This is a genomic window from Bifidobacterium myosotis (assembly GCF_002259745.1).
GTDB classification, from domain to species: Bacteria; Actinomycetota; Actinomycetes; order Actinomycetales; family Bifidobacteriaceae; genus Bifidobacterium; species Bifidobacterium myosotis.
Genome location: NZ_MWWW01000013.1, coordinates 1 through 57,671, shown reverse-complemented (window position 1 = coordinate 57,671; position 57,671 = coordinate 1). Strand labels below are relative to the sequence as shown.

Below are 57,671 nucleotides of genomic sequence, written 5' to 3'. Positions count from 1 at the left end.
GACATGCTCGCCAAGGAGGATGTGGACACGGCCACGCTGCTGGAAGGCGGCTACCGAAATGCGGGCAAGGCCGGCAACACTCATCTGGGCGTGCCCGTGTATGATCCCGGCGAGGCGGACAAGCGCCATGAGGAGATTCTCAAGGCCGGACTGCCGGCGCAGGATCTCGCCGACCTCATCCGTCAGCTCAGCGAGCAGATGCACACCGCCGCCGAACAGCTCCAGTTCGAGCTCGCCGCCCGGTTGCGCGACGAAATCCGTGACCTCAAAAAGGAGCTCAGGCAAATGACGGAGGCGAATAAGTGAGCCTCCGTAGCAGCGAGCAGCGGTAGCGTCGCGAGCGTCGCAGGGGATGCGGAGGCGAATAAGTGAGCCTCCGTGGCCGAGCCGTGAAGAAAACGCCAGAGGCGTTTTTAGGTGAGGGCGAACGGCAGTGAGCTGATGTGTGGTCAACCGGAGGTTGGCTGTGTTTGCTGGTTGTGGGCAGCGGTAGCGTTGCGAGCGTCGCAGGGGATGCGGAGGCGAATAAGTGAGCCTCCGTGGCAGCTGCTGTGGGCGGGCTGTGATGCGTGTTGCGCGACACACTCAAGGCCGTTCGGCCTCGCTCCGGCGTGCGCTCGCGGAGCTTAGCACACGCCTACGCTGCCTACGGTCGCGCAACACGCACCACAGCCAGCCCACCGCGTAGGGATTCACCCACCGTGTAGGGAATCACCCACGGTGTAGGGAATCACCCACGGTGTAGGGAAAATCCCACCATGTAGGGATACAAAACGGCTATATTCCGCCAATCCGTGATTTTGCATCCCTACACGATGGGGAAATCCCTACACGGTGGGTGTTTCCCTACACGGTGGGGTGCGGGCGCAAGCGTTGACTGGCGGCATGCGGCGGTATGGTGAGGCATGTCGGTCGGCGGTATGGTACGGCATGTCGGCCGATGGTAATGCTGCGACAGGCCGTCATCGTGATGGTTTAGTGTAGGGAATCATGGCAGAAACCCCACTTGCATTCGAAATCATCACCTTTGTGGTGCTCGCACTGTTCTTCATCGTGGACTTGTTCGTCATCGGTAGGCGTCCGCATGTGCCCTCCACCAAGGAGTGCGTCCAGCACATCGCCTTCTTCGTCGTGATGGCGCTGATCTTCGGTGGGTTCATCTGGTTCTTCGCCGGTTCCAAGCCGGCTATCGAGTTCTATTCGGGATGGCTCACCGAATACTCGCTGTCCATCGACAACCTCTTCGTGTTCGTCATCATCATGTCGAACTTCGCCGTGCCCAAGCAGATCCAGAAGTACGTGCTGTCGGTCGGTATCACCATCGCGCTGATCTTCCGCGGCATCTTCATCCTCATCGGTGCGGCGCTGATCACCCGGTTCACTTGGGTGTTCTTCATCTTCGGCGCATTCCTTATCTATACCGCCCTCAAGCTCGTGTTCGGCGGCGACGATGACGAGGAGTACCACGAGAACGGCCTGATCCGTACGCTGCGCAAGGTTATCAAGATCTCCAACGACTACGACGGCGAGAAGCTGAGGACCACCAAGAACGGCGTGCGCTACTGGACCCCGATGCTCATCGTGTTCCTGACCATCGGCACCACGGATGTGATGTTCGCCTTCGATTCGATCCCCGCCATCTTCGGCCTGACCAAGGACCCGTTCCTGGTATTCACCTCCAACGTGTTCGCCCTGCTTGGCCTGCAGCAACTGTACTTTCTGCTCGGCGCCCTGCTGGACAAGCTGGTCTACTTGCCGGTGGGTCTGTCCGTGGTGCTGGGCTTCATCGGCGTCAAGCTCATCATGGAGGCCCTGCACGGCAACACCCTGCCGTTCATCAACGGTGGTGAGGGCATCCATTGGGTGCCCGAAGTTCCGACCTGGCTGTCGCTGGCCGTGATCGTGGTGGCAATCGGCGGCGCGGCTTTGGCCTCCGTCATCAAGATGAAGCATATGAACACGGTTGAAAAAGCCTGAAAACGCAAGGCAAACAACACCCGGAAACCCAGTAGCCGCAACAATGTGAGCGCTCACAACACACCGGGCGAAAAACTTGTCATGCAACGGTTTGCCCTAGTAGACTGTTAGACGGCAATTGAGGCATTCACGCCTCGGAACCATAACCAAAGAATAGGCAGGCATTCATGCGTAAAGCCAAGATCGTTGATACCATCGGTCCCGCTACCGAGGATTACGACAACCTTCTCAAGCTCGTCGAAGCCGGTATGGACGTTGCTCGTCTGAACCGCTCCCACGGCACTCCCGAGGATCACCTCAAGGTCTACAACAACGTGCGCAAGGCCGGCGAGGCCACCGGTCGCAACGTTGCCGCCCTGGTCGATCTGCAGGGCCCGAAGATTCGTTGCGGTTGGTTCAAGAAGAACGCCGAGGGTGAGGACAAGGTTCAGCTGCAGCTTGGCCAGGAGTTCGTCATCACCACCGACGACATCGAGGGTGACGAGCACATCACCTCCACCACCTTCAAGGGCCTGCCGGGTGACTGCCACCCGGGCGACCCGATCCTCATCGACGACGGCAAGGTTCGTCTTGAGGTGACCAAGGTCGAGGGCAACAACGTGTACACCAAGGTGGTCGTGGCCGGTCCGGTGTCCTCCCACAAGGGCATCAACCTGCCGGGTGTGGCCGTCTCCCTGCCGGCCCTGACCGAGAAGGACGAGGCCGATCTGCGCTGGGCCATTCGCACCGGCGCCGACATCATCGCCATGTCCTTCGTGCGTTTCGCCACCGATATCGATCGCGCCCACGAGATCATGGACGAGGAAGGCCGTCGCATCCCGATCGTCGCCAAGATCGAGAAGCCGCAGGCTCTGGAGAACCTCGAGGAGATCGTGAAGACCTTCGATGGCGTCATGGCCGCCCGTGGCGACATGGCCGTCGAGTGCCCGCTGGAAGAGGTCCCGCTGGCCACCAAGCGCATCATCGAGCTGGCTCGCCAGTACGCCAAGCCGGTCATCGTGGCCACCGAGGTCCTCGGCTCCATGGTGAACTCCCCGGTTCCGACCCGCGCTGAGGCCTCCGACTGCGCCAACGCCGTTCTCGACGGCGCCGACGCCACCATGACCTCCAACGAGACCGCCGTCGGCAAGTACCCGGACGTGACCGTGAACACCATGGCCCGCATCTCCGGCTACGCCACCGACCACGGCTTCGACCGCATCCCGGAGCTGAAGAACCTCGACATGTCCTCCACCGGCGCCGTCTCCTCCGCCGCCGTGGACCTGGCCGACAAGCTCAACGCCAAGGCCATCGTCGCCTACACCCAGACCGGCTCCACCGTGCACCGCGTCTCCCGCGAGCGTCCGGCCGCCCCGATCTACGGCATCACCAACAACGAGCACACCTACCACTGGCTGGCCCTGTCCTGGGGCACCGAGGCCTTCCTGGTGAGCGAGGACTACCACGACAAGTCCCGCAAGGACCTCATGGTCTTCACCGACAAGACCCTCAAGGAAGCCGGCAAGGTTGTTGACGGCGACAAGATCGTGATTCTGAGCTCCGCTCAGGGCGATCACCAGCCGGGCCGCACCGATTCCATCTACGTCCATACCGTCGGTGCCTGCGACTGATTGCTCGCAGCCACGTCGCGATCGGGTAGATCGTAGATACGTGTAGATAACGGGAGAGGTCCCCATCCTTTCGGGTGGGGACCTCTCCCGTTATGGTATGGATGCCGGTCGCGTCCGCTGGTCCAAAACCGAGCGGAGTCGCCGGTTCCTTACTCGCTTATTTCCTAGTCATTCAGATGATTGAGACTGCCGCTCTTGAGACGCAGGATGGCGATGATGGTCTTCGCGTCCACAATCGTGCCATTGACGATCATCTGATAGGCGTCGTCCACCGTCACCAGACGCACTTCGGAGCGTGGGGTCTCGGGCCCGATCGTCGTGCGGGCGACCGGAGTCAGACCGGAGGCGAAAAAAATCGCCGTGTGCTGCGTGGAGTAGCTGGGCGTGTTGAGGAAGCGCGTGAACTGCGTGATTTTGGCCGCGTCGAAACCGCCCTCTTCGGCCAGCTTGCGCTTGGCGACGTCCGCGGGGCGTTCGGAGGCGTCGCGGGAATGGCCTCCCGGAATCTCCAGGGTCCAACGATGGTTGGCGACGCGGTACTGCTCCACCAACGGAATCAGGCCGTCATCGGTCATGGCGAGCACGGCCACGGTGTCACCGCTGTTGTCCTGAATGCTGTAGCGATCGAATTTGTCGCCGCCACTGGTCTCGTAAAAGACATGGTCGATGTTGAAGTAATGCGTCTTCGCGGTCTGCTGGCGGGAAATCTCCTTGACCGGGGAAGGACGCCACGGATCGAATTGACGGTATGTTTCGCTGCTCATATGCCCTCCTCATCACTCATGACAGCATGCATTCATAACAGCGTTGCTATGAAAACCAGTTTCATTGTATGTCCGCGCGGGGCGCGAAAAATGAACAACACACAGTCCTTCCGCCCGACGCGCAAACGAATTCCGCTCTTACGGATGTGGCGGGTCGGCGAGGTGGATCTGATGAGGTGGGGCCATGGGCTTGGCGGCGGAGATGGAACGCGGTTTTTGGTCACGGTGATTCCATTTTCGTGCGAACAGAGCGTGTCATAGCCGCGGTGGTCGGTCGGATATGCTAAGCTCTGCAAAGTGCCTTGGGCATGCCCCCGTATCCCAATTGGTAGAGGAAGCAGCCTCAAAATCTGCGTAGTGTGGGTTCGAGTCCCACCGGGGGCACTTTGCAATTCAGGTTTACCGTCAAGCCGCAATGATCCCATTGATGGGCGAGGAAAGAGGTTGGTATGGCTACAAGGAAGAAGTCCGAGGAACCGAGCATCAACGTCGACGAGGTGTTGACTGATGAGGAGCTCAAGGCCGTCGCCGATGGCCAGCCTCTTCCCGAAAAGTCCGAGGACGGTCCTCGCACCGTGGTGGTGGCCGAAGACGAGGCCGTGAACCGTATGGATCTGGTGGCCATGCTCGAAGACAACGGCTACAAGGTCGTGGGCCAGGCCGCCAACGGCGAGGAAGCCGTCGAGCTCACCCGCAAGTTCCGCCCTGATGTGGTGTGCATGGACGTCAAGATGCCGCGCATGGACGGCATTACCGCCGCCGGCATCATCTGCGACGAGAACATCGCCCCCGTGGTCATGCTCACCGCCTTCTCCCAGACCGATCTGGTCAAGAAGGCCACCGGTGCCGGCGCCATGGCGTACGTGACCAAGCCGTACGAGGAATCCAAGCTGCTGCCCACCCTCGAAGTGGCGATGGGCCGTTTCGCCGAAATCAACGATCTGCTCGACACCGTGGAGCGCGGCGAACGCAAGCTCAAGGAGACCGCCGATCAGCTCAAGGAAGCCGAGGAGAAGCTGAAGAAGGCCGAGGACACGCTCGAGGAGCGCAAGCTCGTCGACCGCGCCAAGGGCCTGCTGATGGACAAGGCCGACTTCTCCGAGCAGGGCGCCTTCCGTTGGATTCAGAAGACCTCCATGGACCAGCGCATCCCGAAGAAGCGTCTGGCCATGGCCATCATCGCCAAGTACGGCGATCCGAAGCCTTCCGATTCGGATGAGCGCTGAGTCGCCGTTGACTGTCGCCTCGCCGAATAGCGAACCGTCCACCACCCGCACCTTGCTGGTGGTGGACGGTCATTCTCTGGCCTTCCGCGCGTTCTTTGCGTTGCCGGTCGACAACTTCAGCACGCAGACCGGGCAGGCCACGAACGCCGTGTGGGGGTTCGCCACTATGCTCGCGCAGGTGATCGACGCCGAGCACCCCGACCATCTGGCCGTATCCTTCGACGTGAAGGGCGGCACGTTCCGCAACCAGTTGCTTCCGCAGTACAAGGGCACGCGCGAAGCCGCCCCTGAGGAGTTGCTGACCCAGCTGCCGCTCATCCAGCGCATGCTGACCGCGCTCGGCGTCACCTACATCGAAAAGCCCGGCTACGAGGGCGACGACATCATCGCCACGCTCGCCACGATGGGCGATCGAGAAGGCTATCACACGTTGGTGCTGTCCGGCGACCGCGATGCCTTCCAGCTCATCGACGAGAACGTCACCGTGCTGTATCCGGGGCATCATTTCAAAGATCTCAAGCACATGACCCCGCAGGCCGTCGTGGACAAATACAAGGTCACGCCCCAGCAGTACCCCGATTTGGCGGCATTGCGCGGCGAAACGGCGGACAACATCCCCGGAGTGCCCGGCGTGGGCGACGGATATGCCGCCAAATGGCTCAACCAGTACGGCTCTCTGGACTCCCTATGCGAGCATGCCGACGAAATCGGCGGCAAAAAGGGTGAGGCGCTGCGCGAGAACATCGAGCAGGTCAGGCTCAACCGCAAGGTCAACGCACTGGTCCGCAATGTGGATCTCGGCGTTGCCATCGACGACCTGACCTTCGGCGATGTGGATGTCGCCGCGCTCAACGAGCTGTTCAAGGACCTTGAATTCGGCAGCCGCACCCGCAGCCGCGTACTGAAAACCTTCGGCAACGGCGTCGCCGCATCGGCCAAGGCCACCCGAAACGGGGGTTCCGCCGACAGCAACGGGCCCGCCGACACGGGGGAGGGGCTGGAACCCTTACGGCCCACGGCTATCGCCTCCGCCGCGGATTTCGGCTCATGGCTCGAAACCCACCGGCCGCAGGTCGCGGTGCCCGACGAGGTGGCGCAGTTCACCGTCCGCGACTATGCCGACGACGACCGTCATGCGGTCTGCGGCAACGCCGTGGACCACGCATGGACCATCGCCGCGTGGGGCGACGCCCGGCCCGGACGGTCCACGTTGCAGACGCTGGCGGTCGCCGTCGGCGATGATGCGGCCCTGATCGCCGCGCCGATCGACGAGGCGCTGCGTGAATCGCTGCAAACGTTCCTCGATGAGGAGCATGGCCGTGCCATCGTCCACGGGTATAAGGAGCTGCTGCATCTGCTGGGTGCCGCCGGCCTTGACATGGACCTGCCGATGTTCGACACCAAGCTGGCCGGATATCTGGCTCAACCGGACTTCCACGCGGACGATCTCGCCGAAGCCGCCGAACACTTCCTCGACATCCATGTGGAGGAGCAGGCCCGTCCGGCGCAGGGGACGCTCGATTTCGAGGATGAGGCCCCCGAACCGGAACCGGACGAGGACCGCCTGCGCGACCTCGCCATCATCCACGGCCTGGCACACACGCTCGGCCCGATTATCGACGAACGCGAACAGTGCTGGCTGATGCGGGCCGTGGAGCTGCCCGTCTCCCGCGTGTTGCACGGCATGGAGCACATCGGCGCCGCCGTGGACCAGCAGCGGCTCAACGCCATCCGCGATGAATTCGCCGCCGACGCCGATATGGCACAGACCATGGCATGGCAGTTCGCCGGTTCGGACATCAACCTGCAAAGCCCCAAACAGCTGCAGAAAGTGCTGTTCGAGGATATGGGCCTGAAACCCACCAAGCGCACCAAATCCGGTTCATACACCACCAATGCGGCCGCGCTGCAGAGCTTGTACGAGCGTTCGCTGGACAACGAGCGCGCCAACGGGTTCCTGGGAGCGCTGCTCCGGCACCGCGAGACCAACAAGCTGCGTCAGATCGTGCAGACGCTCATCGACGCCACCAACCGGTCGGACAGCCGCATCCACACCACGTACGAGCAAACCGTGGCCGCCACCGGACGTTTGAGCTCCACCGACCCGAACCTGCAGAACATCCCCAACCGTAACGCCTCCGGCCGTGAGATCCGCAGCGCATTCGTGGCGGGGGAGGGCTACTCGTCCCTGATGAGCTGCGACTATTCGCAGGTCGAGCTGCGCATCATGGCCGACCTGTCGGGAGACGAAGCGCTGATCGAAGCCTTCCGCTCCGGCGCCGACTTCCACAAGTACGTCGCCTCGATGGTCTACAAGGTGCCGGTCGACCAGATCACCGGCGACCAGCGCAGTCATGTGAAGGCCATGAGCTATGGTCTGGCATACGGTCTGAGCACGTACGGCCTCGCCCAACAGCTCGGAATCGCCCCGCGCGAGGCCGAGGCGTTGAAGAACCGGTACTTCGATACCTTCGGCAAGGTGCATGACTATCTGGAATCACTGGTGGCCTCCGCCCGCAGGGACGGGTACACCGAGACGATTTTCGGCCGCCGGCGCTACTTCCCGGCCCTCCAATCCACGAACCGTGTGGCCCGCGACGCCGCCGAACGCGCCGCGCTCAACGCGCCAATCCAAGGTTCCGCGGCCGACATCATGAAGATCGCGATGATTCGCGCCGACCGTGCGCTGGCCGAAGCCGGCGTGACGAGCCGCATCATCCTGCAGATCCACGACGAACTGGTGGTGGAGGTCGCACCGGGCGAGGTCGAACAGGTGACCGCGCTGGTCAGCGACGCCATGGAACACGCCGTGGATCTCGCCGTGCCGCTGGATGTCTCCTGCGGACTTGGCGCCGACTGGCAGCTCGCCGCGCACTGACGGGTCCGATCATCAATCGATTGAGGACCCGTCCGTCACAGAAAAGCCGACTTGTGACGTTACAATGAGGTGTATGCCGAATCTGAAGCAAGTCATCGACGTCTTGGAGACCCTGTACCCCCTGCGCTACGCCGAACAATGGGATGAGCCGGGCCTTATCGTGGGTGACCTGACCCGGGACATCGGCGTCATCGCCTTCGCGGCGGACCCGACGTCGGCAATCGTGGACGAGGCCATCGAAGCTGGTGCCGACCTGCTCGTCACCCATCATCCACTCTTCTTCCGCGCCGTGCACGAGACCGGCGGCCTCGGTTTCCGCGGTGACATCGTTCGCAGACTGTACCAGCACGGCTGCGCCCTGTGGGTCGGGCATACCAACGCCGACGCCGCATGGCGTGGCGTCGGTCAGGCAGCGGCGGACGCTTTCGGACTGACCAACCAGCAGCCGCTCGTCCCCATCAGCGACCCGCAATCGGACCACCCCGTCGGACTGGGCCGTGTGGGACGGCTCGCCGAACCGATCACCCTCAACGATTTCGCTCGGCGCGTATTCGATGCGGTCGATGGTCACGGCATGGCCACCGCTCTCGGCGTGCAGGTGTGCGGCGATCCCGATGCCATGGTGCAGACCGTGGCCGTGCTGCCCGGCTCCGGCGATTCGCTGTTCGACGAGGTGCGTGCCACCGGTACGGACGTGTACGTGACCAGCGATCTGCGCCACCACCCGGTGACCGACGCCATCGAACAGGCCCGCTACGAGGCCCGGATGCGCGCCGCCGGCATCGCCCTTGGGAAGGGTGACGAACGCACTCGGCCCTACTTCATCAACACGCCGCACGCGGCCATCGAATCCATGTGGTTCAACTATGCGGTCGAGGATGTGCCGCAGGCCGTCGAGCGGGCGACTGGCAGCCGTCCACGCGTAACGTGGCTGCACCGCACCACCGACCCATGGACGTGGACCATCACCTCGTCCGGCACCTCGCATCACGGTGCGCGGGCGTGAGTGGTGAGGCCGGCGTGCCGTGACCAGCCAGTGGGTGCCTGCCAGTGGGTGCCTGCCAACGGTGCGTGGCTCGCCGGCGGACGGACTGCTGGGCCAAAGAGTCGACGGGTGACGGTGTTTCGCCGGGCGGATCTGGAAGCTGGTTTGGACGCGCGACGGGCCGACTGACGGATAACCGACGGATACGGATACGCGATCAACAAACTTGATCAACACACGAATACGTAAAGGGGAATGAGGTGTTCGATACTCAGCAGGAACGGCTGGAACGACGGCTCGACCGCGCGCTGAACGCCAGCTCGGACGGCATCGACATGGACGTGCCGGCCAAGGTGATCAGCAGCGAAACCGTCTACACGGGCCGCATCTTCCATGTGGACGACATGCGGCTCGCCCTCACGGACAAGCAGGGCAACCAGCATGAAATCGGCCGTCAGGTATTGCGCCACGCCCCCTGCGTGGTGATGCTCGTACATGACATGTCCACCGACCGATACCTTATCGAACGTGAATACCGCGCCGGTTCGGACATGTTCGCCTACGGACTGCCCGCCGGTCTCATGGACGAGGGCGAGGACATACTGGACGCCGCGCTGCGCGAGCTCGCCGAGGAGACCGGCGTGATTCCGGACCGGGACGTCATGGGCGTCGATCATGTGGGCGATTTCTACTCGTCCGAGGGCATGACCGACGAACTCGCCCACATCATGGTGCTGCATCTGGGCCCTTTTCGGCGCGAGGAGCGTCACTTCGACCCGGACGAACATGTGGAATCCGCATGGATTCCCTGGTCCGACCTCACGGCCACCCGCATCACCGCATCGAACTCGATGATCGCCATCCAACACGAGGCCCTGCGTCGGCTCCTCGCCCAGCGCAAGGACCCGGATACACAAGACAAGGCGTTGTTCGCCTGACGTTCACCCCATCAGCAAAACGACGACAAGAAAGGTGGGATACTGGAATCATGCAGATCAGACCTGGATCAATGTACCCTCTGGGTGCCAGCTACGACGGTGCCGGAGTCAACTTTGCCCTCTACTCACAGGTTGCACAGAAGGTCGAGTTGTGCCTGTTCGACGATCAGGACGTCGAGACCCGCATCGAGATGACCGAACAGAACTCCTACGTGTGGCATAACTACATCCCCGGGCTTCAGCCGGGCCAACGCTACGGTTACCGCGTCTACGGTCCGTACAATCCGGCGCACGGCCTGCGGTGCAACCCGAACAAATTGCTGCTCGACCCGTACGCCAAGGCCATCGAAGGCAACATCGACGGCGATGAAAGCCTCTTCTCTTACTGGTTCAGGAGCCCGGACGACAGTTCGGCCATGAACAACCTCGACTCCGCCGCCCACACGATGAAGTCGGCTGTCATCAACCCCTACTTCGACTGGGGCAACGACCAGCACCCGTACATCCCGTACCACGATTCGGTGATCTACGAGGCGCATGTGCGCGGCATGACCAACCTCAACAAGGATGTGCCGCCGGACATTCGCGGCACCTACGCGGGCCTCGCGTACCCGACCGTCATCGAGTACCTGCAGAAGCTCGGCGTGACCGCCATCGAACTTATGCCGATTCACCAGTTCGTCAACGATTCGTTCCTTCAGGAGAAGGGCCTGTCGAACTACTGGGGCTACAACACCATCGGCTTCTTCGCCCCGCACAACGCCTACTCTTCCTCCGGGGAGCGCGGCGAGCAGGTCAACGAGTTTAAGTCCATGGTCAAGGCCTACCACCGTGCCGGCATGGAGGTCATCCTCGACGTGGTGTACAACCACACTGCCGAAGGCAACCACATGGGCCCGACCCTGAGCTTCAAGGGCATCGACAACCAGTCGTACTACCGTCTGGTGGACGGCGATCAGATGCACTACTTCGACACCACCGGCACCGGTAACTCGCTGCTCATGCGCTCGCCGCACGCCCTGCAGCTCATCACCGACTCGTTGCGCTACTGGGTCACCGAGATGCATGTCGATGGCTTCCGATTCGATCTAGCCGCCACACTGGCCCGCCAGTTCCAGGAGGTCGACAAGCTGTCCGCCTTCTTCGACATCGTCGAGCAGGATCCGGTCATCTCGCGTGTCAAGCTCATCGCCGAACCGTGGGATCTGGGTTCCGGCGGCTATCAGGTGGGTGGCTTCCCGTCCAGCTGGTCCGAGTGGAACGGCCGGTTCCGCGACACCGTGCGCGACTTCTGGCGCTCCCAGCCGTCCACGTTGCCCGAGTTCGCGTCCCGTCTCATGGGTAGCTCCGACCTGTATCAAGTCAACGGCCGCCGCCCGGTGGCTTCCGTGAACTTCATCACCGCGCACGATGGCTTCACGCTCAACGATTTGGTGAGCTACAACGAGAAGCACAACGACGCCAACGGCGAAGGCAACCGCGACGGCGAGTCCAACAACCGTTCGTGGAACTGCGGCGTGGAGGGCCCCACCACCATCCGCGACGTCAACGACCTGCGCCAGCGCCAGATGCGCAACATGTTCTCCACGCTGCTGCTGAGCCAGGGCATCCCGATGATCTGCGGCGGCGACGAGGTGGAGCGCACCCAGCAGGGCAACAACAACGCCTACTGCCAGGACAACGAGATCTCGTGGACCAACTGGGATCTCGACAAGGACCAGAAGCAGATGCTGGCGTTCGTCTCCAAGCTCGTGCACCTGCGCCTCGACCACCCGGTGCTGCACCGTCGTCGCTTCTTCACCGGACGCGAGCCCGGCGACGACTCGAACAAGATTCCGCAGGTCGAATGGTTCGACCACACCGGTTCCATCATGGATATGGAGGACTGGCAGAACACTCACGCCTTCTCCATGATGATCTACCTGAACGGCTCGGATATCCCCGAGGTGGACTGGTACGGCAACCGGATGGTAGACAACGACTTCATCCTCATCTTCAACGCCCACTACGAGCCAATCATGTTCACCCTGCCGGATGAGCGTTACGGCCGTAAGTGGCAGCTCATCGTGGACACCCACAACCCCACAGGCCCCGAATTGAGCTATGAGGCCGGCTTCGTGATCACCGCACAGGCGCGTAGCTTCCTCATGCTCATGAGCGCCAAGAAGCCGAAGCGCCAGTTTGGTCCGGTGGTTGGTCCGGCTCCTGAGAGCCACGCCTGACGGCTGGATTGATTCGGTTTTGGCTTGTGTTGGCTCCTCGCGTCAGCACGTTGCCTGCAAGTAGCTCTGTTGTTTGCAGGCAACGTGCGAGCCGACAGAGGAGACAGCCGACTGCGTGCGGAGCGTGTCCATACCTGCAGGCAAGCTGGCCCGCGAACCGGGTTTGAGGGGTAGTCAATTCCTCGACGAACTGCTGACGCGGCTTACTAGCCGGTCGCGGTCTGGCCACGGCATCATGAACTCCGCCTTCGGCAGGCTTGCGAAATCTCCCAGTCCGGCAAGCTCGCGCGGTTCGTGCGGCGATTGGCTGTCTGATACGGACGCGTTCGGCTGATCACGGGTCTGGTCATCGGATGTGATTCGTTCATCGTTGCTCACGAGGCGCCATAGCAACCATCTCTGCACCTGTTTCCGGACTGTAAATATGCGGCGTGACGATACGGACGCATACCTACAGTCCGTTGGTGGGGTGTTTGCGACTGTATGTACGCGGTGCGACGAACCATCCGCGTACTTACAGTCCATTCGAGGCCCTTTTCCGACTGTATGTACGCGACCGTATCGTCACGCCGCGTACATACAGTCCGAAACGACAACAGATCCCGGCATCGACGGGCAGTGGATTTATGATTGAACCGTCAGGGGACTGCGGGGGACTGTGCCTCCAACTGAGCCAAGGAAGGTGGACTCATGGCTGAAGGGACGTTTGAGGACGATTTTATGGACGTGCAGGCCGGTCTCGTCTCGTTGTGCCTTGAAGCGACGGAGGGTATGCCGGTTCGTGACGTGTACATCTACGTGTCGCTCGAGGGCAATATGACGGTCTTCAACGCGTTTTTCCGCATGAAGGGTCTCGAAGCGAATCCGGCGGAGGACCATGTCCTGCCGCTCAATCAGGTCGTGCTCGACGATGACGTGCGCTGGCAGGTGATCAAGCTCGCCCAGAGCTATCTTGACGGACTTCGCAGACTGTGCGACGCCGCCGGACACCCCTGCCCGACACAAATCCGCGGTCGTTATTCCTCCGGCGGTGCCTACAAGGCCAGCTACGAATATGACCGCATCGTAGCCAAGGATGATGGCACAGGCGTCGCGCCGGGAGCAACGTTCGCGGCATGGATGCATGCCGTCGCCTCTGGAAACGACGATTTGGCGTAGGGAGCTGTACACAGGTTGTACAGGTCATTAAGTCGGAAAAGCGTGGGATAAGGTCATCGTTACCATCTCGTTGCCGTCCGTGTCGCATGCGAGAGGGGAGGACAACGATGTGTCGCAGATGACTTGGACTGCATTCGATAAGGGAACGGTATGTTCGGTGTCTCATGTCAGTACAGCTGGTCGTACGATCCGGTACGGGTCAGTACCAGTTGCAGTTCGTCGCGTTCGATGCGGTAGATGAGCAGCCAGTTTCCCTCGATGTGGATTTCCCGATATCCTTTCCAGTTGTTGACCAGCGCGTGATCGCGATATTTGGTCGACAGCAGATTGCGATCTTCGGCCATCAGTGCCTCTACGGCGTGTCGCAGCTTGTCCGGGTCGTAGTGCTTCTTGAGCAGTCCTTTGAAGTCCTTTTTTGAACTGCGTGGTGCGGAAGACGGATTTAAGCATCCATCAAATTCTTCATCAGATTGTCCACAGACGGAAACGCGGCACCCTCCCGGGCATCGGCCTGACGGCGGGCCTCCACGTTCAGCGGGTTCTCCCTCGTGGCGCGGAACGGCATGCCGTTGTCGGTTAGCGATTGACGCAGAAACATGTTCAATGCGGTTGACAGGTCCAGTCCCATCGACTCGTACAATTCCTTCGCCTGTTGCTTGACCTGCGGGTCCGTGCGGAAACTGATTGTCGCGGTATCGGCCATTGCAACCCCCTCACCAAAAAATGCTAATGTATGAACATTGTAACACCAGAGTGTGTCGCTCGGTGCGTTTCGCACGTACGGATCGATCATGTCATAGCCGCTCGCCTGCGCAGAATGCACGCACGCGCTTACACGCGCGGTTGAACACCATCGTTGCAGGTCGGCAAGTGTGACGGGTTGACTTTCAGGACTCATGGCGGCTACACTGCTAGCGAATGCCTCGGAACGTCACTCATGCGAAACATCATGAACCCCCGGGGATTTTTCTATGCTGAAGGCATAGTTACTGGCTCTGAGCTTCGGAGCGGGGCGTCACACGGCGTGTCGAAACACCCGAAGAGCCAATTCTGTTAGCATCACTGCTCCTTACGATGATGGTTTTCCCGAACAGATGATTGAAGAGCGCATCATCCGTCCCTGCTCGCACCAACTACACAGCTGTCCATACGAGCAGAGCGTCGGCGAGGGAAACGACGATGATGCCAGACACGGTCATCAGCGTAATGGTCTGGCATAGGATAAGCGCGACGATAATGACACTCATGACCGGGGCGTCGGCAAAGATGGTCGTAACGGAAATGCTGCAATGTCATGTGAAAGATGCCAACATGGCATTGATCTCACAGTCTCTGCGTCACCGTGAAATGTTCCAGCACCACAAGGGTGTCGTCGTCGAGAGGAAAGCTCGGGTCTCTGAACTCGGCACGGTATTCGTCAGAGTCCCAGAACATCTCGTGGGTGCGCCGCCATTCTGCCGCGGTCGTATCACCTTCGCCTTCGTCAATCGCATGCTGGTCAGTGACGTCGGCCAGCCGTATGACGGCCACATCGGTGGTGGCCAGCACGGCCACCCCATGGTCGTCAGAGTTCACCAGTACGGACCGGTTTCCGGTTCTCGGCAGTGGATCGGCGCATTCGACATAGTCGAGGAGCAGTGCTGCAGTGGCGATCTTCGTGCCGTCGAGAATGAGTCCCACCAGTCGGTCGCGTTCTGGTCCGGGCATCATGAATTCAGCCTTTGGCAGGTTAGCGAGGTCCGATGCTGAATGGACCGGGCGCAATTTACGCAATGTGGGCACACGGGACTGGCTGCGAATCCAGTCGGCTGCTTTCGGGTCGATGACGCGGGCGACCCATAGCAGGTTTTCCCACTGGAAGTCGAGATACTCTCGTTCAGCGTCAGCATCCGGTTGAATAAGCGGTTCCTGATGGCTGCATCGGTTGCGCATATCCAGTAGTTGAACGATGTGTGTCTCGAATTCCTTGCGTCGACGCGATTTATAGTATGGCATACCGCCGTTGGTGCGGTCACGTAGTGCCTTCCACACGGTCGGCTCCAGTTTGCGCACCAGAAGGAACCGCCATGAATCCAGTGATAGTCCCGCAATCACGCGGTCCGGGGTGATGCTATGACCGGCGTAGCGGATACGTCGTTTGACGCGTTCGACGGCTTTGCAAAATTCGTAGTCGAAACCGAAATGATCGGTTTGGTCGAACCAGTCCTCCCGACCGCAGTCGGATGCGAGTCGCGTGGAAATGAAGTTGCGCAGCATGACCTCGACATGCGCGATGTCCTCAAGGTACGCTTTGGACATGCGTGTATTCCACACATACAGCGCGACCGGGTCCAACGCCGATTCCTCGTATCGGCGCATTCGCTCCGCGGAGAACCAGCTGCATAGATCGAAGGCTGTGACTTGCATATTCTCGGTCATAGTGCCTATACTATTCTGTGCAAGGCCCCGTGAAAGTCACTCATGCGAAACATCATGAAACTCCGGGGTCAACGTATATCGGTGTGTGATCCTGGACAGGCGGCGGCCATCCTAGTCATCCCCGTCACCACACTGTCCAGATGGCGCAACGAGCGGCGTGAACTGTCATACGTGAGGGTCGGGCGGGTCATCAGATACCGGCGGGCCGACCTTGACCACTGGATCGAGACGCACGCCGTGCCCCCGCTCAAGGAATGACGGGAATCGTCAGTCATGTACCCCGCGTGTACCCCATACGCAAGAAGCGGAATCCCAAGAGCTTGAAACCCTTGGAATTCCGCCGTTTCTGTCGGGCTAGCCGGATTTGAACCTGCGACATCCTGTTAGGATCGGGGTTCTTGGCTCGGGCCGCCGGTCTTGGCTCACCTTGAAACCGTTGGAATTATGCCGTTCTTGAGTTTTGAATTTCTTTGTTCAGACCACCCGGATTGGTAAATCGTGACGGTCATTGTTAGCAAAATGTTAGCGTCCCAGACCATCGAAACAGCTTAAACACTCGACGCGTCGAAACACTGCTCCAGATGCTCTGTTAGTATCACTGCCCTTCATGATGACGATCTTCTCCGAACAGGTGATTGAAGAGAACTTGACCCGCTCTCCCCATTCACCCTAATTGGAGCTGAATGCGGAATAATCGATCCGTCTCCAACGACTGTCGTTCAAGTGTGGCGGATATCGCCATGAACGGGACACCCGAAGTCAGCTCTCAGCCCAGCGCAGCCGAGCGTAGGCGAATGCGCAGATGAGCAGCAGGGCGGCCGCGATGAACACGGCACGCAGGGAGCCGTCAAGCGAGGGTGTGAAGGTGGCGACCACACCGAACACGGCCACGCCGATCGCGCCACCGACCTGACGGAACGTGTTGAACACCGCGCTGGCGATACCCGCCTGCTTCTGCTCCACGCTCACCAGCACCAGTCCGGACAGTGCCGGCGTGACCAGTGCGCCGCCAAGGCCGACGACGCTCAGGGCGACGGCGATCACCCATGCGGGCATTGGAGCCGGCACCAGCACCGCGGCAAGGAACCCGACGGCCATGGCAATCAGTCCAATGGACACGGTGAACCGGGTGCCCATCGAGTTGATGACCTGCCCGCTGAACACGTTGGTGACCACCATGACCACCGCGGAGGGAATGAACACCAGCCCGGCGGCGAACGGGCTCATGCCCTGCTCGCTTTGCAGGAACAGGGTGGAGATGAAGACCATGCCGAACCAGTTGAAGATCATGATGAAGCCCACGATCAGCGAGATGCGCATGCCGTCGTTGCGGAACAGGTTCAGCGGCACCATCGGATGCCCGACCTTGGCTTGTGCGATCACGAACAGCACGAGTGCGGCGACGCCGACAGACAGCAGCGCGAGCGTCACCGGCGAGGAGATGCCCAGGGAACCGATTTCGATGACGCCGGCCACCAGCGAGGCGAGACCAATCAGCGCGAGCGTCTGGCCGAGCCAGTCGAACGAGATGGCACGGGTGGGCGATGGTGCAACCTTCGGTGCAAGAGCGAGCACAATCAGGCAGAACGGCACGTTGACCGCGAAAATCAGGCTCCAGTGGATTGGTGTGAGCAAACCGCCGAACAGTGGGCCGAACGCGGATGCCGAAGCCGAACCGGCGCCCCACAGGCCGAGGGCGAACGCACGGCGGCGCGGATCGGGATTGGCCTCGTTGATCAAGGCCATCGACGCCGGCAGGATCAGGGCTGCGGCCACGCCCATCAGGCAACGGCCGACGATGAGCACCAGCATGGTCCACGCGAAGGTGCTCAGCAGGGATGCCGCTCCGAACAATGCCGTGCCGAAGAAGAACATGCGCTTGGCACCGAACTTGTCAGACAGACTGCCGGCGAGCAGCAGTAGCGAGGCGAACAGCAGCGTGTACCCGTCGATCATCCACTGCTGCAACGCCATATTGCCGCCAAGGTCGGCGGTGATGGTCGGCAGTGCCACGTTGACAATCATGGTGTCCATACCGGTCAGGAAGAACGCCAGCGAAGTGGCGAAAGTGGTCAGCCCGGCGCTGTGGCGGGCCGAGCGACGCGATGCGCGACGGGTTTCACGCTCGAGGCTTTCGTCTTCGCGTACGAGGCCGAGGGCTGCGGATTCGTTGATTGATGTCATACTCACCTATATCCCATTGGTTTACATGTTTCCGTTTGGTTATTGCAGTAGCTATGGTATTCTTTAAGACATCAGTAAAACAGCGGTTTATAAATGCTTATGGCTTACATCCTATAAACTTTTGGTTTATGGAGGTCGCAATGTACGACAGAAGACTGGACGCGGTGATCGCCGCCGCGCAGACCGGCAGCTTCGCCAAGACCGGCCATCGCCTGCATATTTCCACGCCGGCGGTGGCCAAACAGGTCAATACGTTCGAAAGGGAATACGGCCTGACGCTGTTCGACCGATCGCGCAGCGGCGTGCAACTCACCAAAGCCGGCCGAGAGTTCGTCGAGGACGCGCGGATGATTGTGCGCCAATGCGAGGAGATCCTGCGCCGTGCGCAACAACGCGGCACCGACGGCATCGCCACCGTTCGTCTTGGCGTTTCCATCCTGCGCCCTGGCCGCCGTATCCTCGACCTATGGCAACGCGACGCCGGCAAGCACACCGACATCCGCCTGGAACTGGTGTCGATGACCGACGACTCCGAAGCCATCAACGACATCATCACCCATCTCGGCGAAAACATCGACCTGATCTCCACGGCGTTCGACACCGGCTATTGGAACGACACATGCAGCACCCTCGCCCTCGATTCCGAGCCACTGTGCGTGGCCGTGCCACGCAACCACACGCTGGCGAGACGCGCACGACTCACATTGAAAGACCTCGAAGGCACGCGCATCCGCATCCTCAAGCGCCATCGCGGTGCCAACGACACGGCTCGGGACTTGTTGGAACAATGCCCTGCCATCGATCTGATCGACATCGACCACTACGACCTTGACACGTTCAACGACTGCGCCGAATCCGGCGACCTGCTCATCTCCAAACCGATGTGGGCCGGCATTCACCCACAGCTCGTCAACGTAGCCGTGGACTGGCCCGAACCGGTCATCATGCACTACGGACTGCTCTATCCGCTCGATGCCACCCCGGCAATTCGCACGTTTATCTCCCGCATCGCCGCACTATCCGGCCTTACTGGCGAACCCCGTGCACTACCTCATTCATGATCCTTGGGCCTTTGTCTTCCGGCTCCTGGCTTGCGGGATTGGTGACAGCCGCCGTCTACTCGATAGACCGTGGCTCGTGTTCGAGCACGAGTTTCATCTTGCTGTTGTCCATCAGCCACGAGTACAAGTTCCGGTCCAGAATCATCGCCAGATCGAAACAGGCCCGCACCGCGTCCGCCAGTGTGATGCGCCGGTTCTCGCCCGGCAGCGGGACGCCATTGACGAGCGGCTCGTGGTGGGCGACCCGGTTGCGCAGGGCATGCACGGTCTTGACAATGTTCAGCGCGTAGTTTCTTGTCCACTTGGCGTTCGCGTCCGCTGCGTGCCGCCGGCCGCCAGGGAAGGACTTGACGATGCCTTTGCGCCAGAGGTCGTTCTCGTAATCGGCGCTGCCCTCGTCCGGCCAACGAGCATGGATTGCGCCGCCGTTCTCCAGCAGATTGCGCCAGAACCCGAACGTCAACGCCGCGACGAGATGGCCATGCGTGTGCCATTTCTTCTGCTGGATGGTGAGATGGCCCCATGCCTCACGGATCTGCCGCTGAGTACGGTCGTCGAAACGCAGCCCCGCCATGTACCAGTCCTCGGTGCCGGCCTGCTCCAAGGCGATGAGGGACAGCTGCCGATCCATGTGGTTGCGCAAGGCGACTTCAAGGATGGCGATGTCGCCCATGCACGCGCTGGCCATGTCATGATCCCACAGGTACAGTCGCAAAGCCGGGCATGAACGTCTCCGTGCTTCGGAGTCATAGGATGAGAGCCGTTCGTCGGTGATGCACGAGCGTAACGCCCTCTCCTGTGGACTGCCCTTCCGGGGAGTCTGTGAGAGGAAATCGGCTGCTGGGTTTGACTGTCGACTCATAACCCATTATCATATTCCATGAAATCCCCCAAAGGGCCTCTCCGGACGGTCTTCGACTGAGCCGTGATGCACTGGGGGTTCTCTTTTATCCGGATGATTTGCCCGGATCCTGTTATCGATGTTATCGAAAGGCTTCCTTCCCGTAGAAGGCCATCTGCTCGTCTCCCCACCATGCAAGAAACCGCTCGGCTGTCTCGCCGTTATGCCCGCTGCTGCCGAACGCCCCATCGGTGGAAGCCAAACGCCATTGGTTTCCTCGGCCAACGCTGCGGCAACGAAACCGTAACCGATGGAGGGAATGGCCGGGCCTCCGAAATTCCGGTATTCATACCATGAATGATCCCGCGCATTGATCAACCGCAGTTCCTCCACGGCCAACGGCACATCGAACTCATCGGCCTTAATGGGAATCATCTTGCCCGACATGGACGCCGGATAGCCGTACTCTCCGTTGGTCCGCTCGTAATCATCAACCCATGATTGGTCAACCCGGTCACGAGTCCACGGCGATGGCCATGAGCTTGACCTCCATTGACCGTTAATCAGATACGCGATTATACGTCGATTGTGGCGGACATGCCCTTAATCATATCTAAAACCATTGGAATTACAGGGATTGTGGGCTATCTCAGGATGATAAAAATGTTAACGGTTAGCGTTTCAGGTAAAAGAGAAAAGCCCTACATCCCGGTCGGGAGTAGGGCTTTCATTGTCGGGCTGACAGGATTTGAACCTGCGACGTCTTGCTCCCAAAGCAAGCGCGCTACCAAACTGCGCCACAGCCCGTTTTTATGCCTTACGGCACAACTTTTCGATTATACGCATTGCGTAGGACGTAATGCGTTCCTGACCATCCATTTTTTCCTCGAAGGTAAGTCCGAGAAACCGAAGGTCTGCGGTCATTGTTAACCATTGTTAATGGATGCCGCTTTTCAATTATCGCTGAAGCCTGAAAACCTAGTCGGCAGTAAGCCTCAGCGGTGGTCACGGCAGCAACGCTTTGATAACATCCTGCTCCCAAAGCAGGCGCGCTACCAAGCTGCGCTATAGCCCGTCGTGCCGTCAGTCGATGAGGAGAGAACGGCACAAATAGTCATTGTATCGCATCGGAGGACCGGGACACGGGATACAATGACGTTTTGGGAAAAGTCCTCTCGCGTGTTCGGCATTGCGCATGCCGTGTCGCTTGGGCTGCCGCTTGCCCGGTGTCAAGCGGCACGGCCTTGTGACACGTCTTGTCGACTTGGCTCTTCGGCTTGGCCTGCCTAACGTAGGCCGGTCTGAAGCTCTCGGCTTGACAAGTGTGTCGTAGGCCGCACACGAGGGAGGCGGTACGGGCGGACGAGCGTAGCCGGCCGTGCGTGAGGGCGGGCTACGGATGGACCGCAACTGACCGCCGCAACAACTGGCCCCGCAACACACGCGATTGCGGCAAACGCGACCGTAACGAGCGCAATCGCAACGAGCAACGAAAGGAGCACCGCCGCATGGGTCGTCATCAACGCGCCGAAACCTATGGTCTGGTCTCCTTCCTTATCTGTGCGGTGGTGGGAGCGGTGTCCATGAACGCCTACATGCAGTACGCGCCCGCCATCTGGCAGCTGACCCAGCGACGTTTCATGGTGGCCTCGGGCATCGTGGCCGCTTGCGGCGTCATCTCGTTCGTCATCGGATACGCCAGCAAGTCACGCTCGCTGAACCTGGACCATGGCTGGCTCGCGCCAATCCGCCGTATCATCGAGATCGTGGCACTTTCGGTGGTGTACGCCGCCACCATCTTCCTGTCGTCGTTCGCGCTGATGGGCGCGGCCAACGACATGATGGGCAACGCGATCTTCTCCGGCTACATCTCCAGCGTCTGCGCCGGATTCGCCGGCGTGGTCGGCTACATGACGTTCGTGCAGGCGGAACTCATGAACGCCAAGACGCTGGCGTCCCTGTTGCCGTTCTTCGTCATCTCCGGCGTGGTGACCGCCGGCATGACCACCGATGACCCGTACTGGTATCACAACAATTTCTCGCAACTCGGCGACCGCACCACGTTCGCCGCACGCATGTTCAACTCCACGCTGATGCTCGCCGGAACCTGCATCATCATCGTGAGCTACTTCGCCATCTCGGAACTGGTGACCACCGAACGCCTGCAACGTCTCTGGCACGACCGCACCAACAAGGACCCGAACCGTGGCTACGAAATCCCGCATTTCATGCTGCGCACGGGCATCCTCTCGGCGCTGCTGACCGTTTCCGGCCTCGCATTCATCGGCATCGGCGTGTTCCGCTACACACCGCATAATCTCATGCACAACGTATGCGCCAAGGGCCTGCCGTTCGTGATGCTGGTGCTGTTCGTCTGCCTGCCCTGGCTCGCGCCGCGCCTGTCCAAGGCCGTGATGGTGGCCTCCGATCTCGCCGCGCTTGTGTGCGCCGGCTTCTGGGCCAACATGATGATGGGCCACAATACGCTCACCAACGTGGAGGCATTGGCCGGTCTCATGTTCCTCGGCTGGTTCATCGTGTTCTCCCGCCAGATCGCGGCCATCGAGGCCGATCGCGTGGCCGCGCAGCTGTTGCACGCACAGATGATCGAGGGCGGGTTGAGCGAGGAACAGGCCGTCGCCGAGGACGAGCCGCGCATCGAATCGCGTCTGGCATCCGACAAGTAACGGTGACGCCGGTGGCTGGCCAGCGCAAACCCTTCAGGTGATTCAGGCGAGGTAATTCAGGCGAGGCGGTTCAAGCGACGAACCGCAGATACGTACGGTCGTCGAATGATTCCTGTCCCGCGACGAAGCCCTTGGTCGAGCGGTACTCATGGATAAGCGACGGGTCGTCTCTGCGCAGCCGCGCCAGTTCTCGCTCCGATTCGGTCAGCGTCGGGCGTAACAGGGGATAGCCGTCCGAGGCCAGCACCACCTCGTCGCCGGGAGCGATAGGTACTGAGCGAATCGGATAGGTCGGGTCCGTGAATCCGTCGAATACGAAGTACCCGTACATGCCGCGTCGGTTCGCGAATCGTGACTGCAATCGCAGGAACGGCATGATCAGGTTCCGCGCGGGGTCGTCGGGTTCTGTCTCCGGTTGGCCGACTCCGTTCGGTTCCGCCGTTCTGCTGGATGATTCATCTGATGCGACCGATGAATCCGGTCCGATTGGTCCGATTAATGATTCGTTTGGTTTGATTGATTCGTGTGATTCGGATTCGAATGATGCGGCTGATGCGCCCGGCAAATGTTCGGTCCCGCCGTCTGATTCGTCCGATGCGACCTCGTCCGATCCATCCGGTTCCTCTGGCGGTCTCATCCTATCCGGCGCAGTAGCGGAATCCGCTCCGCCGTCCAAGGCCATCGCCTGTGCCGCAAACGATCGTACTTCGCCGAGCAGTTCATCCACGCGTTTCATCGTCGGCGTCTGCACACCGTTGACCATGATCTGACAGTCACCGAACAGCCACGCCTCTCGATGTGCCGCACTGTAGACCACCGCATTGGCTTGCAACCGTTCCCAAGGTTCGTTGGCGAACACCGATTCATCCGCATCGCTTCGGGCATATTCCGCGCGAAGCCGCCGGTCGAGCGTCATCTGGGTCTCTCTCATTGTGGCGTTCCGCGGCAGGGTTCCCACTGTATCGACGAGGAGATTCCGCGCCACCACGCCGCCGCTCGGCCGCCACAAATGGCGCACGCTTTTACTCGTCACCCCGTCCACCACGGCCGCGAACCCGTCCGTAATGACCACCCCATCCTCGTTCAACGACTGATCAGCCCTTTTGCCCCGGCAGAACCGTTCGATCACACGCACGATTCCACCATAGCGCGTCCGCCGCTCGATTCTCCGCGAAAACGGATACGATGGGCGCATGAGCGAAACACCGAATACCACAACTCCGAACCTGTGGCCCGCACCGATGCCGGACGGCCCCATCAACGCCACCGTCACGATTCCCGGCAGCAAATCGTTGTCGAATCGTTATCTGATCCTGGCCGCGCTCAGCTCACGGCCGGTGAGGCTGGTGGGACTGCTGCGTTCGCGTGACACCGAACTGATGATGGGGGCGCTCGCCGCCCTCGGCGTGCGCTGCGACGTGGACCCGGTCACGGATACCATGGTGACGGTGACGCCGCCCGTTTCCGGTAGGTTCCGGGGCGACGTCGACGTATATTGCGGCTTGGCTGGCACCGTAATGCGGTTCGTGCCGGGATTGGCGCTGTTCGCCGACGGCCCTGTGCGCTTCGACGGCGACGAGCAGGCCTACGCCCGACCAATGAAGCCGGTGCTGGACGGCTTGGAACAGCTCGGCGCCAAGGTCGACTATCTGGGCGAAGAGGGATTCCTGCCGTTCACCATCACCCCGCCCTCTGCTTTGCCATCGGCCGAAGCCATGGCGCCGGTGAGCATTGATTCGTCCGGTTCGTCCCAATTCATCTCCGGCCTGTTGCTCATTGGGTCGAAACTGCCCGGTGGCCTGCGGCTGACGCACACGGGGGAGAAGACGCCGAGCCTGCCGCATATCCGCATGACTGTCGCCGATGTGAACGGGGCCGGTGGCGAGGCCGTCGCCGAGGAATCCGCGCATACGTGGACGGTCGCGCCCAAGCCGCTGCAGCTGCCGGAAACGGTCACCGTGGAGCCCGATCTATCCAATGCTGCGCCGTTCCTGGGCGCCGCGCTCATCGCGGGCGGGACCGTGCGTGTGCCGCATTGGCCGGAAACCACCACGCAGCCGGGCGGTCTGCTGCCGGGATATCTGGAGCGTATGGGGGCGCAGGTCTCGTTCCCGGAGCAGAACGGTGTGCGATACTGCGAGGTGACCGGCGACGGCTCGGTTCGTGGACTGGGCACGTTCGATCTGACCGCGGCGGGAGAGATCGCGCCTTCGCTGGCTGCGATACTGGTGTTCGCCGATAAACCGACGGACATGGTGGGCATCGGCCATCTGCGCGGCCATGAGACGAATCGTCTCGCCGCGCTCGTCAACGAGATCGCCCGCGTGGGCGGCAAGGCCGAGGAACTGCCGGACGGATTGCGCATCGAGCCGGTGTCGGACGAACGGTTGCATGGCGCTGAAATGGAGACCTACGCCGATCACCGCATGGCCACGTTCGCGGCGATGCTGGGCTTGAGGATTCCGGGTATCTCGGTGATCAACGTCGCCACCACGCGCAAGACCCTGCCCGATTTCGTAGGCATGTGGAACGGCATGCTGGCGTAATTCAGCTCCCCTCAGTCCGCTACATGGACAGCTCCACTCTCTGAGGGGAGCTATCATGCGAAGCATGACTGAGGGGAGTGATTTCAGGACTTAAACACGTGTGGGGCTGATTCCATCAGGAATCAGCCCCACACGTGTATTGCAACTAGAGATTAGTTAGACGCCTATCGGCAGTCGATCACTTAGCGAACTTGTTGCCGTAGGTGTCCTCGCCGGCTTCCGCGATGGCGGCGGACTTGCGGGCGATGGCCAGCTCCTCGTTGGTCGGGATCACGGCGATGATCACGGAGGAGTCCGGGGTGGAGATGATGCGCGGCTGCTTGGAGCGGGTCGCGTTCTTCTCCTCGTCCAGCTTGACACCGAACGGAGCGAGCTTGTCGCACACCATCTTGCGTACGATGTCGTCGTTCTCGCCGACGCCGGCGGTGAAGGTGATCACGTCGCAGCCACCCATCTGGTAGGTGTAGTTGCCGATGTAGCTCACGATGCGGTGCACGTAGACGTCAAGGGCCAGCTTGGCGTCCTCGTTGCCCTCGGCCACCAGACGGTGGACCTCGCGCAGATCGCCGAAGCCGGTCATGCCCATCATGCCGGAGCGCTTGTTGAACAGGGTGTCCAGCTCGTCCACGTTCATGTGGGCGTTGCGGATCAGGTGGAAGACCACAGCCGGGTCGATGTCACCGGTGCGGCCGCCCATGACGAGGCCCTCAAGCGGGGTCAGGCCCATGGAGGTCTCGACCGGCTTGCCGGAGACCTCGGCGGAGGCGGAGGCACCGTTGCCGATGTGCAGCACGATCTGCTTGAGTCCCTCGGCCGGCTTGCCGATGACGTCCGGCACCACGGAGGAAATGTACTCGTGGGAGGTACCGTGGGCACCGTAACGACGGATGTGGTACTTCTCGGCGATGTCCTTGTTCAGCGCGTAGGTGCTGGCGGCCTTCGGCAGCTGGAAGAAGAAGGAGGAGTCGAAGACGAAGATCTGCGGCACGTCCGGCAGCAGGGAGCGCATGACCTCAGCGCCCTTGGCCTCCGGGCCGTTGTGCAGCGGGGCGAGGACGGCCAGATCCTTGACCTGGTTGATGGTCTTGTCGGTCACCAGGGCCGGCTTCGGGAAGATGGAGCCGCCCTGCACCACGCGGTGGCCGACGGCCACGATGCCGGCTTCGGACAGATCCGGGCCGTACTCCTTGAAGAAGCCGAGCACGCGCTTCAGGCCCTGCTCGTGGTCGTGGATCGGCTCCTCGAGCTCGTGCTTCTCGCCGTTGTACTCGTGCTTGTAGTGGCCGTCGATCGGCTCGCCGATCTTCTCGACGAGACCGGAAGCGAGGCCTTCGCCGGACTCGAGGTCAACCAGCTGGTACTTGATCGAGCTGGAGCCGGAATTGATGACAAGGACGGTTTTCGCCATTGTGGGCATCCTCCATTGTGATTTGTCTGTTTCCCGCTGACACGGGTTACCGTAAGTCAGATTACTCGTTGCTTACTACAAAACTATTGCGGGAATGGTCGTGGCCGATGTTGATGGATGGGGCACCGGACACGCTCCGGGCCGCTCAGGCCGAGTCTTTACGGTCTGGTTCCCCATCCATCAGCATCGGCCATTTATAGCAATGTGAATCTCGAGGATTCCTATTGACATGCGAATGACTTGATGATTCTGCGCAGTGTTTGGGGTGGATGTTGCGGTGCCGGACACACTCAAGGCCGTTCGGCCAAGCCTACGGTCCGGCACCGCAACATCCACCCCAAACACGTCAGAACGCTGCGATAAGAAGCGCAGAACTACTGCGCTTCGATGGCGGTCAGGGCGATGGTGTTGATGATGTCCTGCACCAAGGCGCCACGGGACAGGTCGTTGACCGGCTTGTTGAGTCCCTGCAGCACCGGGCCGATGGCTAGGGCGCCGGAGGAGCGCTGCACGGCCTTGTAGCCGATGTTGCCGGCGCACAGGTCAGGGAAGACGAACACATTGACGTGTCCGGCGACCGGGTCGCCCTTGGCCTTGGTGGCGGCGACGGTGGGGGACCAGGCGGCGTCGAACTGGACGGAGCCGACCACCGGCAGGTCCGGAGCCTTCTCCTTGAGCAGCCTGGTGGCCTCCTCGACCACATCGACGTCCGGGCCCTTGCCGGAGCCGAGGGTGGAGTAGGAGAGCATGCCGACCTTGGGATCGATGCCGAATGCGCGGGCGGTCTCGGCGGACTGGAGGGCGATCTCGGAAAGCTGCTCGGCATCCGGGTTGAGGTTGATGGCGCAGTCGGCGAACACGGCCACATGGTTCTTGAAGCACATGAGGAACGCGCCGGAGACGAGCTTCTGACCGGGCTTGGTCTTGATGACCTGCAGCGCCGGACGCACGGTGTTGGCAGTGGAGTTCACGGAGCCGGAGACCAGACCATCCGCGTATCCGAGCACCACCAGCATGGTGCCGAAGTAGCTCGGGTCCGTGAGCTGCTGGCGGGCCTGCTCCTCGGTCATGCCCTTCTTGGCGCGCAGCTCGCACAGCTTGGCCACCATCGGCACGAGCACGTTCTCGTCGTTCAACGCCTGGAAGCGGGCACGGTTCAGGTAATGGAGGCCGAGCTCCTCGCCGCGGGCCAGAATGGCGTCCTTGTCGCCCACGATGATGAGGTTCACGATCTCGCGCTCGAGCAGGTAGTCGGCCGCCTTGATGATGCGGTCCTCCTCACCTTCGGGCAGCACGATGGTCTTCTTGTTGGACTTCGCCTTGCCGAGCAGGCCGAACTGGAACGCGTACGGGGTGATGGGCGCGGTCACGTCCACGTCGAGCGCCGCGAGCACCTCCTCGGTGGGTACGTTCTTGCGGAAGGTCTCGAGGGCGAGGTCCTTGCCGGATTCGTCGGTGAACTGCACCTGGGGGAGCGTCCACACCGGCAGGCCGTACTTGGCCAGCGTCTCCTTGACGGAGAAGGCGTGACGGGATTCGCAGCCGGTCACGAAGATGCCGAGCACCTTGTTACCGGCGGCCTCCATGCCTTCGATGGAGAGCTTGACTGTCTCGTCCAGCTCGTGCGGCCAGCGGTCGATGGTGGCGATGGTCAGGAACACGCCCGCCTGCAGGTCGGCCGCCACATTGGCGTTGAACTCGTAGGTGGTCGGGTCGTTGACGTGGGAGCGGTCGGTGCCCACGATGAGTGCGGCGTCGGCACGGGAGACGTCCATCGCGTCGTTGAAGGCGCCGACGATGTCGCCGCGAGCCGTCTCCTTGTCGGCGCGCACCTTGTGGATGTCCAGTCCGGTGGACAGGGCCACGCCGAGGCCGGCGTTGGACGCGGCGAGCAGGATGGGGGTGAAGTCGTCGTGGTTGGACACGGCGGGGCGGAACACCATGGTCTTGTACTTCGAGGTCAGCGCGTTGAGTACGCCATAGGCCACTACGTTGCGGCCGTTGGCGCCTTCGGGGCTGGCGATGTATACACGGGTGACGGTCACTGGTCTGTCTCCTTTGATTTCACATATAGGGACCTCACTCATTGTACTGACAATCAGTCGCGTTCGGTGGTTAGGCGCGGGGATATCGTGGCCGACGGAATGCGGTCGGTGATTCGATCGGAGACTCAGTTGTCGATTCAATCACCGATTTAATCGACGATTCGGTCTGCTGGATACAGTGGCGAGGCAAGGCCGCAACGATGGCATAGCAGGGCCACAATGACAGGGCCGGCGGGGGCCACGGCGAGGCGCACAACGACGGATTGAAGGGACAGGTCTGCATATGGCAGTCCATCAATACAACGAAAACGACGAAAAGGGCCCGGGACGAATCCCGGGCCCTTTCCTATGCCGTTAGGCTATCTCACAGTGAACTACCGTGAAGCGGTCATCACTCGTTGTCGCCAGCGGTGGCGGCGGTGGCGGTGACGGCGCCCTTCTCGGAGGTGTTCAGGCCGGAGTACACCCAGTCGGTGTAGTCCGGGTGATCGTAGCCGTGGTCCACGGCGAACTGGAAGGCCTCGTCACGGAACTTCTCGAGCTCGTCGATCTTGGCGGCGTACTTGTCGGCGTCGATCATGCGCAGGGCCTCAGCGGTCAGCTCGTAACGATCGATCTCGTTCACACGCACCATGTCGTACGGGGTGGTGGTGGAGCCCTCCTCCTCGTAGCCGTGGACGTTGAAGTTGTCGTGGTTCGGGCGATCGTAGATCAGGCCGCGCACGTCGTGAGCGTAGGAGTGGTACGCGAACAGCACCGGCTTGTCGGCGGTGAAGATGTCGGCGAACTCCTCGTCGGACAGGGCCTCGTCGTTCTCCTTGGCGGACTGCAGAGCGAGCAGGTCAACCACGTTGACGACCTTGAACTTGATGCCGAGTTCCTTCAGCTTGTCGGAAGCGGCCATGATCTCCTGGGTCGGGACATCGCCGGCGGCGGCAAGCACGATCTCAGCCTCATCGTTGGACTTCGCGGTGGAGGCCCAATCCCAAGCGGCGGCACCCTTCTCGAGCTCGGCACGAGCCTCGTCGAGGGACAGCCAGGTGGCGGCCGGCTGCTTGCCGGCGATGATGGCGTTGATCTTGTTGGTGGACTTGTAGCACTTCTCGGCGATGGCCAGCAGCATGTTCGCATCGGTGGCGAAGTAGATGCCGATGACGTGGTCGTTGTGGAAGCACTTGTTCAGCAGCAGGGAGGTGACACCCGGGTCCTGGTGCGAGAAGCCGTTGTGGTCCTGACGCCAGACGTGGGAGGAGACCAGCAGGTTCATGGAGGCGATCGGCTTGCGCCACGGAATCTCGCGGACGGTAGCCTCAAGCCACTTGGCGTGCTGGTTGAGCATGGAGTCGATCACGTGCACGAAGGACTCGTAGGAGCTCCAGATGCCGTGACGACCGGTCAGCAGGTAGCCCTCGAGGAAGCCTTCCATCTGGTGCTCGGACAGCTGCTCGACGACCTGGCCGGAGACGTGCATGTGCTCGTCGACCTCGTCGGAGATGTAGCCGGCGTCCCACTGCTTGTTGGTGACCTCGTAGGAAGCCTGCAGACGGTTGGAAGCGGTCTCATCCGGTCCGAAGATGCGGAAGTCGTGCGGGTTGTTCTTGATGATGTCGCGGGTGTAGACGCCGAGACGACGGGTGGCCTCGAGCTGGCCCCAGCCGTGGCCGTACTTCTCGACTTCCTTGACGGCGTAGTCCTCGATGTTCGGGAGCTTCAGGTCGTCGCGGATCACACCACCGTTGGCGTTCGGGTTGGCACCGATACGCAGCTCGCCCTTCGGCATGAAGGCCAGGACATCGTCCTTGACGGCGCCGTTCTCGTCGAACAGCTCCTCCGGCTTGTAGGACTCGAGCCAGTTCTTGAGGACCTCGAAGTGGGCCTCGGTGTCGCGGGCGGAAGCCAGCGGCACCTGGTGGGAACGCCAGGAGCCCTCGGTCTTCTTGCCGTCGATGTACTTCGGGCAGGTCCAGCCCTTCGGGGTGCGGAAGATCAGCATCGGGTAGAACGGACGGTGCACGTTGTCGGTCTGGGCGGTCGCCTTGATGTCGCAGATCTCGTCCCAGATGGTCTCCCACAGCTCGGCGAAGCGACGGTGGATGGACATGTGGTCCTCATCGTCGAAGCCGGCGACGAACTCGTACGGCTCGTAGCCCATGCCGTGGAAGAACTCGTGGAGCTCCTCGTCGGAGATGCGGGACAGGATGGTCGGGTTGGCGATCTTGTAGCCGTTGAGGTGCAGGATCGGCAGCACGATACCGTCGGTGCGCGGGTTCACGAGCTTGTTGGACTGCCAACCGGTGGCCAGCGGGCCGGTCTCGGCCTCGCCATCACCAACGATGGCCGGCACGAACAGGCTCGGGTTGTCCATGATGGCGCCGTAGGCGTGGGACAGGGCGTAACCCAGCTCGCCACCCTCGTGGATGGAGCCCGGGGTCTCCGGAGCGAAGTGGGACGGGATGCCGCCCGGGTAGGAGAACTGACGGAAGAACTTCTGCAGACCAGCCTCATCCTTGGTGATCTTCGGGAAGGTCTCGGTGTAGGTGCCGTCCAGGTAGGACTGGGAGGTACCGGCCGGGCCACCGTGGCCCGGGCCCATGATGATCACGGTGTTCTGGCCGTGGTCGGCGATGAAGCGGTTGATGTGGCCGATGAGGAAGTTCAGGCCCGGGGTGGTGCCCCAGTGGCCAACCAGACGGTGCTTGACGTCCTCACGGGTGAAGGGCTCCTTCATCAGCGGGTTGCTGCGCAGATAAATCTGGCCGATGGAAAGGTAGTTGGCGGCGCGCCAGTACTTGTCAACGCCTTCGAGGGATTCCTCGGAAACCGGAGCGTTGAGCTTCTTCCAAGGGGTGCCAATAACAGGACTCGTCATGTGTACTCCTGTACTCCTGCACGTATCCGTGCGATTGATTATTTCTGTTCGGTCGCGGGCCCTGGTTCCTTACGGCACAAGGGTTTCCGTTCCCAATCACTCGTCATGGTACGAGGACAACACGACTTTTGAACGATTTCTTGCGGGTGTGTTCGGAAATGTTATGAAAATAGCGCATTTTGTGTGATTCATTGGCTCGATTGTCCTAATCGTATTTTGCAGCCATGAGAGCAGGAATGGCGTAAAACAGCGAAAAATCAAGGATTGATGTCGTATTGCGACGTTCGATTTAACGAAGTTAACACCGGCGTGTTGTTTCTTGCAGGCATGTAGTTTGTTCGTATTTCGCACATAGTTTTATGCGTGTCGGGCTTGTCTGCTTGACCGGTGATAATCGGTGTGTTGCAACCCACGTAAAATCCCAATGAACGTTAGGGGAATATCAATGGCAAACGGTCCTGTGCTTGTCGTCGATTTCGGCGCCCAGTATGCCCAGCTCATCGCCCGCCGTGTGCGTGAGGCCGGAGTCTATTCCGAACTGGTCCCGCATTCCATGCCGGTCGACGAGATCCTGGCCAAGGATCCCAAGGCGATCATCCTTTCCGGCGGCCCGGCCTCCGTGTTCGAGCCCGGCGCGCCGACCATAGATACCAAGGTGTTCGAGTCCGGCGTTCCCGTGCTTGGCATCTGCTATGGCTTCCAGGTCATGGCCTACGAGCTCGGCGGCAAGGTGGATAAGGCCGCCTTGGGTGAGTACGGCAAGACCGAGGCCATCGTGGACGATGCCGAGGGTATCCTCGCCGGTTCCCCGGCCGAGCAGACCACATGGATGAGCCATGGCGTGGCCGTCGAGCAGGCCCCGGCCGGCTTCGAGGTGCTCGCCCACACCGAAGGCGCCCCCGTGGCCGCCATGGCGGACGAATCCCGCAAGCTGTACGGCGTGCAGTGGCACCCCGAGGTCAAGCACTCGCCGCTCGGTCAGCAGCTCATCGAGAACTTCCTGCACCGTTGCGCCGCGCTGCCCAATGATTGGAACGCCTCCAACATCATCGACGAGCAGGTCAAGAAGATTCGCGAGCAGGTCGGCGACGCCGAAGTGATCTGCGGCCTGTCCGGCGGCGTGGACTCCGCCGTGGCGGCCGCCCTCGTGCACAAGGCCATCGGCGACCAGCTCACCTGCGTGTTCGTGGACCATGGTCTGCTCAGGAAGGGCGAGGTCGAGCAGGTCAAGCACGACTTCGTCGAGGCCACCGGCATCCGTCTGATCACCGTGGATGCGGCCGACGACTTCCTCACCGCCCTGAAGGGCGTCTCCGAGCCGGAGCGCAAGCGCAAGATCATCGGCGAGAAGTTCATCCGCACCTTCGAGAAGGCCCAGCAGCAGGTGCTCGAGGAGGCCGGCGCCCGCGGCAAGGAAGTCAAGTTCCTCGTGCAGGGCACGCTCTACCCGGACGTCGTGGAGTCCGGCGGCGGTGACGGCGCGGCGAACATCAAGAGCCACCACAACGTCGGCGGCCTGCCCAAGGACATCAAGTTCCAGCTCATCGAGCCGTTGCGCACCCTCTTCAAGGACGAGGTGCGCGCTATCGGCACCGAGCTCGGTCTGCCCGACGAGATCGTCTGGCGTCAGCCGTTCCCTGGCCCGGGCCTCGGCATCCGTATCATCGGCGAGATCACGCGCGAACGCCTCGACCTCCTGCGCGAGGCCGACGCCATCGCCCGTGAGGAACTGTCCAAGGCCGGTCTCGACCGCGATATCTGGCAGTGCCCGGTCGTGCTCCTCGCCGACGTCCACTCGGTCGGCGTCCAGGGTGACGAGCGCACCTATGGTTCCCCGATCGTGCTGCGCCCGGTAAGCTCCGAGGACGCCATGACCGCCGACTGGTCCCGCGTCCCCTACGACGTGCTTGCCACCATCTCCACGCGCATCACCAACGAATGCCGCCAGATCAACCGCGTGGTGCTGGATTGCACTAGCAAGCCCCCGGCAACCATCGAATGGGAGTGACATTCAGCGATGGAGCGTTAGCTGTGTTGCTTCTCGGTCGCGGTACTTTTGTACAGCTTCCTTCGGTGCGCCTTGCTGCCGCACGCATCGCTGAATGTCATCAATAATCGAATGATGGAGCGTCCTCGTTGTTGCTCCTCGGTCGCGGTACCTGTTGCGCTGCGCGCAACCGTCGCAGCATAGCTGCTTCCTTCGTCTGGGGACAGTCCGCTGGATTGTCCCCTATACGGTTCAGCGCTTTCCTCGGTGCGCCTTGCTACCGCACGCGTCGCACATTATTTCTTGTTCCTTATTCCGTATTGCGGAACGGTGTTCTCGGCGTTGCGCCTCGGTGCGCCTAGGGGACACACACTGTTCGATGAATTCCTGGATGGTTTTGTGTTGGTGCGCCTCGGTGCGCCTAGGGGACACACACATCAACCTTGTTGATAACAGTGAATATTGTTGGCTCTGTTCAACCAGAATTGACATGCATTAATCAGCGTGAGTTTTGAGTGGGTTGATTTCTCGGGGGAAATCAGCCTGTCGATTCACTTCGTATGTCAAGTTGGTTGAACAGAGCCATTGTTGTTGCGGTGGGGTTCTATTCAGAACGTATCGGGTGTCGTATTTCGATACTTGTTGGCCGTATTCGATTGGGTTCCATGGCGCTGTCGCCATTATGGTTGTTCTAGTGGTCCATCTCTCATAAATCTTAAACAGTTGGGGGCTTCAGCTTTTCTCTCCCTTAGTCAGCTTCGCTGACGGCCCGTCCTGCAATTAAGGACGCACTGCGTGCGCAGCATGCTGGCTCACCTTCCGGCTCGCACGTTGCCTGCAAACGGCTCCGCTGTTTGCTTCACAGCAACGGCCCGTCAGGGAGGACCGATACCACTCAAACAATTGCGAGACGGACCACTAGCGTCGCTGTCGGGCCAAAACTTGGTCAATCGGCAACGGTCATTAATGCTAGCGTCGCCGCCGAGCCAGAGGATGGCCGACAAACGACGTAACAGCGTCACTCAGTGATCTTTTCCGGCCACGGACTGGCCTCGCGGCGACGCTAGGCGCAAATTGGCGTCGGCATCAGGCCACATGCTGGCCGCCGGACGACGCTGGAGGACGGCAGCGTCGCCATCCAGCCATGATTTGGCCTGGCAATGACGCTCCCGCATCGCTGCTGCGCGTGGATGAAGGCCGAAACCATACTGCGTAACCGTTAATCGCACGATTCCATGTGATTCGTGATAAATCAGCGAATGAAAACGCGTGTTGTCGGTATGCTATTGCTCGAATCTGATAGCCGAACGGAGAAGAGGCGACCATGACGATGCCGACATGGGACCAGACGTTACGTCCGATTTTGCGAGAGCTCGCCGATGGGCGGATGAAGGACGCCAGAAGCATTCGTGCGGCGGTGATTGCCGCGTTTGCAATGACGGTGGATGAGCAAAACGAAATGCTGAAAAGCGGGCAGCCTCGCATCGCCCAACCGCGTCGGATGGGGACTGACCGATTTGCATAAGGCACAGCTTGTGGAAAAGGGGAGCAAACGCGGAACGTACCGTATCACCGATGCCGGGCGCGAATTCCTGCAGCAGCATGAAGACGCCATCACCTTGGCGGACCTCGAGACCGTGCCCGCCTTCCTGGCTTGGAGACAGGGATACCAAAGCAAGACGGTTGACGCGAAGGAAAGGTCTACTGTATTGCAGACCGATATTTCCGAGCAGTCCGATGAGGCCACTCCCGAGGACCTGATGGAAACCGCATCGGAACAACTCAATGAGGCGCTTGCCTCGGAGCTGCTCGACCGCATCATGGATAACGACCCCTATTTCTTCGAACGTCTGGTGACGCGATTGGTGCTGAGCCTTGGATACGGAGACCTGTCCAAGACCTCCGGCGAAGTCACCAAGAAAAGCGGGGATGGTGGGATAGATGGCGTGGTTCGTCTCGACAGGCTTGGCTTGGATTCCGTGTATATTCAAGCCAAACGCTGGAATACCGAGCATGTCGTAGGACGACCTGACATTCAGGGGTTCGTTGGCGCTCTTGTTGGCAATGGCGCCAACAAAGGCGTGTTCATCACGACATCACGGTTCTCGGAGGAGGCGCGACGGTACGGCGATGAGAGAATGCGGTCCAGCGATATCAGCGTCGTGCTCATCGATGGGTTGACTCTCGCAAAGCTGATGATTGAATACAACGTAGGCGTGGGAGTGAAAACAGTGTATGAGATCAAGGCCATCGACAACGATTTCTTCGATACTGAGTGAATCCGAATCAGTTCCGAGTGAGCCCGAATGGGCTGGGCAAGAGCGACGACCGCCGTGCAGGTGTTTTGTGTATGCGGGGTGGGCGCCGCAGGCATTATGTGTCGCTGTAGAGAATGATTGGGGTTGTAACTGTACGCAAAACACCTGCACGCACGGTTCATGACGTCTTTTTGCCTGCGGATGGTGTCGTATGTAGGCCCATTGCACCTGCAACATTCGTCGCAGTCCGCTATGCTGCTTTCCTTTGCACGATATCTGGCCTTGTTTTGCCTGCGACGCATACGCGGAATCGATGCATCGTCGCGTGGCGCAGGTGAAACAGGGCTGGATGGGAGTGCCAAGACGATGAATGCTCTGCGCCCGTCCTGCGCTGTTGCCCAATGCATGCGTTTTATGGGAGAGCGCCGGGCGTTTCAGCCGACTGGGGAATGCCGGGCGCTCCGCCAAATGGGGGATGCCAGGTGTTTCGGCCGAATGGGGGAGCGCCGGGCGTTGTGGAAATTACCGCGCTGGAGAATGGAGGCGTGGTTCGAGGTGTTTGAGCGCACGTGTTTGAGTGCGCGATATTCGAGCGCAGTGTTCGAGACGTTCGAGCATGCGGTCTCGAGGTTCGTCGTAAAAGTGAACGTTAAAGCGGTCTGGGTGTGTGGCCGAAGGCCTTCCGGTATAATTTTTCCGTTTACGCCGACGTTTGGAAGTTTCGAAAGGGATGCCGACCCATATGCGACAGGGATTCGACAACGAGAAGTACATCGAGCTGCAAGCTGCCAACATCCGCAGGCGCATCGCGCAATTCGGCGGCAAGCTGTATCTGGAGTTCGGCGGCAAGCTGTTCGACGACTACCACGCCTCGCGCGTGCTGCCCGGTTTCCAGCCGGACACGAAGTTCCGCATGCTCGAAAGCATGGCCGCGGACGTCGAAATCGTCATCGCCATCAACGCCAACCACATCGAGCAGGGCAAGACCCGCGGCGACCTGGGCATCCCCTATGACGAGGATGTGCTGCGTCTCATCGACATCTTCCGTTCGCGCGGATTCCTCGCGAACTCGGTGGTGCTCACCCAGTACGCCGGACAGCCCGCCGCCGACGCCTACCGCCACCGCCTCGAGCAGCTGGGCGTCAACTGCTATCTGCATTACCCGATTCCCGGCTATCCCCATGACATCGAGCGCATCGTCTCCGAGGACGGCTACGGCAGGAACGACTACATCGCGACCAGCAGGCCACTGGTCGTGGTGACGGCCCCTGGCCCAGGCTCGGGCAAACTCGCCACCTGCCTTTCGCAGCTCTACCATGAGAATCGCCGCGGCATCAACGCCGGCTACGCGAAATACGAGACGTTCCCGATTTGGAACCTGCCGCTGAACCATCCGGTCAACATCGCCTACGAGGCCGCCACCGCCGATCTGGACGACGCGAACATCATCGATCCCTTCCACCTCGAGGCCCACGGCGAGACCACCGTCAACTACAACCGCGACGTCGAGGCGTTCCCGGTCCTCAAGGCCATGATGGAGCGGATCATGGGGGAGAGCCCCTACCAGAGCCCCACCGATATGGGCGTCAACATGGCCGGCTACGCGATCTCGGACGACGGGGTCTGCCGCGAGGCCGCGAGACTGGAGATCGTACGCCGTTACTTCACCGCATGCGTGAATCTCAAGCGCACCGGCACAGGCGAGGAGCAGGTCGAACGCCTGCGCTCCATCATGAAGAAGGCCGGCGTGGACGAGAACCTGTCTCCCGCACGCGCGGCGGCGCTCGCCAAGGAGGAAATGACCGGAGCCCCGGTAGGCGCGATGGTCCTGCCCGATGGCCGCCTCGTCACCGGCAAAACCGGCGTGCTGCTCGGCGCGGCCAGCGCCCTGCTCATGAACGCGCTCAAAAAAGTCACCGGCGTGGACGCGGACCTGCCGGTGATCGATGACGCCGCCGTCGAGCCCATCTGCCGCCTCAAGACCGAGCACCTCAACAGCATGAACCGCCGTCTGCATTCCGACGAGACGCTGATCGCGCTGTCCATCACCAGCGCCACCAGTCCGCTGGCCGCCCGCGTGATTGACGGGCTCGAACAGCTGCGCGGCGCCGACGCCTTCTTTTCGGTTATCATCTCCTCGGCGGATGAGGAGCTGTACCGCAAGCTGGGCATCAATGTGTGCTGCGAGCCCAAGTACGAGCGTGTGAGCCTGTACCACAAGTGAGTGCGGCCTCCGCTCGCCGAAGGAAGCGGGAGCAGCTGGGGTTCTGTTCGCGTTGGCGGCGGGGCGGCTCCCAATCGCCGACGGGAGCGGAAAAGGGCCGACTCCTGACGGTATGGTGACGTTCATGCGCCGGTGGCCGCCATCCGCTCCGATATCAGGCTTTTCCGATTGTGGCGTGTAAGGGCCATGCGTTTTCATTGCTTAGGTACATTCGACGTTTCTTAGGCACATATTCATCGGTGCCTTGCGCGGTATGCCTGCCTTGTTGTGTCGTTGTTGTGTCGTCCTGTTCTTTGGAATCTGCCTAAGGACACGATGGATGTACCTAAGTTTGTCCCATACGCAGCCACTTATCGTCGGCGATGCCGGCGCTATGCTCGGACACCCCTGGTCCAATCGGCGCACTGTCGCCATCTGTTGCTGTAATACCTAGCGAGAAAGAAGCGGTACGAAGACAAGAGAAGTGACAGTGACAACAGCAGTGCGTAGGCGTTTTGATGGGCATTACATAGGACTGGACGGCATCAAGGGGCTGGCCCTCATCGCCATCGTGCTCTACCACTGCATGCAGCAGGTGTTGCCGGGCGGCTTCTATGGTGTTGACGTGTTTTTCACCGTATCCGGCTTCCTCATCGGCGTGAGCTTGTTTCGCTCGTTGGCGCGCACCGGTTCGGTGAACCTTGCCCGGTACATCCCGCACCGCGCGGTGCGTCTGTACCCGGCGCTGTTCCTGCTGATTCCCGTCATCGTGTCTGCGGGTTGGTTGTTGGACCGAGACCTTCTGGTGAACATCCGCGACCAGATCATCACGGTGCTGCTCGGTTGCTACAACTGGTACGCCATCGCCGGCGGGCAAAGCTATTTCGACCAGATGAACCCGCAGGTCTTCCGGCATCTGTGGTTCATCGGCGTGCTGATGCAGTTCTATGTGGTCGTGCCTCTGCTCGCATGGCTGATGTGGAAGATCCGCCGCACGCATTTGTCCGCGGTGATTCCGCTCGCGCTCGCGGCCGGCAGCGGCTACGCCATGTGGACCCTCTACCGGCCCGGCGGCGACCCGACCCGCGTTTACTTCGGCACCGACACCCATGCCGTTGGACTGATGCTAGGACTCGCACTGGCTTGGTGGGTGACCGCTCACGAGTTGAACCATCCCCGGCCCAAGCCCGTGGCTCGGTCGGTGAGTTCCATCGTGCCGTCTGCGCTGTCTGCACCATCCGCTCCGAACTCCGCTCCGGACTCCGCTCCGGACGTGTCGGCTACGCCAGCGGCATCGGCGGCATCTCGATTCTCCGCCGATTCGTCCGATCGTTTCGGTCTTAACAATCCGCAGCCCGGAATCACTTCGGCATCCGGCATGGCCTCGGCACCGGGGCCTGTGCCGCTGCCGGGCAATCTGTCCGACGCGACCCAACGACCCGACACCATGCACGTACCCGAACCGCTCTCCGCGAGCATCTGGCGGGCCGTGGCACCCGTGCTGGCGTTCCTGAGCCTCATCGCTCTGATCGTCATGGCGGTGTGCGGCAAGCAGGACGACTTCGCGTTCCGAGGCGGCATCATCATCTCCAGCGTGCTGGCCGTGCTGCTCATCGCCGGTACCATTTCGTCGGATTCCTGGATGCAGGATCTCATGGTGTTTCGCCCGCTCAAGGCGCTGGGCGCCTACTCCTACGGCATCTATCTGTGGCATTGGCCGCTGTGGCTGCTGTCGCGCGCCCTCGCCCCGAAGCTGTTCCCGGTGCCCGGCCCGTGGCCGCTCGGCATGACCGCAGTACTGACGGTCATCGCCGCCGTCATCTCCTGGATGATGGTCGAAAAACCTGCGGCGCGCCGGTCGGCCCTGTTCGTGATCCTGCCAATCCGCCATCCCGGCGCCGGCCACATCGTCCGCGCGGTCGTGGTGGACGCCATACTGGTTGCCTCGCTGTTCGGCGCCACGCAGGGTGTCATGGGTGCGCCGGCCAAGACGGCCATGCAGCTCGAGCTTGAGCGGCAGGCCGAACAGCTCGAACAGACGCAGCGCAAGGAACACGTACTGCTGCGTCATCAGGTGCCGAAGCCGCCCCGGCCGAAGTTCGCGATGCCCACTGGCGACCAGATCACCGCCATCGGCGATTCGGTCATGCTCGCCTCCTCGCAGGGCCTGTCCAGCGTGTTCCCGGGCATCCAGACCGATGCGGCCGTCTCCCGCTCCATACTGGTGGCGCCCGGCATGATTCAGGAGGATCTTGCCGCCGGCAGCCTGCGTCAGTGGATAGTGGTGGGGCTCGGCACGAACTCGGCAATCACGCCGGACGAGCTCGACCAGGTGTACAACGAGATCGGTTCGGATCGTGTGCTGGTGCTGGTCAACGCGCACGGTGACCGTACTTGGATTCCGCCCACCAACCAGGTGCTGGCGGATTACGCCGCCGCCCATCCCGACAATGTGGTGCTGGTGGACTGGGATGCCGCGGCCAACGCCAATCCGCAGGTGTTCGGCGCCGACGGCATCCATCCGAGCATGGACAGCGACCTCTACGCACAGACCATCAAGAAGGCCATCGCGCGATGGATCGGCCCCGCCCGATGACGTGCGCGGCGGTCAGTTTAAAGGGAGCGTGAACGACAAGCAACGCAAACGTGTCCTCATGGTCGCCAAGCACGTCTAGACTGATGAATTGCACTAACGAGACCACACGTTGGGAGTAATGGTGAGCGCAATCCTCGAGGGAAAGCCCGATAAGAATCTCATTCTCGTCACGGGAAGGATTCATCCGAAACTAGCCGAAGATGTCGCCGAACAATTGGGAATCGATCTGCTGGAGACCACGGCATACGATTTCGCCAACGGCGAGATGTACGTGCGTTACACCGAATCGGTGCGCGGCGCCGATGTGTTCGTACTTCAAAGCCACTACAAGCCCATCAACAAGGCGATCATGGAGCAGCTCATCATGATCGACGCCCTGAAGCGCGCATCCGCCCGCTCCATCACGGCCGTCTGCCCGCTGCTCGGCTACTCTCGCCAGGATAAGAAGCACCGCGGCCGCGAGCCCATCTCCTGCCGCCTGATCTTCGACCTGCTCAAGACCGCCGGCGCCGACCGCATCATGTCCGTGGATCTGCACGCCGCGCAGTCCCAGGGCTTCTTCGATGGCCCGGTTGATCATCTCATCGCCATGCCGGTGCTTGTGGACTACATCCGTGACCGGTTCAAGGACCATCTGGACAACGTCGCCGTCGTCTCTCCGGACGCCGGCCGCATCCGCGTGGCCGAGCAGTGGGCCCAGCGCCTCGGCGGCGGCCCGCTCGCCTTCGTCCACAAGACCCGTGACATCACCCGTCCGAACCAGGCTGTCGCCAACCGCGTGGTCGGAGACGTGGTCGGCAAGGACTGCGTGCTCGTGGACGACCTCATCGACACGGCCGGCACCATCGTCGGTGCATGCCGCGTGCTGCAGGATGCCGGTGCCAAGTCGGTCACCGTCGTGGCCACGCACGGCGTGCTGTCCGGTCCCGCCATCGACCGCCTCAAGAACTGCGGCGCCCGCGAAGTGGTGCTCACCGACACGGTGCCGATTCCGGAGGAGAAGCGTTGGGACGGCCTGACCGTGCTGTCCATCGCCCCGCTGCTCGCCGGCGCCATCCGTGCGGTGTTCGAGGACGGTTCCGTGGCCGAGCTGTTCGACACGTACCCAGAGCATCACGGACAGGGCTTCCTGTTCGCCTGACCGGTCCGGGCGCGCACGAGTCGTTCCGGTCTTCCGGCTTGGCCTCAAGGAGAGGATTCGTCCTATCGGGCCCAGCCGGAAGACGATTGGATGCGGAAGACGGTTGGATGATCGTTGGATGACCGCGCGTGCCGAACCGTTCCGGCACACGTCTCGGAGTGGCGTATGATGCCAAATTCCGAAACGTATGGTATAAATGAACACTTGTGGGCGAACGCCCACGATTCCCCCATGGTGTAATGGCAGCACACGGGTCTTTGGAACCCTTTGTCTTGGTTCGAGTCCAGGTGGGGGAGCTGGCGACGGCCGTCCGACATCCGGGCGGCCGTCTATTGTTTTGCAGTGATTGCGAAGCACGGACAATCCAAACGAAGGGAAACACGTCGGTATGACACTTTCCGCAGCCATCGTCCTCGCCGCCGGCGAGGGTACACGCATGCGTTCCAATAAGCCGAAGGTACTGCACACGTTCGCGGGCAAGACCTTCCTGAACAGGGTCATGAACTCGGTGGCCGCACTGGAGCCCGCCACATTGGCCGTGGTGGTGCACTTCCAGGCCGAACGCGTGGCCGAGGCCGCCCGTTCCTACAACGAGCACGTCACCATCGTCAATCAGGACGACATCCCCGGCACCGGACGTGCCGTCCAGTGCGCGATGTCCCAGCTTGCCGAAAACGGCGGCATCAACGGGCCCGTGCTCATCGCTGCGTCCGATATGCCGTTGCTCGACAGCGCGACCCTGCGTCAGCTGGTCGAGTTCCACACCGTCTCGGGTAACGGCGCCACCGTGCTCACCACCATCCTCGACGACCCGACCGGATACGGCCGCATCATCCGCGATCCGCAAGGCAATGTGCTGCGCATCGTGGAACAGAAGGACGCCAACCGCAGCGAACTCGCCGTGCAGGAGGTGAACACGTCGGTCTACGTGTTCGACGCCAAGCTGCTGGCCCGCGCCATCGCGGATCTCAAGTCCAACAACGCCCAGGGCGAGTTCTATCTGACCGACGCCCTCGAGACCGCGCGCTCCGCCGGCAAGGTCGGCGCGTTCACCGCGCCCGATCCGCTCACCGTGGAGGGCGTCAATGACCGTGTGCAGCTCGCCGCGCTGGCCAGGACGTACAACCGCCGCGTCTGCGAGCACTGGATGCGTGAGGGCGTGACCATCCTCGACCCCGAGACCACATGGATCGAGGATGACGTGACGATCGGCCGTGACGCCACCATCCTGCCCGGCTCCTTCCTGCAGGGACACACGGTGATCGGCGAGGACGCGATGATCGGCCCGTACACCACGCTCATCGACGCTGTCGTCGACGACGGCGCCACCGTCGAACGCTCCCGCGTCCAGGAATCGCATATCGGCGCCCGTACGAACATCGGCCCGTGGACCTATCTGCGCCCCGGCAACGAGTTTGGTGAGGACGCCAAGGCCGGCGCGTTCGTGGAGATGAAGAAGGCGCACATCGGCAACGGCACCAAGGTTCCGCATCTGAGCTATGTGGGCGATGCCCAGCTCGGCGACCACACCAACATCGGCGGCGGCACCATCACTGCCAACTACGATGGTGTGCACAAGAGCCGCACCCGTATCGGCTCCGGCTGCCATGTGGGGGCCGGCAACCTGTTCGTGGCCCCGGTCGAGGTGGGTGACAACGTCACCACCGGTGCCGGCTCCGTGGTGCGCCACGCGGTGCCGAGCGACACGATGGTCTACTCCGAGAACACGCAGCACAACGTGGAGGGCTGGAAGCCCGCCTGGGAGCGCTGAGCCATGCCCGCACTCCAGGACTCCATCGACGCCGTGCGCGTGGCCGCACAGGCCGCCGACCGACTTAAAGCCACCGATATCGTGGCCTTCGACGTGGCCGACCTGCTCGGCATCACCGATATCATGATGATCGCCGGCGCCTCGAACGAACGTCAGGTGCTGGCCGTGGCCGAGGAGATCGAAAAGGATCTCTACCTCAAGTGCGACGGCCGTCAGGCCCGGTCCCGCGAAGGCCTTACCGAAGGCCAGTGGGTGCTGTTGGACTACGGCGACTTCGTGATTCATGTGATGCACGAGGAATCGCGTGAATTCTATGGGCTCGAACGCCTGTGGAGGGATTGCGAGACCATCGACCTGAATCTTGAACATCCCGAGACGGCCGGCGGGGCCCTCGAGGGAGTCGAGAGGGAAGCCGGTTCCGTGGTCGCCGACGGCGAACCTGACATCGAGACGGCATAGGCATATCGGCATATGACCGGTCGTTGGGCCCGCGCCCGGCGGCCGGTCATTATGGTAGATGCCGGCAGACGGGCATTATGGCGGACTATCCGCCGTGTCGCCCTCGGCAAGAACACACAACGGCAGACAGCACGCAGACGGTATCCCCATCATTCCGGATGCGCGCACGAGTGAGGAGTGTCCATGGCAATCCAGCACGTCCGGTCCATTTTCCTGGTCCGTCACGGTCGTACGTCCTACAATGCGCAGCATAAGCTTCAGGGGCAGGTTGACATCCCCTTGGACGCCGTCGGGCAGTGGCAGGTGCGTCAGACCGCCGCCGCGCTCAAGGACCTGTACGTGGACCGTCGTCCCGAGACCGACCATCGCATCATCGTGTGTTCGGATCTCTCCCGTGCGCACGCCACCGCACAGGCCTTCGCCGACGTGCTGGGCGGCGAGGAGGTGCACGACGATCCGCGTGTGCGCGAACGCAGCTTCGGCCGCTGGGACGGCCATGCCGTGGCCGAACTGGCCGAGCGGTATCCCGAGGACTTCCGCTCGTGGATGGAACACCGCGGCGGCGAGCTGAAATACGACGCCGAACCCAAGGAGCATGTGGGGGCGCGCGGCGTGGAGGCGCTCCGGGATTGGTCCACGCGCGCTGGACTTGACACTGACCTGTTCGTGTTCTCCCATGGTGCATGGATTGCGCAGACCTTGCAGACGCTGCTCGGACTGAGTCGTGTGGACGACACCTTCGCGTCGGTGGTCTCCATGCGCAACGCCCATTGGGCGCGTCTGGTGCCGATGGATGTGCACGGTGGGCCGGACGGGGCTGGCGAGTTTGGCGAGTCCGTGCGCTGGCGGCTTATGGATTACAACCATGGGCCCGCCATCGCGGACACGGATGAATGGGAGCGGGAACGCTGACGGGCCGTGCCTGTCCGCGCATCAAGTGGCACGATTCGCCGTATGAGGGTTATTTCCGTAAATGGGGGCAATATTTCGTGCCCCCATTTACTATTTCCGGCTGTTTTTAGGAATCGGGACAACTCCCGTCGAAAGCCGATTGCTTGCGAATACCGTGAGAATGGCTTAATTTCAATGTTTTTGAGGTTGCTGGTTTTGACACGATCTGCATGTGAACCGGTTTTCCGTCGAATGGTGGCAACAAGATTTGCCCCCATTTGCTGAAATGGTTCGTTTGGGCCGATTGTGGCAAAGCTGATCGTGCCAAGCCGTGTGTGCCAAGCCGCATCTTCGGGATGATTGTTTTCGGCGCGTATCTGCGCACGACTCTCATCACCTTGGAGCGGCATGATTCCGAACACAGGGCGAGCCAGAGGAATCCTCGGGAACTCATGGTTGCAGCCCATGGCCTTCGAGGGGCTTGAGATGCCGGAAAACGTTGCAATGACGGGGAAAATTACACATATGTGATTTCGCGACACACCGAGTGTTGCCTTATCTGCAAACTCGTCGTAATGTATACAAGGTCCAAAACGGGACACACAATTGAAAAACGGGGCTATAGCGCAGCTGGTAGCGCATCTCCATGGCATGGAGAGGGTCAGGGGTTCGAATCCCCTTAGCTCCACGAAGAAGCCGCTGACGGTCAGCGTTGGTGGTTTCGAGATTCGCGGAGGTTTCCGTGGGTCGCCCAAGGTTTGGGGCTATAGCGCAGCTGGTAGCGCATCTCCATGGCATGGAGAGGGTCAGGGGTTCGAATCCCCTTAGCTCCACGAAGAAGCCGCTGACGGTCAGCGTTGGTGGTTTCGAGATTCGCGGAGGTTTCCGTGGGTCGCCCAAGGTTTGGGGCTATAGCGCAGCTGGTAGCGCATCTCCATGGCATGGAGAGGGTCAGGGGTTCGAATCCCCTTAGCTCCACAGAGTAAGGCCGGTGCACAACGCACCGGCCTTGTTGTTTTTACTCAGGATTCGCCCGTTCTTAGGCCCGGCCGTATCATCTCGGAACCGGCGCTTGCTTTATCGAGTGGGGTATCTCGCCGAATTACATCGCCGGGCGACTCGGATTGGCTTTCAGCGTTACATTGTCGTGAGATTTGGTGTTGTTTCGCGACAATGTCTTGCTGAGGTCGTGTTAGCGGTACATTGTCGCGAAGTGTGGTTGAGTTTCGCGACAATGTACCGTCGAGGGGTTGCCGGGCTGATGTCAATGTCGAGGGGTTGCCGGGCTGATGTCAATGTCGAGGGGTTGCCGGGCCGACGTCAATGCCGAACGTTATTCCAGCACGCCGAAGTGTTGAAGGGCGTGAAGCACACCGTCATGGTCCACGTCGTCGGTGACGTAGTCGGCGGCGGCTTTGGGCTCTTCGGTGGCGTTGCCCATCGCCACGCCGATGCCCGCGTAGGCGAGCATGGCGGTGTCGTTGCCGCCGTCGCCGAACGCCATCGTCTGTTCGCGCGCGATGCCGTAATGCGCCATGAATCGTTGGATGCCACGTGGCTTGCCGCCGTCGGCCGGAATGAGGTCGGTGAAGTCCGGGTGCCAGCGCACGCCGCGCACATTGCGGCACAGCGCCACCAGCTCCGCCTCCTGATCGGGGTCGATGAACGGGCTGATCTGGAAGGTCTCATGCGTCGCCGTGCGCAGGCGGGGATCGTCGAAGTGCGTGGTGGGCGCGGTCTTGCCCAGCTTCGCCCATGTGGCGCGTAGTTTGTCGTTGGCGTGGTTGAAATACACGTAGTCCTTCTCACCGAAATTGCACACCACGTCCGGGTTGCGGTCCAGCCAATCAAGAATCACCCGGATGTCGGCGGAGTCCAATGGCTGGGCCTCGAAATACCCCGAGTCGTCGAAGCAGTACTGGCCGTTGAACGCCACGATGCCGTCGAACCGCACCGGCATGGTATCCAGGACCACACCCATCTGCGACGGGGCGCGGCCGGTGCAGATGAGCACCTTGATGCCAAGTGCCTGAAGACGGTGGATCGCTTCCACTGTCGAATCGGGGACGACATGCGTGGTGAAACTGGTGAGGGTGCCGTCGATATCGAAGAACACGGCTTTGATGTCGGTTCCGTTGATGTCGGTTCCTTTGATGTCGGTTTCATTGATTCCAGTTCCCGGGATTCCATCCCCTGTGACTTCTGTGCCCCTGATATCGGTGCTTTCGAATCCGGTGTCTGTGATGCCGGCGGCTGTGCCATTGCGACGGATGATAGCGCTGTTGCCCATGTTGCTCATGGTCCCAATTCTCCTTGCTCTCCCAGACGTCCGGTGGCCTCCGGCAACATGCAATGGTCGGTGACCTTCAGAGATATGCTCGCTCAGACGTCCGAGAGCCTCCGCTGGCTTCCGATATCCTCCGATGTCATCCGTCGCCGTCCGATACCGCTCGTTTTTGTCCATCATGCCGTTCGCATCGTGGACAACAGGTCTGAAAAACCACGCGAACGAACTCTTATGACCCGCTATCAACCCAAGTATTCACAGCGCTTATATACCTGTCATAACTAGCGCCTATACGTAAAATGGCCATTTTCCGCCATTATCCGGCGTTTCAGGCGCTATGGTTGGAAACCGTCATGCGGCAAGCGCCCATGTAGGGGAGCGCAAAGGCCCTGCCGCCGACCGGTGATGACTCAGCGCGTGAATCACGCAATGCCATCACCGGGACGTGCGCCGACGGTCTGCAGCCGTGAGAAGACAATAGAGAGGGAACCAATGACAGCAGCAACCCAGCCGGCATCCCCGGCCAACAACAACGAGCCGGTGCGTGTGAACCACACCGCCCGCAACATCATCATCACCATCGTGGTCGTGGCCATCGTCGCCGTGGCCGCGTTCTTCGGCTACCGCGCCTTCGCCGGTGCCGGCGAGTCCGCCGCCAAGGGCAGCAAGGACAACCCGGTCAAGATCGGTGTGGTGGGCGCCACCGACCCCGAGTGGGTCCTCTTCAAGCAGAAGGCCGAGAAGGCCGGCATCTACGTCGATATCGTGGACTTCCAGGACTACACCTCCGAGAACCCGGCCCTCGACTCCGGCGAGCTTGACCTCAACGAGTTCCAGCACCTGCTCTACCTCGCCAACTACAACGTGAGCAACAACAAGGACCTCCAGCCCATCGGCGGCACCGCCATCTACCCGCTGGGCGTCTACTCCACCAAGGTCAAGAGCATCGACGACATCAAGCAGGGCGACACCGTCACCATCCCGAACGACGAGACCAACCAGGCCCGCGCCATCGGCGTGCTCAAGGCCGCCGGCCTCGTGACCCTCAAGGGCGACTGGACCGCGTTCTCCACTCCGGCCGACATCGACGAGGCCAAGAGCAAGGTCAAGGTGACCCCGCTCAAGGCCGAACAGGTCGCCACCACGCTCAAGGACCCGACCATCGCCGCCGGCGTGATCAACAATGACTACGTGGCCGACGCCGGCCTCGACCCGAAGGACGCCATCTATCAGGACGACGCCGAATCCGAGGAGGCCCGCCCGTACATCAACGTGTGGGTGTCCCGCAAGGCAGATGTGAACAACGAGACCTACAAGAAGCTCGTTGACATCTTCCACGAGCAGGATGTGCTTGACGCGCTGCAGGAGAAGTCCGGCGGCACCGCGGTCTTCGCCGACAAGTTCAGCGCCGAGGAGCTGCAGGGCTTCCTCGCCGACATCGAAAAGGACGCCAAGGCCCAGTGAGGGCCCAGTAAGGCCATGATCCAAGGCCACCAATAAACGCGCGACCGGTCCGATAAGCCATCACATCTGCGGCTTGTCCGTTGGCGATTATCCACCGGTCGGGTACCATGGTCAGCCGTTACCAGCGGCAGATCCCACGGGCGGGACGGGACATGATGGTTCCGCCCGCCCGTCACCATGCCACAGGGCATTCGCATCCAGTACAACAATCAGGGAGCACTATGAGCGACCCCATCATCACGTTCGATCACGTGGTCAAGGAATTCAAGGTGCGTGGCCGCAAGGCCGGCGTGGCCCGTGCCGTGGACGACGTGAGCCTGACCATCAACCGGGGAGACATCTTCGGCATCATCGGCTATTCGGGCGCCGGCAAATCCACGCTGGTCCGTCTGATCAACGCCCTCGAGCGGCCCACCAGCGGCACGGTGACCGTGCTCGGCACCGACATCACGGGCCTGAGCGAATCGAAGCTGCGGCCCATCCGCCAGAAGATCGGCATGATCTTCCAGCAGTTCAACCTGTTCTCCACCAAGACCGTGGCCCAGAACATCGCTTACCCGCTGCAGCTCGACCACTGGCGCAAGGACTATCAGGACCGTCGCGTGGCGGAGCTTCTTGAATTCGTGGGTCTGTCCGAGCATGCCGAGAAGTACCCATCGCAGCTTTCCGGCGGCCAGAAGCAGCGCGTCGGGATCGCCCGTGCGCTCGCCACCAACCCGGAGATCCTGCTCGCCGATGAGGCCACCAGCGCCCTCGACCCCGAGACCACCACCGAGGTGCTCGCGCTGCTCAAGCGCGTCAACGAGGAGTTCGGCATCACCATTGTGCTCATCACCCACCAGATGAACGTGGTCCAGCAGATCGCGGACCGGGTGGCCGTGATGAGCTCCGGCCGCGTGGTCGAATCCGGCGACGTGTACGACGTGTTCGCCGCCCCGCAGCAGCCGGTCACCAAGCGGTTCATCGCGACCGCCCTGTCCGGTCTGCCCGAGGAGAGCCGGGTCGACCGGCTCCACACCGAATGGTCCGGCCGCATCGTCACCGTGCTCATCCGCCAGAAGGACGTGGCCGACGAGGACAGTGGCCGTACGATCGCCGCCTCCGGCCAGAACATCTCCGGGCTCATCGCCAAGCATGGCATCGAGTCGAGTCTGCTGTACGGCGGCATCGACACCGTGCGCGGGTCCGCCATCGGCGCCATCACCTACGAATTCAAGGGAGGGGAGCGCGAGGTCGACGACTTCCTCGCCGAACTCGCCCTCAACAGCGACGTCATCGATTTCGGCACCGCGGCCCGACCCGTGGCCTACGCCGATGCCGTGGCCGGCTACGCGCCCGAGTCACCGTCCGTGTCCGGCGTTGCCGCGGCATCATCGGCAATTGCGGCGACCGAGGCGTCCACGGTATCCACGGCGTCCGTGACGGCGGAAGGAGCACAAGCATGATTACCCTCGCCAATTCCAACAGCGACTGGACCGTTCTGAAGCCCCTGCTGATCCAGTCCATCGGACAGACCCTCACCATGGTGCTCATCACCCTCGTGGTGGGCGGATTCCTCGGCCTCATCCTCGGCGTGGTGCTCTATGGCACGCGCCCCGGCAACCTGTTCGAGAACGCCGTGGTCTACCGCATCCTCGACGTAATCGTCAACATCGTGCGGCCCATCCCGTTCATCATCTTCCTCGCCGCCATGCAGCCGCTCACCATCGTGGTGGTCGGCACGTCCATCGGCACGGTGGCCGCCATCTTCCCGATGGTGGTGATGTGCACCTTCGCCACCTCGCGTCTGGTGGAGCAGAACCTGGTGCCGGTCGATCCCGGCATGATTGAGGCGGCCCGCTCGATGGGTGCCTCGAAGTTCACCATCATCCGCACGGTGCTCATTCCCGAGGCGCTCGCCCCGCTTATTCTGGCCTACGCCTTCCTGTTCATCGGCGTGCTTGATATGTCCGCCATGGCCGGATACATCGGCGGCGGCGGTCTGGGTAACTTCGCCATCGCCTACGGATACCAGAAGTTCGACCAGACCGTCACTTGGACGGCCGTGATCATCATGATCATCCTCGTCCAGGTGGTCCAGGGCATCGCCAACGCCATCGCAAAGCGGCTGCTCAAGCGCCAGCAGTAGCCGGAGAATGACGGCCTGACGCGGTTCGCTGTAGCTTGGCGCAGTCTGGCGTGAAGCTGACGTGAGGCCGGCGGCAATCTTTCCCGATTTCGCGACAATGTATCGTTGACTCGTCTTCAGCGTTACATTGTCGCGAAATTGTGCCATGGTTCGCGACAATGTATCGCTTACCGTTCGTCAGCGAGACTTTGTCGCGAAACCCCATCACCAGATCACCATTGAGGAATTACCGGAATTACACAACAAGAAATCGGCAACCATGACTGAACATATTGAGATCGATCCTGAACTCATCACCATCCGTCATTACCTGCACGCGCATCCCGAGCTCGGCTTCAAGGAATACGACACCTCCATCTATCTGGCCGACCAGCTCAAGGCCCACGGCATCGAAGTCCTCGACAACCCGATGGAAACCGGCGTCGTGGGACTCATCCGCGGCGAAGGCGGACCGGGCCCGCGCGTCGCGTTGCGTGCGGACATCGACGGTCTGCCGGTCACGGAGGAGTCCGGACTGGACTTCGCCTCGGTCAACGAGGGCGTCATGCACGCCTGCGGCCACGACCTGCATATGACCGGGTTGCTCGGAGCGGCCTTCTGGCTCGCCGAGCACCGCGACCGGTTCGCCGGTTCAATCAAGATTGTGTTCCAGCCCAGCGAGGAGACCGGCCGTGGCGCCCGTGCGGTGATCGATGCCGGCCTCGTGGATGATGTGGATGCCATCATCGGCACGCACAACAACCCGAACTACGCGCCCGGCCAGCTCGCAGTCGGCGTGGAGCCGATGATGGCCGGCTGCGTGAAATTCCATGTGGACCTGCACGCGCAGGGCACCCACGCCGGCTACCCGTACAAGGGCACAGGCCCGCTTGAGGCGCTCGCCAGCATGATTCTGAGCCTGCAGACCATCGTGAGCCGCAATGTGACGCCGTTCCATCCGCTGGTGCTCTCCGTCACCGCGGTGCACGGCGGCGACGTGTGGAACGTGGTGCCCGCCGAGGCCGGCTTCCAAGGCACGGTCCGCTACTTCCATAAGGAGGACGGCGAGCTGGTGGGCCGCCGGTTCAAGGAGATCGTCAAGCACACCGCCGAGGCCTACGACATCACGGCCGACGTGGACTGGGACGACTTCCAGGATCCGCTCGTCTCCGACCCCGACCTGGCGAAATCGGTCGCCGCCGACGTGCACGACTACGCCCAGCTCGAGCCGATCCGCCAGTCCATGGCGGGGGAGGACTTCTGCGAGTTCGGCAAGGTGACCCGTCTGGTCTTCGCCTTCGTGGGCTCGAATGGCCAGGAGGGGTGCGCCGACTGGCACAGCCCTCACTTCATCGGCTTGGATGCCGCGATTCCGACGTTCGTGAACTTCTACGTCAACGCCGCCCTGCGCGTGATCGACGAGCTGCGCTGAGCCGCGCCGCGCCGGGCCGGGGGACGTCGCTGGTCCCGCGCAGCAGGGGATTGGCCCACCGTGTAGGGAAGTTCCCACCGTGTAGGGAAATCCCCACGGTGTAGTGATGCGAAATGGCGGAATTCCGCCAATGTGTGCATTCTGTGTCCCTACACGATGGGAACTTCCCTACACGGTGGGCGATTGTGCGGGTGGTCGCGGTGACGTAATGCGCCCCGCGTGGGCGGCCATGCGGGCGCTACACTGGGAAACCATGACACAGCTTCGTTTCGCTCTCGCCCAGATTGACACCTGCGTCGGCGCGCTCGACGCCAACGTCGGCAAGGTGCTCGAATATTCCCGCAAGGCCGCCGCCGGTCACGCCCAGGTGGTCGTCTTCCCCGAAATGACGCTCACCGGATACCCGATCGAGGATCTGGCTTTGCGCCGCACGTTCCGTCAGGCCGCATGGGACAAGGCCAACGACCTTGCCGCCCAGCTCGCTCAGGAAGGTCTGGGCGAGCTGTTCGTCGTTGTCGGCACTGTGGGCACCGATCGCGCCACCAGCAAGCCGCGCAACCGTCTCGTGGTGCTGCATGAGGGTGTGGTCTGGGCCGGCTACGACAAGCATTTCCTGCCCAACTATGGCGTGTTCGACGAATTCCGCATCTTCTCGTCGGGCGACCGCTCGGTCACTCTGGACGTGGACGGCGCCACCATCGGTGTGGCCATCTGCGAAGACATCTGGCAGGACGGCGGTCCGGTGGCCGATCTGGCCGGCAAGGGCATCGATCTGCTGCTCACCATCAACGGTTCGCCATACGAGGAGGGCAAGACCCACACCCGTCTCGAACTCGCGCAGCGCCGCGCAGCGGAGGTCAAGGCGCCGGTCATCTACCTCAACCAGGTCGGCGGTCAGGACGATCTCGTGTTCGACGGCGGCAGCTTCGTGGTGGACGCCGATGGCACGCTGCTCGAACGCAGCCCGATGTTCATGGAGGACCTCACCTTCTGGGACTTCGATCCAGCAGCCGCGCATCAGGGCAAGGCCACCATCGCCGACCTGCCCGACCCGGACGAGGAGATCTACACCGCCTGCGTGCTCGGCCTCAAGGACTACATGGCCAAGAACCACTTCACCGGCGTCACGCTCGGCCTTTCCGGCGGCATCGACTCCGCGCTGGTGGCGGCGATGGCCGCGGACGCCTGCGGCGGCGAGAACGTGTGGGGCATCTCCATGCCCTCGATGTACTCCTCGGACGGCTCCAAGGACGACGCCGCCGATCTGGCCGCCAACATCGGCGCTCACTATGAGGTCCAGCCCATCGAACCGCTGTTCAACGCCTACCAGCAGCAGCTGCATCTCGAGGGCGTGTCCGCCGAGAACCTTCAGGCCCGCATCCGCGGCGTGATCGTGATGGCCAGCTCCAACTCGCGTGGCCTGCTCGCCGTGGCCACCGGCAACAAATCCGAGCTCGCCTGCGGTTACTCCACCATCTACGGCGATGCGGTCGGCGGTTATGCGCCCATCAAGGACCTCCTGAAGACCCGTGTATGGGAGGTCAGCCGTTGGCGCAACCGCGCCGCGGCGGCCGGCGTGGGTATCGGCGGCCTGAGGATCGTGGGCAATGAGGACGGCGACGCCGGCGTGCCGCTGAAGAACGGCGTGATGATTCCGGTCGCCTCCATCGAAAAGGCTCCGTCCGCCGAGCTGCGCCCCGGCCAGAAGGATTCCGACTCGCTGCCCGAATACGCCCTGCTCGACAAGGTGCTCGCCGCGTACATCGAGCATGCGCACGGCCGCGCCGACCTGTTGGCCGACGGCTTCGACGAGGCCACGGTCGACACCGTGATGCGTCTGGTGGACCGCGCCGAATGGAAGCGCCGCCAGTACCCGCTCGGCCCCAAGGTCACCGCCCTCGCCTTCGGACGCGACCGCCGCCTGCCGGTCACCAACGCCTTCCGCGAGTAGTCGCAATGAGCTGACGAGAGGCCGATATACGCGCCGTTTGTCCGCATAGTGAGACAGATGCCCGCTGATAGCACGTTATCAGCGGGCGACGGCGCACGGCCTCGTAGCCGGTCATAGCCAGTGCATATAGCCGCACGGCCTCTTGGCCGGCCGTAAGCCCCTATCGTGGTCCATGTCATCGAGGCAACGACCTCGACATCGACACGAGAGGGGAAAACACATGTCAGCAGCAACGCAGGGCGCATCGCCCGCCAACCCGCAGGAGCCGGTGCGCGTCAACCACACCGTGCGCAACATCATCATCGCCGTGGTCGTGGCCATCATCGTTCTGGCCGGCGGCTTCTTCGGCTACAACGCCTACGCGGCCGGCAAGACGGGCGCCGAGAAGGGCTCGGCCGAGAACCCGGTCAAGATCGGCGTGGTGGGCGCCACCGACAAGCAGTGGCAGGTCTTCACCCAGGAGGCCGAAAAGCAGGGCATCCACGTCAAGATCGTGGACTTCCAGGACTACACGTCCGAGAACCCGGCCCTCGACTCGGGCGACCTCGACCTGAACGAGTTCCAGCACCTGCTCTACCTCGCCAACTACAACGTCAAGAACGGCAAGGACCTCCAGCCCATCGGCGGCACCGTGGTCGTGCCGCTCGGCCTGTACTCCACCAAGGTCAAGAGCGTGGACGAGATCAAGCAGGGCGATTCCATCGCCATCCCGAACGACGAGACCAACCAGGCCCGCGCCATCGGCGTGCTCCAGAAGGCCGGACTGGTCCAGCTCAAGAACAAGTGGACCGCAGTGACCTCGCCGGCCGACATCGACGAGGCGGCATCCAAGGTCAAGGTCGTCCCGCTTGGCGCCGAGAAGGTGGCCAATTCGCTGAATGACCCACAGCTCACCGCCGGCATCATCAACAACAGCTACATCAAGGACGCAGGTCTCAACCCGAAGGACGCCATCTTCCAGGACGACCCGAGCGCCGACTCCGCCAAGCCGTACATCAACGCCTTCGTGGCCCGCAAGGCGGATGTGGACAACCCGGTCTACAAGAAGCTTGTGGAGGTCTACAAGACCAAGGCGGTGACCGATGCGGTGCAGGAGGATTCCAAGGGCACTTCGGTGCTCGCCACCGATTACAGCGCCGAGGAGCTGCAGAGCTTCTTGAAGGAGATTGAATCCGATCTGTCGTCCAAGTAAGTCCGAGTTAGGTTCAAGTAAGGCCTGAGCGAGGACTGAGTAGTGTCCATGTCAGTGTCCAAGTAAAAGGACAGGACATCGGTACATCGGCGGCCATTCCGTGTCCGGCCGGTTGAAAGGCAATGCGCCTACCAGGTGTCCGACGTGGACGTAGCCATTCCACGCTCGATCGGATGAAAGTCCCGCGTCCATCGAGCGCGAGATAGCTTCCGGATCGGCTATTAACCCGGCTGACAATCGGCAAAACAGTAGTCCGCGTCGCAAGTTCGTTGATTATGTTTTGGCTTCCCTTGTCAGGGGAACCGGCCCGCGAAGCGGGACTGAGAAGTAGCTATTTTGTCAACGAATTGCCGACATAGGTTGCTGGCAGCCAATCAGCAATCCATCCATCAACAACCCATCCGACGGCCCGCCCATCACGGGCCGTCGGGCATGTCTGGAGTGACGAACTCATGAGTGAACAGGAACAGCAGCACACCAATCCGACCGCGACCGCGACCGAAACCACACCCAAGACCGCGGGCGCAGTCACACAGCCGGGACCGGATGCCGAGACCCTGGCCCGCGTCGCCGACGCCAAGCGCCGCATCTCGGCCTACGTGGACGAGGTGCTGCCCGAATACCAGAAGATCTCACTGGCCATCCATGACAAACCCGAAGTGAGCAACTACGAGTTCTTCGCCTCCCAGACGCTTTCCGACCGGCTGAAGCAGGAGGGCTTCGACGTCACCCTCGGCGTGGCCGACCACCGCACCGGCTTCTCCGCCCTATACCGCACGGGCAAGCCCGGCCCGGTGGTGGTCTTCCTCGCCGAATACGACGCCCTGCCCGGCGTCGGCCACGGCTGCGGCCACAGCGTGTTCGGCCCGAATTCCTCGCTGGCGGCCGCCTCGCTCAAGCGCGTCATCGACGAGTTCGGCGGCGAGCTGCGGGTCTACGGCACCCCTGGCGAGGAGGGCGGCGAGAACGGCAGCGCCAAGGGCAGCTTCGTCAAGGACGGTTTCTTCGACGATGTGGACATCGCGCTGTGCGCCCACCCGCACGCCGGAGGCAACGGCCTGTCCTCGCGCAACCTCGCCTGCCAGCCGGTGGACATCGAATTCCACGGCAAGGCGTCGCACGCCGCCGCCAGCCCCGAGCGCGGCATCAATGCGCTTGACGGCGTGATCCAGACCTTCAACTCCATCAACGCCCTGCGCCAGCACCTGCCCAAGGATGTGCGCATCCACGGCGTCATCGTTGATGGCGGCGTGCAGCCCAACGTGGTGCCCGACTACGCCAAGGCCAAGTTCTACCTGCGTTCCGCATCCGTGCCGGGGCTGCTGGCGCTGCGTAAGAAGGTCGAGAACATCGTGGCCGGCGCGGCGCTCGCCACCGGGGCCAAGGGAAGCCTGACCCCGTACCAGAACCAGGTGGACAACATGATTCCCACCCCGCTGTTCGACGCGATTTGGAAGAGGAATGCCGAGGCTCTGGGACAGACCGTCGAGGCCACCGAACAGGACAAGGTGGTGTTCGGCTCCAGCGACGTGGGCAACGTCTCCCAGGTCGTGCCCACCATCCAGCCGTGGTTCTCCATCTCCCCGGAGAATCTGGGCGGTCACAACGAGCAGGTCGCGGCGGTGTGCTTTGTCAAGTTGGTGTCTGCGTTTTGTGCAGTGTTTTTCCGCAGTGTAGGCAGCGGGTTTTCCGCAGTGTGTGCGGTATCGGCCGCTGCCTGTCTGCGTGTGTTGTTGTGTTGTTTGGTTATTTGGTCATGAGGGCGTGTTGGCTGCGGTAGGAGTGGCCCTCGAATCTGATGAGTCGTCCGTGGTGGACGGTGCGGTCGATGAGGGCGGCGGCCATGTTCTTGTCGCCGAGAATGCGTCCCCATCCCGAGAATTCGATGTTGGTGGTGTAGATGATGCTCCTTGTCTCGTAGCTGTCGCTGATGATCTGGAAGAGGAGGCGGCTGCCTTCCTCGTCGATGGGCAGGTAGCCGAACTCGTCGATGATCAGGAGGCGTGCTTTGCCGATGCCCGCGAGCTCCCGGTCGAGCCGGTTGTCCTGTTGGGCGCGGCGCAGGCGCATGAGCAGTCCGGTCGCGGTGAAGAACCGGACCGGTATGCCCCTGGC

Annotated in this window: 41 protein-coding genes and 6 tRNA genes (1 of these 47 running past the window's edge); 34 read left to right on the top strand and 13 right to left on the bottom strand. The window is 61.7% G+C overall.

Translation table 11 applies throughout. The annotated features are described in order from the left end of the window. From uvrB to pyk, 3 genes are all read left to right on the top strand, one after another. Positions 1 to 306, top strand: the end of a protein-coding gene (gene uvrB / locus BMYO_RS06180) for an excinuclease ABC subunit UvrB (protein WP_094667629.1). 1,806 nt of this gene lie to the left of the window's left edge; 306 of the gene's 2,112 nt are visible here — the last part of the coding sequence; its start codon lies off the left edge, out of view; the stop codon is at positions 304 to 306. Between the two features lie 684 nt (positions 307 to 990). Next, positions 991 to 1,977: a TerC family protein gene (locus tag BMYO_RS06175; protein WP_094667628.1), complete on the top strand. Its 987-nt coding sequence runs from the start codon at positions 991 to 993 to the stop codon at positions 1,975 to 1,977. A 167-nt stretch (positions 1,978 to 2,144) separates the two neighbouring features. Then, positions 2,145 to 3,587 carry a pyruvate kinase gene (gene pyk / locus BMYO_RS06170; RefSeq protein ID WP_094667627.1) on the top strand — a complete coding sequence of 481 codons (1,443 nt, stop codon included), beginning with the start codon at positions 2,145 to 2,147 and terminating at the stop codon, positions 3,585 to 3,587. 164 nt (positions 3,588 to 3,751) lie between these two features. On the opposite strand, the gene BMYO_RS06165 is transcribed toward pyk, so the two are convergent. Continuing rightward, a complete protein-coding gene (locus BMYO_RS06165) occupies positions 3,752 to 4,351 on the bottom strand; it encodes an NUDIX domain-containing protein (RefSeq protein WP_094667626.1) in 600 nt (199 codons plus the stop codon). Positions 4,352 to 4,661: 310 nt separating this feature from the next. Between BMYO_RS06165 and BMYO_RS06160 the strand changes: the two genes are divergently transcribed. From BMYO_RS06160 to BMYO_RS06130, 7 genes are all read left to right on the top strand, one after another. After that, positions 4,662 to 4,735: transfer RNA gene (locus tag BMYO_RS06160), tRNA-Leu, on the top strand. A 65-nt stretch (positions 4,736 to 4,800) separates the two neighbouring features. Next, positions 4,801 to 5,577 carry an ANTAR domain-containing response regulator gene (locus BMYO_RS06155; RefSeq protein WP_094667625.1) on the top strand — a complete coding sequence of 259 codons (777 nt, stop codon included), beginning with the start codon at positions 4,801 to 4,803 and terminating at the stop codon, positions 5,575 to 5,577. Next, complete coding sequence (gene polA, locus BMYO_RS06150) at positions 5,567 to 8,455, top strand: DNA polymerase I (RefSeq protein WP_094667624.1); 2,889 nt, start codon at positions 5,567 to 5,569, stop codon at positions 8,453 to 8,455. Before BMYO_RS06155 ends, polA begins: the two co-directional genes overlap by 11 nt. A 73-nt stretch (positions 8,456 to 8,528) precedes the next feature. After that, complete coding sequence (locus tag BMYO_RS06145; protein ID WP_169834070.1) at positions 8,529 to 9,461, top strand: Nif3-like dinuclear metal center hexameric protein; 933 nt, start codon at positions 8,529 to 8,531, stop codon at positions 9,459 to 9,461. A 314-nt stretch (positions 9,462 to 9,775) separates the two neighbouring features. Further along, the gene (locus BMYO_RS06140) at positions 9,776 to 10,378 is read left to right on the top strand and encodes an NUDIX hydrolase (RefSeq protein ID WP_420807295.1); all 603 of its coding nucleotides are present in this window, start codon (positions 9,776 to 9,778) and stop codon (positions 10,376 to 10,378) included. A 71-nt stretch (positions 10,379 to 10,449) separates the two neighbouring features. Continuing rightward, positions 10,450 to 12,600, top strand: coding sequence for a glycogen debranching protein GlgX (gene glgX / locus BMYO_RS06135; RefSeq protein ID WP_169834079.1), 2,151 nt, complete (start codon positions 10,450 to 10,452; stop codon positions 12,598 to 12,600). Between the two features lie 690 nt (positions 12,601 to 13,290). Continuing rightward, entirely contained in the window at positions 13,291 to 13,758 is a 468-nt protein-coding gene (locus BMYO_RS06130) for a hypothetical protein (RefSeq protein ID WP_094667620.1), read from the top strand. A 167-nt stretch (positions 13,759 to 13,925) separates the two neighbouring features. Here the strand turns inward: BMYO_RS06130 and BMYO_RS06125 are convergent, their stop codons facing one another. The 3 genes from BMYO_RS06125 to BMYO_RS12140 all read right to left on the bottom strand — a co-directional run bounded on the left by BMYO_RS06125 (position 13,926) and on the right by BMYO_RS12140 (position 16,176). Then, a complete protein-coding gene (locus BMYO_RS06125) occupies positions 13,926 to 14,126 on the bottom strand; it encodes a type II toxin-antitoxin system YafQ family toxin (protein ID WP_233428192.1) in 201 nt (66 codons plus the stop codon). Positions 14,127 to 14,200: 74 nt separating this feature from the next. Next, positions 14,201 to 14,461, bottom strand: a complete 261-nt coding sequence (locus BMYO_RS11875) for a type II toxin-antitoxin system RelB/DinJ family antitoxin (protein WP_094667619.1) — start codon at positions 14,459 to 14,461, stop codon at positions 14,201 to 14,203. Positions 14,462 to 15,081: 620 nt separating this feature from the next. After that, positions 15,082 to 16,176 (bottom strand): ASCH domain-containing protein, encoded by a 1,095-nt coding sequence (locus BMYO_RS12140; RefSeq protein ID WP_233428179.1) that lies wholly within the window; start codon positions 16,174 to 16,176, stop codon positions 15,082 to 15,084. A gap of 42 nt (positions 16,177 to 16,218) precedes the next feature. On the opposite strand from BMYO_RS12140, the gene BMYO_RS12615 reads away from it, so the two are divergent. After that, positions 16,219 to 16,434, top strand: coding sequence for a helix-turn-helix domain-containing protein (locus BMYO_RS12615; RefSeq protein ID WP_094667618.1), 216 nt, complete (start codon positions 16,219 to 16,221; stop codon positions 16,432 to 16,434). A gap of 501 nt (positions 16,435 to 16,935) precedes the next feature. Here BMYO_RS12615 and BMYO_RS06105 read toward each other — a convergent pair. After that, positions 16,936 to 18,360, bottom strand: a complete 1,425-nt coding sequence (locus tag BMYO_RS06105; protein WP_094667617.1) for an MFS transporter — start codon at positions 18,358 to 18,360, stop codon at positions 16,936 to 16,938. A gap of 140 nt (positions 18,361 to 18,500) precedes the next feature. On the opposite strand from BMYO_RS06105, the gene BMYO_RS06100 reads away from it, so the two are divergent. Continuing rightward, the gene (locus BMYO_RS06100; RefSeq protein ID WP_094667616.1) at positions 18,501 to 19,421 is read left to right on the top strand and encodes a LysR family transcriptional regulator; all 921 of its coding nucleotides are present in this window, start codon (positions 18,501 to 18,503) and stop codon (positions 19,419 to 19,421) included. Positions 19,422 to 19,476: 55 nt separating this feature from the next. Here BMYO_RS06100 and BMYO_RS06095 read toward each other — a convergent pair whose 3' ends face one another. Beyond that, complete coding sequence (locus tag BMYO_RS06095; protein WP_223847851.1) at positions 19,477 to 20,109, bottom strand: DNA-binding protein; 633 nt, start codon at positions 20,107 to 20,109, stop codon at positions 19,477 to 19,479. A gap of 886 nt (positions 20,110 to 20,995) precedes the next feature. Continuing rightward, a tRNA-Pro gene (locus BMYO_RS06090) sits at positions 20,996 to 21,069 on the bottom strand. 701 nt (positions 21,070 to 21,770) lie between these two features. Here BMYO_RS06090 and BMYO_RS06085 point away from each other — a divergent pair. Beyond that, entirely contained in the window at positions 21,771 to 22,949 is a 1,179-nt protein-coding gene (locus BMYO_RS06085) for an ABC transporter permease (protein ID WP_094667614.1), read from the top strand. A gap of 70 nt (positions 22,950 to 23,019) precedes the next feature. Here the strand turns inward: BMYO_RS06085 and BMYO_RS11865 are convergent, their stop codons facing one another. Continuing rightward, the gene (locus tag BMYO_RS11865; RefSeq protein WP_211276832.1) at positions 23,020 to 23,880 is read right to left on the bottom strand and encodes a hypothetical protein; all 861 of its coding nucleotides are present in this window, start codon (positions 23,878 to 23,880) and stop codon (positions 23,020 to 23,022) included. A gap of 262 nt (positions 23,881 to 24,142) precedes the next feature. Here BMYO_RS11865 and aroA point away from each other — a divergent pair, with 262 nt between their 5' ends. Then, positions 24,143 to 25,495 (top strand): 3-phosphoshikimate 1-carboxyvinyltransferase, encoded by a 1,353-nt coding sequence (gene aroA / locus BMYO_RS06070; RefSeq protein ID WP_094667613.1) that lies wholly within the window; start codon positions 24,143 to 24,145, stop codon positions 25,493 to 25,495. Positions 25,496 to 25,673: 178 nt separating this feature from the next. On the opposite strand, the gene BMYO_RS06065 is transcribed toward aroA, so the two are convergent. The 3 genes from BMYO_RS06065 to BMYO_RS06055 all read right to left on the bottom strand — a co-directional run bounded on the left by BMYO_RS06065 (position 25,674) and on the right by BMYO_RS06055 (position 31,817). Continuing rightward, on the bottom strand, positions 25,674 to 26,903 hold the full coding sequence (locus BMYO_RS06065) for an acetate/propionate family kinase (RefSeq protein WP_094667612.1): 1,230 nt from the start codon (positions 26,901 to 26,903) through the stop codon (positions 25,674 to 25,676). A gap of 374 nt (positions 26,904 to 27,277) precedes the next feature. Beyond that, complete coding sequence (gene pta / locus BMYO_RS06060; protein ID WP_169834069.1) at positions 27,278 to 28,948, bottom strand: phosphate acetyltransferase; 1,671 nt, start codon at positions 28,946 to 28,948, stop codon at positions 27,278 to 27,280. 391 nt (positions 28,949 to 29,339) lie between these two features. Continuing rightward, a complete protein-coding gene (locus tag BMYO_RS06055) occupies positions 29,340 to 31,817 on the bottom strand; it encodes a phosphoketolase (protein WP_094667611.1) in 2,478 nt (825 codons plus the stop codon). A gap of 445 nt (positions 31,818 to 32,262) precedes the next feature. On the opposite strand from BMYO_RS06055, the gene guaA reads away from it, so the two are divergent. The 13 genes from guaA to BMYO_RS05985 all read left to right on the top strand — a co-directional run bounded on the left by guaA (position 32,263) and on the right by BMYO_RS05985 (position 46,101). Beyond that, the gene (guaA, locus tag BMYO_RS06050) at positions 32,263 to 33,825 is read left to right on the top strand and encodes a glutamine-hydrolyzing GMP synthase (RefSeq protein WP_094667610.1); all 1,563 of its coding nucleotides are present in this window, start codon (positions 32,263 to 32,265) and stop codon (positions 33,823 to 33,825) included. A gap of 1,303 nt (positions 33,826 to 35,128) precedes the next feature. Continuing rightward, positions 35,129 to 35,329, top strand: a complete 201-nt coding sequence (locus tag BMYO_RS06045; RefSeq protein WP_094667609.1) for a winged helix-turn-helix domain-containing protein — start codon at positions 35,129 to 35,131, stop codon at positions 35,327 to 35,329. Positions 35,330 to 35,339: 10 nt separating this feature from the next. Next, positions 35,340 to 36,083 (top strand): restriction endonuclease, encoded by a 744-nt coding sequence (locus tag BMYO_RS12340; RefSeq protein WP_143249125.1) that lies wholly within the window; start codon positions 35,340 to 35,342, stop codon positions 36,081 to 36,083. Between the two features lie 721 nt (positions 36,084 to 36,804). Then, positions 36,805 to 38,286, top strand: a complete 1,482-nt coding sequence (locus BMYO_RS06035; protein WP_094667607.1) for a DUF1846 domain-containing protein — start codon at positions 36,805 to 36,807, stop codon at positions 38,284 to 38,286. A 469-nt stretch (positions 38,287 to 38,755) separates the two neighbouring features. Next, the gene (locus BMYO_RS12130) at positions 38,756 to 40,861 is read left to right on the top strand and encodes an acyltransferase family protein (RefSeq protein WP_267889619.1); all 2,106 of its coding nucleotides are present in this window, start codon (positions 38,756 to 38,758) and stop codon (positions 40,859 to 40,861) included. Positions 40,862 to 40,979: 118 nt separating this feature from the next. Further along, positions 40,980 to 42,002, top strand: coding sequence for a ribose-phosphate diphosphokinase (locus BMYO_RS06020; protein WP_094667606.1), 1,023 nt, complete (start codon positions 40,980 to 40,982; stop codon positions 42,000 to 42,002). 225 nt (positions 42,003 to 42,227) lie between these two features. Then, positions 42,228 to 42,298: transfer RNA gene (locus tag BMYO_RS06015), tRNA-Gln, on the top strand. Positions 42,299 to 42,390: 92 nt separating this feature from the next. Beyond that, a complete protein-coding gene (gene glmU, locus BMYO_RS06010; protein ID WP_094667605.1) occupies positions 42,391 to 43,773 on the top strand; it encodes a bifunctional UDP-N-acetylglucosamine diphosphorylase/glucosamine-1-phosphate N-acetyltransferase GlmU in 1,383 nt (460 codons plus the stop codon). Positions 43,774 to 43,776: 3 nt separating this feature from the next. Next, on the top strand, positions 43,777 to 44,232 hold the full coding sequence (rsfS, locus tag BMYO_RS06005; RefSeq protein WP_223852203.1) for a ribosome silencing factor: 456 nt from the start codon (positions 43,777 to 43,779) through the stop codon (positions 44,230 to 44,232). 183 nt (positions 44,233 to 44,415) lie between these two features. After that, on the top strand, positions 44,416 to 45,144 hold the full coding sequence (locus tag BMYO_RS06000; protein ID WP_094667604.1) for a histidine phosphatase family protein: 729 nt from the start codon (positions 44,416 to 44,418) through the stop codon (positions 45,142 to 45,144). Between the two features lie 594 nt (positions 45,145 to 45,738). Next, a tRNA-Ala gene (locus BMYO_RS05995) sits at positions 45,739 to 45,811 on the top strand. Between the two features lie 72 nt (positions 45,812 to 45,883). Next, positions 45,884 to 45,956 (top strand) — tRNA-Ala (locus BMYO_RS05990). Positions 45,957 to 46,028: 72 nt separating this feature from the next. Next, positions 46,029 to 46,101: transfer RNA gene (locus BMYO_RS05985), tRNA-Ala, on the top strand. Between the two features lie 355 nt (positions 46,102 to 46,456). Here the strand turns inward: BMYO_RS05985 and BMYO_RS05980 are convergent. Then, positions 46,457 to 47,263 carry a Cof-type HAD-IIB family hydrolase gene (locus BMYO_RS05980; protein ID WP_233428189.1) on the bottom strand — a complete coding sequence of 269 codons (807 nt, stop codon included), beginning with the start codon at positions 47,261 to 47,263 and terminating at the stop codon, positions 46,457 to 46,459. A 639-nt stretch (positions 47,264 to 47,902) separates the two neighbouring features. Between BMYO_RS05980 and BMYO_RS05975 the strand changes: the two genes are divergently transcribed. The 7 genes from BMYO_RS05975 (at position 47,903) to BMYO_RS05945 (ending at position 57,316) form a co-directional block, all read left to right on the top strand. Beyond that, positions 47,903 to 48,874, top strand: a complete 972-nt coding sequence (locus BMYO_RS05975; protein ID WP_094667603.1) for a MetQ/NlpA family ABC transporter substrate-binding protein — start codon at positions 47,903 to 47,905, stop codon at positions 48,872 to 48,874. A gap of 221 nt (positions 48,875 to 49,095) precedes the next feature. Continuing rightward, entirely contained in the window at positions 49,096 to 50,319 is a 1,224-nt protein-coding gene (locus tag BMYO_RS05970; protein ID WP_094667602.1) for a methionine ABC transporter ATP-binding protein, read from the top strand. Next, positions 50,316 to 51,002, top strand: coding sequence for a methionine ABC transporter permease (locus BMYO_RS05965; RefSeq protein WP_094667601.1), 687 nt, complete (start codon positions 50,316 to 50,318; stop codon positions 51,000 to 51,002). The genes BMYO_RS05970 and BMYO_RS05965 overlap by 4 nt, the downstream gene beginning before the upstream one ends. 259 nt (positions 51,003 to 51,261) lie before the next feature. Then, complete coding sequence (locus tag BMYO_RS05960) at positions 51,262 to 52,413, top strand: M20 metallopeptidase family protein (protein ID WP_094667600.1); 1,152 nt, start codon at positions 51,262 to 51,264, stop codon at positions 52,411 to 52,413. Positions 52,414 to 52,666: 253 nt separating this feature from the next. Continuing rightward, a complete protein-coding gene (locus tag BMYO_RS05955; RefSeq protein ID WP_094667599.1) occupies positions 52,667 to 54,364 on the top strand; it encodes an NAD+ synthase in 1,698 nt (565 codons plus the stop codon). Positions 54,365 to 54,584: 220 nt separating this feature from the next. After that, positions 54,585 to 55,556, top strand: coding sequence for a MetQ/NlpA family ABC transporter substrate-binding protein (locus tag BMYO_RS05950; protein WP_094667598.1), 972 nt, complete (start codon positions 54,585 to 54,587; stop codon positions 55,554 to 55,556). A 452-nt stretch (positions 55,557 to 56,008) separates the two neighbouring features. Next, positions 56,009 to 57,316 carry a M20 family metallopeptidase gene (locus BMYO_RS05945; protein ID WP_094667597.1) on the top strand — a complete coding sequence of 436 codons (1,308 nt, stop codon included), beginning with the start codon at positions 56,009 to 56,011 and terminating at the stop codon, positions 57,314 to 57,316. Here the strand turns inward: BMYO_RS05945 and BMYO_RS05940 are convergent. Continuing rightward, positions 57,303 to 57,671, bottom strand: a 369-nt coding sequence (locus BMYO_RS05940) for an ATP-binding protein (RefSeq protein WP_158216956.1), incomplete at its 5' end; no start/stop codon positions are given. The two genes, BMYO_RS05945 and BMYO_RS05940, sit on opposite strands and share 14 nt — an antisense overlap.

Coding starts and splice junctions, on each gene's coding strand:
- BMYO_RS05945 (WP_094667597.1), top strand. CDS start 56,009: ATGAGTGAACAGGAACAGCAGCACACCAATCCGACCGCGACCGCGACC.
- BMYO_RS06155 (WP_094667625.1), top strand. CDS start 4,801: ATGGCTACAAGGAAGAAGTCCGAGGAACCGAGCATCAACGTCGACGAG.
- BMYO_RS06165 (WP_094667626.1), bottom strand. CDS start 4,351: ATGAGCAGCGAAACATACCGTCAATTCGATCCGTGGCGTCCTTCCCCG.
- aroA (WP_094667613.1), top strand. CDS start 24,143: ATGAGCGAAACACCGAATACCACAACTCCGAACCTGTGGCCCGCACCG.
- BMYO_RS05960 (WP_094667600.1), top strand. CDS start 51,262: ATGACTGAACATATTGAGATCGATCCTGAACTCATCACCATCCGTCAT.
- BMYO_RS12615 (WP_094667618.1), top strand. CDS start 16,219: ATGCGAAACATCATGAAACTCCGGGGTCAACGTATATCGGTGTGTGAT.
- BMYO_RS05965 (WP_094667601.1), top strand. CDS start 50,316: ATGATTACCCTCGCCAATTCCAACAGCGACTGGACCGTTCTGAAGCCC.
- BMYO_RS06045 (WP_094667609.1), top strand. CDS start 35,129: ATGACGATGCCGACATGGGACCAGACGTTACGTCCGATTTTGCGAGAG.
- BMYO_RS06095 (WP_223847851.1), bottom strand. CDS start 20,109: ATGGCCAGCGCGTGCATGGGCGACATCGCCATCCTTGAAGTCGCCTTG.
- BMYO_RS05975 (WP_094667603.1), top strand. CDS start 47,903: ATGACAGCAGCAACCCAGCCGGCATCCCCGGCCAACAACAACGAGCCG.
- BMYO_RS05950 (WP_094667598.1), top strand. CDS start 54,585: ATGTCAGCAGCAACGCAGGGCGCATCGCCCGCCAACCCGCAGGAGCCG.
- BMYO_RS06055 (WP_094667611.1), bottom strand. CDS start 31,817: ATGACGAGTCCTGTTATTGGCACCCCTTGGAAGAAGCTCAACGCTCCG.
- polA (WP_094667624.1), top strand. CDS start 5,567: ATGAGCGCTGAGTCGCCGTTGACTGTCGCCTCGCCGAATAGCGAACCG.
- rsfS (WP_223852203.1), top strand. CDS start 43,777: ATGCCCGCACTCCAGGACTCCATCGACGCCGTGCGCGTGGCCGCACAG.
- BMYO_RS06175 (WP_094667628.1), top strand. CDS start 991: ATGGCAGAAACCCCACTTGCATTCGAAATCATCACCTTTGTGGTGCTC.
- BMYO_RS06105 (WP_094667617.1), bottom strand. CDS start 18,360: ATGACATCAATCAACGAATCCGCAGCCCTCGGCCTCGTACGCGAAGAC.
- BMYO_RS06130 (WP_094667620.1), top strand. CDS start 13,291: ATGGCTGAAGGGACGTTTGAGGACGATTTTATGGACGTGCAGGCCGGT.
- BMYO_RS11865 (WP_211276832.1), bottom strand. CDS start 23,880: ATGAGAGAGACCCAGATGACGCTCGACCGGCGGCTTCGCGCGGAATAT.
- glgX (WP_169834079.1), top strand. CDS start 10,450: ATGTACCCTCTGGGTGCCAGCTACGACGGTGCCGGAGTCAACTTTGCC.
- BMYO_RS06020 (WP_094667606.1), top strand. CDS start 40,980: ATGGTGAGCGCAATCCTCGAGGGAAAGCCCGATAAGAATCTCATTCTC.
- BMYO_RS06145 (WP_169834070.1), top strand. CDS start 8,529: ATGCCGAATCTGAAGCAAGTCATCGACGTCTTGGAGACCCTGTACCCC.
- BMYO_RS06000 (WP_094667604.1), top strand. CDS start 44,416: ATGGCAATCCAGCACGTCCGGTCCATTTTCCTGGTCCGTCACGGTCGT.
- pyk (WP_094667627.1), top strand. CDS start 2,145: ATGCGTAAAGCCAAGATCGTTGATACCATCGGTCCCGCTACCGAGGAT.
- BMYO_RS11875 (WP_094667619.1), bottom strand. CDS start 14,461: ATGGCCGATACCGCGACAATCAGTTTCCGCACGGACCCGCAGGTCAAG.
- BMYO_RS06085 (WP_094667614.1), top strand. CDS start 21,771: ATGGGTCGTCATCAACGCGCCGAAACCTATGGTCTGGTCTCCTTCCTT.
- BMYO_RS12140 (WP_233428179.1), bottom strand. CDS start 16,176: ATGACCGAGAATATGCAAGTCACAGCCTTCGATCTATGCAGCTGGTTC.
- BMYO_RS06065 (WP_094667612.1), bottom strand. CDS start 26,903: ATGGCGAAAACCGTCCTTGTCATCAATTCCGGCTCCAGCTCGATCAAG.
- guaA (WP_094667610.1), top strand. CDS start 32,263: ATGGCAAACGGTCCTGTGCTTGTCGTCGATTTCGGCGCCCAGTATGCC.
- BMYO_RS05970 (WP_094667602.1), top strand. CDS start 49,096: ATGAGCGACCCCATCATCACGTTCGATCACGTGGTCAAGGAATTCAAG.
- BMYO_RS06035 (WP_094667607.1), top strand. CDS start 36,805: ATGCGACAGGGATTCGACAACGAGAAGTACATCGAGCTGCAAGCTGCC.
- BMYO_RS06140 (WP_420807295.1), top strand. CDS start 9,776: ATGGACGTGCCGGCCAAGGTGATCAGCAGCGAAACCGTCTACACGGGC.
- BMYO_RS05955 (WP_094667599.1), top strand. CDS start 52,667: ATGACACAGCTTCGTTTCGCTCTCGCCCAGATTGACACCTGCGTCGGC.
- BMYO_RS06100 (WP_094667616.1), top strand. CDS start 18,501: ATGTACGACAGAAGACTGGACGCGGTGATCGCCGCCGCGCAGACCGGC.
- glmU (WP_094667605.1), top strand. CDS start 42,391: ATGACACTTTCCGCAGCCATCGTCCTCGCCGCCGGCGAGGGTACACGC.